The organism is Micromonospora sp. CNZ296 (assembly GCF_007827635.1).
In genome coordinates this window covers 1-54,656 of record NZ_VISW01000022.1, presented here as the reverse complement: position 1 = coordinate 54,656, position 54,656 = coordinate 1, and the positions used below count along the sequence as shown (strand labels likewise).

The window sequence follows — 54,656 nt, the reverse complement described above, 5'->3', positions numbered from 1 at the left end:
GGAACGCGTCGACCAGCTCTTTCCGGGCACCACCCGGCACCGCCTCCAGGTGCGTGACGAGCAGGGCTGGGTCTCCGGCACCAGCGCCGCCGACCGGGCCTCGCTCGACCCGGGCCGCCCGGCACGCCGTCCGCTGCGCGGGGGCCGCTGACCTTTCCCGGGGGATGATGTCGGATCGGGCGGACCGGCTCCGACCCGTCTGCGAGGCGCCACCGCCGGTGGCCCGCACCCGAGGAGTGCACCGTGAAGTACATGCTGCTGATCTGGAACCGGCCCGGCTTCGTGGAGGAGCTGTCCGAGGCGGAACGCACAGCCGTCTTCGGTGAGGTCGACGAGATCATGAAGGAGCTGACCGAGTCCGGCGAGCTGGTCGGCGGCGAGGCGCTCGCTCACCCCTCGCAGACCCGTACGGCCCGTCCGGCCGCCAGTGGCGGCGTCGAGGTCACCGACGGGCCGTTCATGGAGAGCAAGGAGCAGTTCGCCGGCTACCTGACTGTCGACTGCGAGACCCCGGAGCGGGCCGCCGAGATCGCCGCGCGCTGGCCTGACGTACGGCACGGTTTCGGCGTACTGGAGGTGCGCGCGGTGATGGAACAGGCCGGGACGGAGATGTGACAGCAACTGTGGTCGAGGACCTGCTGCGTACGCTCGCGCCGCAGGTCCTCGGCGTGCTCGTCCGCCGCCACGGCCAGTTCTACACCTGCGAGGACGCCGTGCAGGAGGCGCTGCTCGCCGCCGCCGTGCAGTGGCCGGAACAGGGCTTGCCGGACCGTCCCCGCTCCTGGCTGGTCACAGTCGCCACCCGGCGGCTCACCGACGAGTGGCGCAGCGAGCACGCCCGCCGGGAACGCGAGGTGGCGGTGGCGGTCCGGCAGCCCGCGTACGCGACTGTCGCCCCGCCCGCCGACGAAGATCCGCCCAGCGGGGACGACACGCTGCGGCTGCTGCTCCTCTGCTGCCATCCGGCGTTGCCCGTCAGCGGGCAGGTGGCGCTCACGCTGCGTGCCGTGGGCGGGTTGAGCACCGCCGAGATCGCCCGCGCGTACCTGGTGCCGGAGGCGACGATGAGCCAGCGGATCCGCAGGGCGAAGCAGCGGATCGAGGCGTCCGGTGCGCGTTTCACGCTGCCGTCCCCGGCGGACCGGGACGAACGGCTCGCTGCCGTGCTGCGGGTGCTCTACCTGGTCTTCAACGAGGGTTACACCGCGTCCAGCGGGGAGGCGCTGCACCGGGCCGAGCTGACCGGAGAGGCGATCCGGCTGACCCGGGAGCTGCGCCGGCTGCTCCCGGACGACGGCGAGGTGGCCGGGTTGCTGGCGCTGATGCTGCTCACCGACGCGCACCGGGCCGCCCGTACCGGGCCGGACGGTGAGCTGGTGCCGCTGGCGGAGCAGGACCGCAGCCGATGGGACCGGGACGCCGTCGCCGAGGGGGTGGCGTTGGTGACCGAGGCGCTCACCTGGTCGGCGCCGGGGCCGTACCAGGTGCAGGCGGCCATCGCCGCGGTCCACGCGGAGGCGCCCGCCGCCGAGGACACCGACTGGCGGCAGATCGTCGCGCTCTACCGGGTGCTCGCGCGGGTCGCGCCGAACCCGATGGTCACGCTCAACCAGGCCGTCGCCGTGGCCATGGTGGACGGTCCGCGTGCCGGGCTGTCGCTGCTGGCCACGCTCGACGCCGACGACCGGACCGCGGGCCACCACCGGCTCGCCGCCGTCCGCGCGCATCTGCTCGACATGGCCGGTGACCGTACGGAGGCCCGGGCCGCGTACCTGGCCGCCGCACGGGCCACCACGAGCCTGCCGGAGCGGCGTTATCTGGAGGTACGCGCCGCGCGCCTGGCCGGCGACAGCGGAGACCGGCCGGGCTGACCGGCGCGGATCAGAACAACCGTCCCCGGTACGGATGCGGCCGGCCCCACCGCTCCTCCCACTGGAGCAGTTCCGCCTGCCATCGCGGCAGGTCGGGCCGGTATTCGCGGATCAGTTCACGGTTCTCCGGGCGGCCGGCCAGGAACCGCCAGTAGGACTCGACCGCCTCGCGGGTCTCGTCCAGCGAGTAGCGGCCCCGCTCGTCCGCGACCCACTCGTTGACGAACTCGACGCCGGTGGGGGCGAAACTGACCTCGTACTTGTCGCTGTCCCACCCCTCGTCGAGCGGACGGCCGTTCGCCACGTCGTCGATCATCTGCAGGGCGTCCAGGCAGGCCGAGTAGGAGACGGAGACGTCGGTGATCAGCCACGCGCCGAGAGCCCGATAGCGCTGATCGGTCACGTTGAACAGCGGGAGCCGGTACTCATCGACGGAGAAACTGATGAACGCCAACGGAAGTCCTCTGGATCATGGGATGACGACCGGCCATCCGTGGGTGAAGCCGCCCGAGCCATTGTAGAAACCCTCGATCACCAGGCCCTTGTGAGTGCCACGCCACATGCTGGTGCCGGGTACCGGCTTCGCATTCTGGAAGGCGCCGGTGATGGCGTTGTCGACCTGGGCCGGCGTCCAGTCGTCGGGGAAGAACGAGCTTTCCCCGCCGTTGCCCTTCTTCGGCTTCCAGGCCCCGTGCGGAGGGTTCAGCGTCGGATCGAAGAACTCCGGTTTGGCGGTGTAGGCCCCGGTCTTGGGATCCTTGACGACACTGCCGGGCTGAAGCCGGCGACCGGGGAAGTCCTCACCGCCGGGCCGGTAGTGGTAGCCCGACCCCTTGGGCATGCCCGGCTTCACGTGGCCGCCCATCACGTGCTCGGTGAAGTGCGGGTTCATCCGGTCGGGCCGGTTACGCGTCTTCGTCCGCTTGAGAAAGCGCAAGGCGGCGCGCATCAACCGGCCGCCTGCTCTACCCCCGCCCATGTCACCTCACCCGTCGACGAGTTTCCAGAGGGCTTCCTGGACGAGGTTGCCGACGATGGTCCGGGCCAGCGCATGGAAGATCGGGATCTCCAGCAGCGAGGCGCCGAAGGTGACAGCCGCGGTGGCGATCGCCTGCGCGATCTGTATGGCCAGGATGACCAGTTGCACGATGACGGCGACCTTGAGGGCGAGCACGATCGCGCCGCAGATGATCAGCCCGGTCCCGGTCAGCACGGCTGCGGTGACGCCGTCGCGCAGGCTGTCGGCCGGGCTGTCCTCCTTGTTCCACCAGGTCTGGAACGCGGTGATGTCCTGGCCGGTGTGCTGGGTCCAGACCGTCGCCGCACCGGTGTTCGCCTCGGTGACCACGCCGGAGAGGGTGCCGGAGAACCCGATCCAGGCGTTGCCCATCTCGAAGAGTTTGGTCTCGTCCGCCTCGGGCCAGGTGTAGCCGAGTACGCCGAGCAGCGACCGCAGCTCGCCGGGTAGCTCCATGCCCATGCTCAGCCTCCCAGCTTCCGCCGCAGGCCGTCGAGGTTGCGGGTGATGGCCGCCTCGGTCTCGGCGTAGCGGACGGCCATCCTGCCGAGGTCGGCGCCGGCGGCGGCGATCTCGTCGAGCGCGCTGTCGAAGCACTCGAACGCGAACGCGGAGACCTCGTCGTGGGCGGCGCCGATCAGTGAGCCGATGTCGTCGGCCCCCCAGGGACGGCCGAAGCCGGCCAGCTCGGCCCGGAAGGCGGTCAACGCCGCACCGAACCGGGTGGCGACGCCGTCCAGCGCCGATCCGGAGGCACCCAGCCGCTCCGGATCGACCTCGACCGGCATCAGCGCCCGTCCTGGCGGGCGAGCCGGTCCTGGGCCTGCATCAGAGCGTCGGTGAACATGCTGAACTGGCGCCCCGCGTCGGCCTGGATGCGGCGCAGTTGCTCACCGAGCGAGCCCAGGTCGACCTCGCCGGGGGCGGTGGCGGCCTGCTCCCGCAGGTCGGCGAGCGCCGCGTTGACCGCAGCTTCGATCTCCTCGGCGAGGGCCTCGCTGGCCATCCGCATCACACGGGGGTCGAGCGTCAGCCCGGTGACCTGTCCGGGTGGGCCGACGGTGACCCGGATCAGGCCGTCTGCGGCCTCACCGACGCCTTCCGGCGGTGCCACCTGCTCGCCCGCATCGGTCTGCCGCTGGAGCGCGGCCATGGTTTCGGACAGCACCCGGCCGAAGCCGGACGGGTCGGCGGGATCGGCCATCGAGGAGCTCCTCCGCATTCGAGGTCGCCTCGCATCCTATGCACCGGAGCCGATCCCGGTGGTCCCGCCGGATCGATGTGGACGGTGGCATCCGCCACTCGGGATCGTCACCGTCCGTACACAGCACTCCGGGCCGGCCCGTGGGCCGACCCGGTGGCGTGTGTGCGTCGCGTACTCAGCTCTTGAAGGCGTCCTTGATCTTCTCGCCGGCCTGCTTGAGCTTGGCGCCCGCCTGGTCGTTGCGGCCCTCGGCCTCGAGGCGCTCGTTGTCGGTCGCCCGGCCGACGCCCTCCTTGACCTTGCCCGCGGTGTCCTGGGAAGCGTTGTCGATCTTGTCGTCCAGACCCATGATGACCTCCACTGATGCGGTTGCCTGACGACAACTGGTTACCCCGTCGGCCGTCGGCTCAATCCCCTCACCCGATCGGGCGGAAGCTCCGCAGCCGCAGGCTGTTGCCCACCACGAACACCGACGAGAACGCCATGGCCGCCCCGGCGAGCATCGGGTTGAGCAGTCCGGCCGCCGCCAGCGGCAGCGCCGCGACGTTGTAGGCGAACGCCCAGAACAGGTTGCCCTTGATGATCGCCAGCGTCCGCCGGGAGAGCCGGATGGCGTCCGCGGCGGCCATCAGGTCGCCCCGGACCAGCGTCAGGTCGGCCGCCTCGATGGCCGCGTCCGTGCCGGTGCCCATGGCCAGCCCGAGATCGGCCCGGGCCAGCGCGGCGGCGTCGTTCACCCCGTCGCCGACCATGGCGACCACGCGGCCCTCCCGCTGGAGCCGCTCGACCACGTCGACCTTGTCGGCGGGCAGCACCTCCGCGATCACCTCGTCGATGCCGACCTCGGCCGCCACCGCCTTCGCCACAGTGGTGTTGTCGCCGGTGAGCAGCACCGGCTTCAGGCCCAGCTCACGCAGCCGCGCGACAGCAGCCCGGCTGGTCGGCTTCACCGCGTCGGCCACCGCGAGCACGCCCCGGGCCCGCCCGTCCCAGCCGGCCAGGATCGCCGTCCGCCCGGCGGCCTCCGCGCCGGTCGCGGCCCGCTCGACCTCCTCGGGTACGTCGAGACCCCGCTCCCGCAGCAGCCGGGCCCGGCCGACCACCACGGTCCGGCCGTCGACGGTGCCGGTCACGCCCAGCCCTTCGGCGTTGGCGAACTCGCCGACCGGAGGCAGCGGTCCGGCCTCGGCCGCGGCTTCGGCGACGGCCCGCGCGATCGGGTGCTCGGAGGCGGCCTCCAGCGCACCGGCCACCCGGAGCAGTTCGTCGGCGTCCTCGCCGTCGGCGGGCAGCACCTCGGCCAGCGCCATCCGGCCGGTGGTGACGGTACCGGTCTTGTCCAGCACCACTGTGTCGACCCGGCGGGTGGACTCCAGCACCTCCGGCCCCTTGATCAGCACGCCGAGCTGCGCGCCCCGCCCGGTGCCGACGAGCAGCGCGGTCGGGGTGGCCAGGCCGAGCGCGCACGGGCAGGCGATGATCAGGACGGCCACCGCGGCGGTGAACGCGGCGGTCGGCCCGGAGCCGGTGCCGAGCCACCAGCCGAGCGTGCCGGCGGCCAGCGCGATCACGATCGGCACGAAGACGCCGGAGATCCGGTCGGCGAGCCGCTGCACCGCCGCCTTGCCGGTCTGTGCCTGCTCCACGAGTCGCGCCATCTGGGCGAGCTGGGTGTCCCCGCCGACCCGGGTGGCGCGGACCACCAGGCGGCCGCCCGCGTTCACCGTGGCGCCGACCACGGCGTCGCCCTGGCCCACCTCGACCGGCACCGACTCGCCGGTGAGCATGCTGGCGTCGACTGCGGACGTGCCCTCCTCGACCACACCGTCCGTGGCGATCTTCTCGCCGGGCCGGACCACGAACCGGTCCCCGACCGCGAGCCGGCCGACCGGGATCCGGGTCTCCTGCCCGTCGCGCAGCACCGCCACGTCCTTGGCGCCGAGTTCGAGCAGGGCGCGCAGCGCCGACCCGGCGGTGCGCTTGGAGCGCGCCTCGAAGTACCGCCCGGCCAGGATGAACACGGTCACCCCGGCGGCGGCCTCCAGGTAGATGTTGCCGGCACCGTCGCCGCGGGTGATGTCGAGGCTGAACGGGTGCTTCATCCCGGGCATGCCGGCGTCGCCGAGGAACAGCGCCCAGAGCGACCAGCCGAACGCGGCCAGCGTGCCGAGCGAGACGAGCGTGTCCATGGTCGCCGCGCCGTGCCGCAGGTTGATCAGCGCGGCGCGGTGGAACGGCAGCCCGCCCCAGACCACCACCGGGGCGGCCAGGGTGAGCGAGGCCCACTGCCAGTAGTCGAACTGCCAGGCCGGAACCATGGCGAGCACGATCACCGGCAAGGTGAGCACGGCGGAGACCCAGAGCCGGGTACGCGCGGTGCGCAGCTCGTCCACCGGCTCCCCGGCCGCTGCCGCCTCCGCCTGCTCGGGCGGCGGCGGCACCACAGCGGTGTAGCCGGTCTTCTCGACGGTGGCGATCAGGTCGGCCGGCGCGATGTCGTCGGCGTACCGGACGGTGGCCTTCTCGGTGGCGTAGTTCACCGTCGCCTCGACGCCGTCCATCCGGTTGAGCTTCTTCTCGATCCGGGCGGCGCAGGACGCGCAGGTCATCCCGCCGATCGCCAGTTCGATCAGGTTCGGCGCGGTGGGCAGCGCCTTTCCCGTGGCAGTCATCGCGGCACCTCCGGCGCTCAACTGTGCCCGTGACCCGGGGTGCCGTGTCCGGCGTCCGGGGTCGGTGCGGTGGTGGGTGCCGGCGCGGTGGGCACCGGCGCGGTCTGGTCGCCGGCCAGGACGGTGAACTCGGCGGTGTGCACCGCGTCGCCGTGCCGGAAGTCCAGGTAGAGACGGTACGCCCCGGCCGAGGGCACCTCGGCGGCGAACGTGATCGCCGGCCCGGCCGGTGTGCGCCCGTCGCCGGGCGTGCCCTCCGGGTGCACGTGCAGGTACGCCAGGTCGCCCTGCCGCAGCGCCACCAGGTGCCCGTACGCGCCGAGGTAGGGCGCGAGGTCGGTGACCGGCCGCCCGTCACGGCTGACGGAGAGCGTGAGCCGGCTGGTGCGGCCCGGCTCCGGCGTGCCGGTCAGGGTGACCGTGTAGCCGTCGACGGTGGTGCTGGTCGCCGGTGCCGGCAGCGGCCGGGCGGTCAGCTCGCCGGGGACCGTGACGTCCAGGCCGAGGGTCAGCGGCTCGCCGCCTTCGGGGGTGAAGTCGGCGAACGCCCGCCAGACGCCGGGGCCGCCGAGCGGTGAGGCGACCCGCCAGGTGCCGTCGCCGGTCATCTCCGGATGGACGTGCCGGAACCCGGAGAGGTCCCGGCGGGCGACGATCAGGTGCATGCGCTTGTCGTGGGCCACCTCGAAGCGGGTGACCGGCGCGCCGTCCGGGCCGGTGATCCGGAAGGCGAACTGCCCGGCCGGGGCGCCGGCGGGCTGGAACGTGTAGCCGCGCTCGGAGACGAGCAGCCCGCCGGGCAGGTGCGCGGAGGCGCCGCCCGCCTGGCTCTCGTCACCGTGGCCGGTGTCGCCGGCCCCGTGGTCGCTGTCGGTGTCGTCGTGTCGGGTCTCGGCGGCCGGGGCGACGGGATCGGTCAGGTTGCCGATCCCGTACGCCGCGCCGAACACCGCCACGAGGCCGAGCGCGAAGCCGCTGAGCTTCGTCGCCGTGTTCATGGTGTCTCCTCGGTTGTCGCGGGTCCGCCGGACCCGTCACACACCGACGAGGTCGTAACCGGCCTCGTCGACCGCCGCGCGGACCGTGTCCACGTCCAGCGGGTTCTGACTGGTGACGGTGACCCGGCCGCCGGCCAGGTCGACCTGGACGTCGGTGACGCCCGGAAGTGCGCTCAGCTCGGTGCTCACCGAGTTGACGCAGTGCCCGCAGGTCATGCCGTTCACCTGGTAGGTGGTCTCCATCTCGCCCTCCGATCTGATACCCCCCAGGGGTACGTCCCGAACGTTAGCATACCCCCGAGGGGTACGCTATCCTCGGTTTCATGACCGCGCCGTCCAGCCCGACCCGGGGCTACACCGCCAGCAAGGACCAACTCCTCGCCCGGCTCCGCCGGATCGAGGGCCAGGTCCGTGGCATCGAGAAGATGGTCGAGGACGACCGTTACTGCATCGACGTGCTGACCCAGATCTCGGCCATCCAGGCGGCGCTGGACAAGGTCGGCCTGGGCCTGCTCGACGGCCACGCCCGGCACTGCATGCACGAGGGCGCCGCCGAGGGCCGGGCCGACGAGATGGCGACCGAGATGATGGCCGCCGTCGGGCGCCTGATGAAGCGCGGCTGAGCGGGGACCTCCGGCCCTCAGGACCAGGGCACATCGACCCGTGCCGACGCGCCCGGGCGGACGTACCGTCGAAGTGGCGGGCAGGCCGGACCGGCGGACCCGCGGCGACGGACGGAGGGCGGCCCGATGATGTGGCAGAGCCCGATGATGGGCTGGATGTGGATCTGGTCCCTGCTGGTGCTCGGGGTGCTGGCGGGGCTCGTCTGGGCGGCCGTGCGGTGGACCGGCCCGCAGTATCTGGGCCCGACGACGGCCCGGCGCATCCTGGACGAGCGGTACGCCCGCGGCGAGATCGACGAGGACGAGTACCGGCGGCGCCGGGCGGGCCTGGCCTGACCCGAGCGGGGCGCGTCACCGGTCGCGCCGCCCGGGAGCGGCCGGCCGGGCTGTCTACCATGGCCGGGCGACGACCCGGACGTGGTCGACACGTCCGCGCCGGCCGGGTGACCAGACCGGTCCGGCGGACCAGGCGTCGCCGCGACCGTTGGGAGAGACGCCATGGGTGCCGACCACACCCGCCCCGCACCCGCCGCGCCGCCGGGCGTACGACGGCTGCTCGTCGCCGTGGTGGTGCCGCTGTTCGCGCTCACAGTGATCGCGGCGCTGGTGCTCTGGCCCGGGCAGGACCGGGAGCCGGTCGGCGGCGCTGACGTCCCCCGCTACCACGGCACCGTGACCCGGGTGGTCACCGAGCCCTGCCCGCCGACCCCGGAGGCCCCGGAGGGCGGGGGTGGCCCCTGCGGCACGGTGACGGTCACCGCCGAGCAGGGCCCGGACGCGGGCCGGCAGGTCGAGACGCCGATCCCGGCCGGGCCGGGCGCACCCCGGGTCGCGGTCGGAGACGAGGTCGTCCTGGTCGAGCTGACCGACCCGGCCGACCCGGCGGTGAAGTCCTACAACATCGCCGAGCACCAGCGCGGCACGCCGCTGATCTGGCTGATGGTGCTGTTCGCCGCCGCGATCGTGGCGTTCGGCCGGTGGCGCGGGCTCGCCGCGCTCGGCGGCCTGGTGGCCAGCTTCGCCATCCTCCTCGGCTTCGTGCTGCCGGGCATCGGCGCCGGCCAGCCGCCGCTGCTGGTCGCGATCGTGGGCGCCGCGTTGATCATGTTCGTGGTGCTCTACCTGACCCACGGGATCACCGCGCAGACGTCGGTCGCGGTGCTCGGCACGCTCGGCAGCCTGGTGGTCACCGGCGTGCTCGGCCTGCTCGCCACGTCCGCCACCCACCTGACCGGCTTCGGCAGCGAGGACGCCACCACGCTGTCCATGTTCCAGGGCGACGTGGACCTGCACGGGCTGCTGCTGGCCGGCATCATCATCGGCTCGCTGGGCGTGCTGGACGACGTCACAGTCACCCAGGCGGCCACCGTCACCGAACTGGCGCACGCCAACCCCGGACTGTCCCGGCGGCAGCTCTACCGGGCGGCGACCCGGGTCGGCCGGGCCCACATCGCATCCACCGTCAACACCATCGTGCTGGCGTACGCGGGCGCCTCGCTGCCGCTGCTGCTCCTCCTGGTTGCCGACTCCCGCCCGGTGAGTGAGATCCTCACCAGCGAGTTCCTCGCCCAGGAGATCGTCCGCAGCGCGGTGGCGACGCTCGGCCTGATCGCCGCCGTACCGCTGACGACCGGACTGGCCGCGATCGTGACCACCGCCGGGCGGCGCTCGCGCGGCGCGGAGCCGGCGCCACCCGCGGCCCGGCCGCCGGCCGGACGCGACGACGCGCTGGAGGCCCTGGGCGGCGGGAAGAGTACGGAGGCCGCATGGTGACACTCCGCAGCGTGACCATCGATTTCAAACGCGACGCTGGTCACGGTGCGCCACGGCGAAATCTCGCTATTGGTCGGCTTCCGGACGTAGATCCTCAGGAGTGCTGTCAGGTAACCTCGCTGCCGGTCACCGCCGAAGGCGCGCACCGGCGCCAGCGGTGCCGCCGCCCAATCGCCTGCGGGCGAACCGGGGAACCAGGTACATGGGGTGAATCCGCGACAGCGGTAGGGGCCACTTCCGTCCCGAACCCGTCAGCTAACCCGGTCGGCGGCCGACGGAAGGGAACACTGTGACGGCACCCCTGCGCCGCTGGCTGACACCCGTGGTGGCCGTGCTGGCCTCGCTGGCCGTGCTGGCCGGGCCGACCCCGGCGACCGCGGCCCCCACCGCGGCGGCCCCCGGCAACCCCTCGGGACACGAGGAGGACGGCGAACCGCCGCTCATCACCGAGGCGATCGACGCCGCCAACCGGGCCTTCCTCCAGGCCAAGGCGAAGCTCGCCAAGTCCCAGGACCGCCAGCGGCGGCTGGCGGCCGAGGTGAAGACGGCACAGGCCGAGCTCGAAGCGCTCAGCCCGCAGGTCAACCAGCTCGCTGCCCAGTCCTACCGGACCGGCCGGATGGGCGCGATGGCCATGCTGCTGGAGAGCAACTCACCCGACTCGTTCGTCCGCCGGGTCAACGCCCTGGACGAGCTGAACCTCCTCAACGCGCAGCGCCTGGCCGCCATCAACGCGGTCAAGACCCGCGCCGAGCAGGCCAAGATCGCGCTCGACGCCGAGGTGCGCGAGCAGGAGAAGCAGAAGAACGCGATGGAGCGCGAGAAGGTGCAGGCCGAGCGCGCGCTGAAGCTCGTCGGCGGTCTCGGCTTCACCGGCGGCCTGGTCTCCGCCACCTCACCGGTCGCCAAGATCGGCCCCGGCCGCACCGCCGACGGCGGGTGGAAGGCGGAGTCGTGCAGCGAGGACGACCCGACCACCTCGGGCTGCGTCACGCCGCGCACGCTGCACGCGTACAAGGAGGTCCGGCGCGCGGGCTTCAAGCGCTTCGTGGGCTGCTACCGGCCCGGCGGGCCGTGGGAGCACCCCAAGGGCAAGGCGTGCGACTGGTCGCTCCAGAACAGCGGCTTCGCGCCCTGGCACAACAACGACACCCGCCGGTACGGCAACGAGGTGGCCGCCTTCCTCATCCGCAACGCCGACCGGCTGGGCATCTACTACGTCATCTGGAACCGGCAGATCTGGTTCCCGGCCACCGGCTGGAGTTCGTACAGCGGACCCTCGAACCACACCGACCACGTCCACATGTCGATGCTCTGACCCGGACACCACGAGAAGGGGCCGCCCTCGGGCGGCCCCTTCTTCGTCGTCCGTGCGTATCAGCCGGCCAGCGCCGGGTCGGCGGGCGCGGCCGGGGCGGGCAGCGGGGCCGGGGCCTGCGCCACGGTCCGCACCTCGCCACCGGCGAGCCGGTACGACATGCCCACCACCGTGCACCGCCCGGCGGCCACCCGCTCGGCCAGCACGGCGGACCGGGCCAGCAGCGTCTCCACGGTCTGCGCGATGTGGACGTCGACGATGCCGTCGAGGTCCTCGACCCCCTGGCGGGCGGCGCGCAACAGGCTCGGCGAGACCGCGTCCACCACAGCGCCCAGGTGCCCGGCCGGGGCGGCGCCGGTCCGGACCCCCTCCCGGGCGGCCTGGACCGCGCCGCAGGAGTCGTGCCCGAGCACCACCACGAGCGGGGTGCCCAGCACGGTGACGGCGTACTCGACGCTGCCGAGCACCTCCGGCCCGGCGGTGTGCCCGGCGGTACGCACCACGAAGAGGTCACCGAGACCGCGGTCGAAGATGATCTCGGCGGCGAGCCGCGAGTCGGAGCAGCCGACGATCACCGCGAACGGGTGCTGGCCGTCGGCCACAGCCGCCCGGTGCCCGGCGTCCTGATTCGGATGCTGCGGGACGCCCGTGACGAACCGGTGATTACCGGCACGCAGTTCGGTCAGTGCCTGCTCCGGGGTGCTCGGCGTCATGTCCCTCACCTCGTCTACCTGGGGAACCACCAGGCCGAACGGCCTCGCGACCCACGGTCACACGCACCTGGGGGCACGTCAAGATTCGTGATACGCATTTCATACTTTCCCGTCGGCGCCCCGCCCCGGACCGCGCCGATTCGGCAGGTGGCGGACGTGGCCATAGCATGACCACCATGGCGACCACACCAGTTGAGGACGGGAGCCGCCGTAACTGGACCTTCCTCACCAACCACGGCCACGTGCTGCTGGCGATCGCGCGCAACCCCACCGCCCGGCTGCGGGACGTGGCCGACGAGGTGGGCGTGACCGAGCGGGCGGCCCAGGCCATCGTCGCCGACCTGGAGGCCGGGGGCTACCTGCGTCGTACGCGGGTGGGACGGCGCAACGAGTACACGATCAACCCGAAGGGCCGCTTCCGGCACCCGGCCGAGGCCGACCAGCAGGTCGGCGCGCTACTGGCCCTGTTCGCCGCCGAGTCGGCCGGGGACGCTGCCGCCGACGGGTGACCCGGGCCGGCACCACGTGTGCCCGCGCGGGCCGGCGAGGCGGGTAATCTCACCGCGTGCGCGACAGCTTGCGGCCGGGCGCGACCACGGGACGCGTCCGGGCCGGACACCGGATCAGGTCCGTCCTCTCCGGAGCGGCGGTGACCGCCCTGCTCGGCGGCGCGCTGGCGGTGCCCGCGCCCGCGCAGGCCGCCCCGAAGTGCGGCCCGGCCGGCGGCCCCGCGCCCACCGAGGTTCCGTGGGCGCTGAGCCGCCTCGACCCGGCCGCCGCGTGGCGGATCGGCAAGGGCGCGGGGGTCACCGTCGCGGTGATCGACTCCGGGGTCTCGCCCGCCCATCCCCTGCTACGCGGGCGGGTGCTGCCGGGTGAGGACTTCAACCAGCTCGTCCGCCTCAAGGGGCAGTGCGACCTGGTCGGCCACGGCACCATGGTCGCGGGCATCATCGCCGGCCGGGAGGGCACCGGCTCGCCCTACACCGGCATCGCGCCGGAGGCGAAGATCCTGCCGCTGCGGGTGCTGGCCGAGAACAAGGAGAACTTCGACCCGGACGTGCCGGCCGAGATCGGCAAGGCGATCCGCTGGGCTGTCGACCACGACGCCGACGTGATCAACCTGTCCCTGGTCACGCTCGACGACCCGGCGCTGAAGTCCGCGGTGCAGTACGCGCTCAGTAAGGACGTGGTAGTCGTCGCCTCCGCCGGCAACCGGCAGGAGAACCGGGAGGACCGGCCGGCCTATCCGGCGGCGTACGACGGTGTCGTCGCCGTCGCCGGCATCGACGAGCAGGGCGGGCACGTCGGCAGCTCGGTCAGCGGGGACTATGTGGACATCGCCGGCCCCGGCCTGAACATCGTCGGGCCCGCTCCGCAGGGATCGGGCTACCGGGCCGAGCCGCAGGGCGGGACGAGCTTCGCCACCGCGTACGTCTCCGGGGTGGCCGCGCTGGTGCGGGCCGCACACCCGGACATCAGCGCCGACGAGGTCGCCTACCGGCTGACCCGTACCGCCGACAACCCGCCCGACGGGCACAACGCCGAGGTCGGCTTCGGGATGGTCAACCCGTACCGGGCGGTCACCAGCCTGCTGGGCACCCGGGAGGACCCGCCGCTGGGCGCGATGCCGCCACCGGCGCCGCCCGCCGACCCGCTGGCCTGGCAGCGCACCGTCGCGATCTGGGTCGCTGTCGTCGGCGCGCTGCTGGCCGGCGTCCTGCTGACGTTGCGCCCCATCCTGGTACGCGGACGGCGGCGCGGGTGGCGTCCCGGCCGCCGCGACGTCCCGCAGGACGCCTGACAACACACGACGGCTCCGCCCGGCACGAGCCGGAGCGGAGCCGCTGTGGACCGGTCGGGGGTCAGTTGCCCCAGACCTTGGAGTTGCTCATCTCCGTGGTCATGTAGTTCTCGCGCGCGATGCCCACGGCACCGCCGATCTCGTTCAGGACCTTGTTGATGTCCCGCACGGCGGCGTCCCACTGGGCCTGGTGCTGCTGGTAGGCGGCCCGGTCCTGGCCCTCCCACTCGAGCTTGGTCAGCATCGCCCGCAGCGTGTCGAGCTTCTCGTCGATGGTCCGCGAGATGGCCTGCATCTGCTGGTTGCTGCTCTCCAGAACAGCGTAATCAACCTTGATGCTCATCGATTCCTCCTCTGCCTGTCTTCGCGGATCACGGGTTGAGAGCAGCGTGGAACTTGTCCAGCATCTGCTGCTGCTCTTCGTCGTTGACCTGGTGCGTGGTGCCGGACTTGTCGAGCAGGTCCGCGATGTTGTCCATCGCGGTCAGCAGCTTCGTAGTGTCCTCGTTCCAGCGAGTCATCAGGCTCTGGAAGCCCGTGGACGCCTGGCCCTTCCAGGCCATCGCCAGGTCGTCGACCACGTTCCACAGCTTCTTGAGCTCGCCGTCGACGTCGCTGCGCGTGGACCGCACGTCACTCGCGGCGGTGTGCAGAGTCGCTGCACTGACCTCGAACGCCATGCTTCACACCCTTCCGTCATCTTGTGGCGGCGGTTCCGCCGCGCCCTCCCCCGCGGCAAGGCGTACACACCCCACCGACGGACACTTCATCCGAACCGTAGCGGACGATGTCCAACCCGCGCAGCCCTGCCGTCCCATGGTCGTATTCCGACATCCCACTGTCGACAGACGCGATCCGCGGCCCTCAGTACGAGGTGGACGGTCGAGGCCGAGGTCACGACCGCTCGCGCGAGGATTTGACGATCGTCGACACGCCGAAGACCAGCACCGCGACCAGCAGCACCACCACGGCCCACAGCATCGGCTTCTCGAAAGCGCGCTGGAACGACAGCACCAGCAGTGCCGCGCAGGTGCTCAGCGACACCACCTCGGCGGCCCGCCGCAGCCGCGCCGAGCGGGTCAGCGCGGCGAACAGCATCAGGACCACGAAGACCGGAATGGTCAGCAGGACGTACAGCAACAACGAGAAGAGCAGGGTTTCCATGCGTCGCTCCCGTCACCCGTAGAACTTGGCGTCCCGCACCCAGTCGATCTTGATGTCCTTGATGTCCGGGTCCGAGCCGGTCGGCGCCCAGCCGGGGCGGGAGTCCGCGGTGAAGGTGAACCGGTTGTCGGTGTGGAAGGCGGCCAGCAGCGCGTGCAGCAGCGCGCTGATCTCACCGAAGACCAGGACCAGGACGGCGGCGGTGGCGGTCAGACCGACGATGCCGATGGCCTGCGCCAGCGCGGTGGTGGCGGGGAAGAACTGGAGCGCGATCGAGGCGATCACCGCGACCAGGATCGGCATGAGCGCCTGGGCCAGGCCGGAGATCGCGTCGTTGTACGCGTCCCGGGCCGCGGTGAGCGTGTCCCGGTTGGCGGCGAACGCCTCGGCCAACGAGTTGATCTCCGCCCCGAGCTTGCGGAGGAACAGGTCGAACGCGTCCCGGTCGTCGAAGTCCCACTCCGCCGCGTCCGGCGGAACCGCCGCCATGGCCGCGCCGAACTGGTCCGCGCCGAGCAGGCGGGCCGCCTCGTCCCACTTCTTGATCGACTCGTTGACCTGCTGGTTGTCGAACGACTCCAGGTAGAGGATCGCGCCGATCAACGCCGCCGAGGCGACGATCCAGACCAGGTTGCCCTTGGCGACGGCCGCCGCCGACCGGACCGGAGCCGTGGTCTCGGCGACCGTCACGGTGCCGGTCACCGTCCCCGAGGCGTTGGCGATGAGGATCTCCGGCGGCATCAGGCGTCCTTCCCGTGGCGGGCCCGGCCGGTCACTTGACCACCCAGGGCTGATCCGACCTCTCCCAGTTCTTCGCGCTCTGTTCGAGCTGCGCGGCGGCCTTGCGCAGATGCTCCACGCCGGTGCGGACGTTGTCCAGGTGCCCGTCCACAGCCGCGTTGTGCCGCTCGACCGCGCCGGTGCCGAACCAGCTCAGCGCGCCGCTGGGCAGCTTCACCTCGCCCAGCAACGTCTCGACGTTGCGGAGGTATTGGATCGGGCCGTCCGGGGCGTCGAGCATCCGGCCCGCCTTCCGGATCGCGTCGACGTCGACCGTGTTCGGCATCGTCGGCCTTCCTCTCGCTCAGCGCCGCAGGTTGCGGGTCGGGTCGGACACGTCCACCCCGAACTGACGGAACCAGTCCTCCGGGGTCAGCGTGCCGTCCTGCGCACGGCGGACCATCTCGGAGTCGCCGAGCATCTCGCTCAGCATCTCGCGCTGCCGCTCCTCGAAGGCCGCGTAGGCCGCGTCGATCGCCGCCTGCATCGCCTCGGACAGGGAGAAGCTGTCCAGCCGCATCGCCCGCGCGTTCAGCTCGATGTCGCCGACCTTCATGCCGCCGTCGACAGTCACCCGCACCAGCCCGTCCGGGCTCTCCCCGGTCACCCGCAGCTCGGCGCGCTGCCGCTGGAGATCGGCCAGCCGGCGCTGCTGTTCCTGCGCCTGCCGCAGCAGGCCCTCCATGGCCGCACCGAAACCCGACGGGCTGCTCACGTGCGCGCCCCTCTCCACTCGCGACGATCGATCGGGCCGACGCTACCGGACCGGGCCGCCCGGCGTCCGTCCCGTCAGGCCGGCTCCGTCCACGCGGTCTGGATCAGCTGCTGGCCGTCGCGGCGACGGACGAGCGTGCCCCGGCCCGGCGGCTGCGGCGTCGGCCGCAGGTTGCCGAAGACCGCACCCTCCTCCCGGCTGCCGGACATCAGCAGGCCGGGCGAGTCCAGCTCGCGCAGCCGTTGCAGCACCGGCTCGTACAGCGCACGGGCCACACCGCCGACCCGGCGCGTGATGATCAGGTGCAGGCCGATGTCCCGCGCCTGCGGCAGCAGCTCGTGCAGCGCGCTCAGCGGGTTGCTGCCACCGGAGGCGACCAGGTCGTAGTCGTCCACCAGGATGTACAGGTCCGGACCCTTCCACCAGCTCCGGTCACGCAGCTGGGCGGTGGTAACGTCCGGGCCGGGCAGCCGGTTCTGCAACGCGCTGCGGATCGAGCCGAGTCCCTGGCTGAACACCTGGTTCGACGGCGCGTAGTCGAGCAGGTGGTCACCCTCGACCGCGCCCAGCAGACCACGCCGGTAGTCGGCGATGACCAGCCGCGCCTGGGCCGGGGTGTACCGCTCGGCGATCCCCCGGGCGATCAGCCGCAGCAGGTTCGTCTTGCCGCACTCGGCGTCGCCGAACACGGTCAGGTGCGGCTCGCCCGCCAGGTCCAGGTAGACCGGGGCGAGCGCCGACTCGTTGACGCCGATCGGAATGCCCGGGGCGGACCGGTCGACCACCTTCGCCAGCTCGGTGACCGCCAGCTTGCGCGGCAGCAGCCGGACCTTCGGCGCCGGCTGTCCCGGCCAGTTCGCCGCGACGTGACCGGCGAGCGCCACCGACGCCTCGGTCAGGTCCTCGATGTCGCGCTTGCCGTCGATCCGGGAGATCGCGGTCAGGAAGTGCAGCTTGTCCCGGGTCAGACCGCGACCGGGCGCGCCCACCGGCACGTTCTGCGCGGCCCGCCTGTCGATCTCCGACTCCGACGGGTCACCGAGCCGCAGCTCCAGCTTGGTGCCGAGCAGGTCCCGCATGTTGATCCGGATCTCCGCCCAGCGCACCGCCGTGATCACCACGTGGACGCCGAAGCCGAGGCCCCGGTTCGCCAGGTTGGTGATCGTCTGCTCCAGCTCCTCGTACTCCTGGCGCAGCGTGTTCCAGCCGTCCACGACGAGGAAGACGTCACCGAACGGGTCGTCGGCGAACTCACCGGCCGCCCGGCGGCGCCGGTAGCTCGCCACCGAGTCGATGCCGTGCTGGGTGAACCGGTTCTCCCGCTCGTCGATCACGGCGACCACCTCGGCCACCGTCCGCCGGACCGCCTCGACGTCCCGCCGGCCCGCCACACCCGAGGTGTGTGGCAGCCCGTCCAGGCTGCGCAACGCGCCACCGCCGAAGTCGAGGCAGAAGAACTGCACCTCGCGCGGCGTGTGGGTGAGCGCCAGCGAGGCCAGCATCGAGCGCAGCATGGTGCTCTTGCCGCTCAGCGACGCCCCGACGATCACCACGTTGCCGCCGGCCCCGGCCAGGTCGACCATCATCGGGTCGCGGCGCTGCTCGTACGGGCGGTCCACGATGCCGACCGGCACGGCGAGCCGGCCGCGGCCCGGCCAGTCGGCGGTGGTCAGGCCGTACGTCGGGTGCACGCTCAGCTTGGGCAGCAGCTCGGCCAGCCCGGACGGCTCGGCCAGCGGCGGCAGCCACACCTGGTGCGCCGGCTTGCCGCGGCCCTTGAGCTGGTCGATCAGCACGTCCAGCATCGCCACGGCCTTGCCGTCGCCGCTCTGCTCCGGCTCCGGGGCGGCCTCCGCCGGGCTCGGCGCCGCCGGCACCGGCACGTAGTCGATGCCGTACGGGACGATCCGGCGTTGCACCTGCGCCCGGGTGGAGCGCTGCACCTGCCCCGGCGCCCGGTACGGGCCGGACACGTACGCGGCGCGGAACCGCAGCATGGTCGCGGTGTCGGTCTTCAGGTAGCCGTGACCGGGCGCGCTGGGCAGCTCGTACGCGTCCGGCACGCCGAGCACGATCCGGCTCTCCACAGCCGAGAACGTGCGCAGACCGATCCGGTACGACAGGTGCGTGTCCAGGCCGCGCAGCTTGCCCTCCTCCAGCCGCTGCGAGGCGAGCAGCAGGTGCACGCCGAGCGACCGGCCGAGGCGGCCGATCATCACGAACAGGTCGATGAAGTCCGGCTTGGCGGCGAGCAGCTCGGAGAACTCGTCACAGATGATCAGCAGGCTGGGCATCGGCTCCAGCGGCTCACCGGCGGCCCGCGCCTTCTCGTAGTCGTACCGCGAGACGTAGTTGCCCGCCGCCCGCAGCACCTCCTGCCGGCGGTTCATCTCACCGGCCAGCGCGTCCCGCATGCGGTCGACCAGCGGCAGCTCGTCGGAGAGGTTGGTGATCACCGCGCTGGTGTGCGGCAACGCGTCCAGCGACGCGAAGGTGGCGCCGCCCTTGAAGTCGACGAGAACGAAGTTCAGTTCCTCCGACGAGTGCGTCACCGCGAGCGCCGCGACCACCGTCCGCAGCAGCTCGCTCTTGCCGGAACCGGTCGCGCCGATGACCAGGCCGTGCGGGCCCATGCCCTCGTGCGCGGACTCCTTGAAGTCCAGCTCCACCACGTTGCCGTCCGGTCCCAGGCCGAGCGGGATGCGCAGCCGGTCGCGGTGGCTGCGCGGACGCCAGGTCTGCCGGGTGTCCACCGTGGCCGCGTCGCCGACACCGAGCAGGTCGGGCAGCTCCATGCTGCGGGCCAGCGGCTCCTCGGTGCTCGCGCCCTGCTGCTGGGAGAGCCGGAACGGGGCGATCTGCCGGGCCAGCCCCTCGGCCGCGCTCAGGGAGAGCCGGTCCGGGCGGCCGAGCCGCGACGTGGCGGTGCCGCGGACCAGGTCGAGGCCGGTGCCGTCCCCGGCGTCCAGGCAGAGCAGCCAGCGCCCGGCGTCACGCGGGACCGCGCCGGACAGGTCGAACACGGTCGTGCCGAGCAGGCCCGGCCCGGTCAGCGCGCAGGTCGCCGAGACCTCGCCGCCGTCGAGCACCACCACCACGTGCGGCGCGGTGGTCAGCGGCTTCGCCTCGGGCGAGAACCGGGGCCGCCCGCCCAGGTCCTGGGCCAGCGCGGTCTCCGCCTCGTCCAGCGCGGCGAACACCATCCGGCGCGCGCCGGCCGCGTCCGTACGCCCCGGGTGCTGGGCGTGCGGCAGCCACTTCACCCAGTCCCAGGCCGCCTGCCGGTCCGGCGCGGCGACCACGACCACCAGGAGGTCCTCCGGGGCGTGGAACGTGACGAGCTGGCCCAGCGCGGCCCGGGTCAGGTCGAGCACCGGCTCCCGGTCGCCGCGCAGCGCGATCCGGCTGAACGCGCGCAGCGACAGCGCGGTCGGCAGGTCCGGCACGCTGGAGTGGGCCCGGACGAACCGGCGCAGCGCGATCGCGCTCATCGGTTCCAGGTCCTCCACCGGCTTGGTCTCCGGCGGCACGATCTCCACCGCCAGCCGCTGCGGGCCGAGCGCGATCCGTACCTCGCCGAAGTCGTCCTCGGTGATCCGCCGCTCCCAGAGCCGGCGCGAGGCGGCGATCGACCAGAGCGCGTCCGGCTCCGGGTGCCGCCAGGTCATCGCGGCGCGCTGCTGCTCGGCCGCCCGCCGGGTGCGCTTGCGCATCTGCGCGAGGTAGCGCATGTAGTCGCGCCGCTGGGCGTTCAGCTCGGCCTTGTCGTTGCCGCCGTTGCCGAGCGTGCCGATCGCCATGCCCAACATGGACACACCGAACAGGCCACCGGCGACGTACGTCATCATGCCGCCGCCCCGGCCGGCGTAGAGGAACGCCATCGCGCCGACGCCGCAGAGCATCGGCAGGATCATCAGCACCTGACCCATGCCCTTGGCCTGCGGCTCCGGCAGCTCGGGCGGGGACTCCAGCAGCACCTCGCCGCGCGGCAGCGCGGGCCCCGGTTGACGCGGAAGTCGGCGGAACACCACCGTACTCACGGCTCTCCCCTCCCCAGAAGCGGCCCTGATCGTGGTCTGCCACCGCCGGTGAGCGTCGGGTGGGCAACCTGTGCGACCGCCATCGTAGGTAATCTCCCGGTGGCGTCGTGGACCCGTGGGGGCGGTGCCGACGGCCCAGCGGATCGTATGCGAGCACGAGGAGGCCACTGTGGCGACGAAGACGGCGACCGGTGGGCTGAGCCGGATCACCATCGTGGCGCCGCGTACCAGGATGGATCTGGCGCTGCCGTCCGACGTGCCGCTCGCCGACCTGCTGCCCACGCTGCTGCGGTACGCGGGCGAGGACCTGGCCGACGAGGGCGTGCGGCACGGCGGCTGGGCCCTGTCCCGGCTCGGCGGTCAGCCGTTCGACGGCGGCCGGACCGCCGCGCAGCTCGGCGTCCGCGACGGCGAGGTGCTCTACTTCAACCCGCGTGCCGCGACCGCCCCCGAGATCGTCTTCGACGACGTGGTGGACGCGGTCGCCACCTCCACCACCCAGCGGGCGGGCGCCTGGCAGGTCGGCACCACACGGGTGTTCGCGGTCCTGCTGGCCGCCTCGGCGCTCGCCGCGGGCGCGGTGGCGACGCTGCTCACCGGCCCACCGCAGCTACCCGGCGCGGCCGCCGCGTTCGTGGTCGCGGTGGCGCTGCTGGTCGGCGCCGCGGTGCTGTCCCGCGCCGCCGGCGACAGCCGCACCGGCGCGGTGCTGGCCCTGGTCGGGATCGGGTACGCGGGCGCCGGCGGCCTGCTGGTGCTCGCCGGTGAGCGGACGCTCGGCGAGCTGGCCGGTCCGCACGTCCTGCTCGCCGGCACCGCTGTGGTGGTCTTCGGCGCGATCGCCGCGCTCGCCGTCGGCGACCGCCTGCCGCTCTTCCTCGGCGCGGTGGGCGTGGGCGCGGCGGTCGGCCTCGGCGCGGTGCTCAGCCTGGCCTTCGACATCGGCGCGGCGGCGGCTGCGGCGGTGGTGTCGACAGTCGCGTTCGGCGCGCTGCCCGCCCTGCCGATGCTCGCCTACCGCCTGGCCCGGCTGCCGGTGCCGTCCATCCCCACCGGCCCGGACGACCTCAAGACCGACACCGAGTCGGTGGACGGGCCGTCGGTGCTGCGCAACAGCGAGCGCGCCGACGCGTTCCTCACCGGTCTGCTCTGGACCGTCTCGCTGCTGGTGCTCGGCGGCGAGGTGGTGCTGGCCGAGAACGGCCGGCTCCCGGCGGTCCTGCTCTGCCTGGTGCTGGCGCTGCTGTCGCTGCTGCGGGCGCGCCCGTTCCTCAGCCGCGCCCAACGCACGCCGGTGCTGCTGTCCGGCACCGTCGGCCTGGGGCTGGTCGCCGCCGCCACGTTCGCCGCCGGCTCGCTGGCGGTACGCCTCGGGCTGATCCTGGGCGGCCTGGCCGTGCTGGCCGTGATCAGCCTGGTCTACGGCCTGACCGTGGCCGGCAAGCGGATCTCCCCGGTCTGGGGCCGGACCCTGGACATCGTCGAGATCCTGCTCATCATCGCGCTGGTGCCGCTGGCCGTCTGGGTCTGCGGCGCGTACGGCTGGATCGTCAACCTTCGACCGTGACGGTCCCCATCGCGGTGCCGACCGGCGCGGTGGCGTAGACGCCGGGGCCGTGCTGGCCGTCCAGCGGGCGGGCCGGCACGCCCGCGCGCCGCGCCATCTCGCGGACCGCCTTCACCAGCGCCTCGGCGTGCCCGTCCATGGCTGCCACCCGCAGCAGCGGCGGCACCCGCCGGCCGCCCGGGAGCACCACGGCGGCGACCGTGTGCGAGGGCGCGGAGGTGGCGGTGACCGCGTCGACCAGCGCGCCGAGTGAGCCGTTGGGGCGTACCCGCAGGGCCAGGCAGCGCTGCGTCCAGCCGCCCCCGCGCAGGCTGGTCCACGTCTCCACCGGGGACTCCGGTGCCAGGTCGAGCCCGGCCCCGGACACCACCGCCGCGTGCAGCTCGTTCCGGTCGAGCACCCGGTGACCGAGGCCGGCGGCGTTGAGCGCCTTGCCGAGCCGGCCCACCCCGGCCGCCACCGTGCGGTGCACGCCGCGCAGGCCGCCGCCCCGGCTCACCGCCTCGGCCCGCGCGTCGGACACCGACAGGCGCAGCGCCACCCACACGGTCCGGTACGCGGACGGCGGCGCGCCGGGCGCCGGGTACCAGACCAGGGTGTGCGAGACGACCTGGGTCTGGGTGACCGGGCCGGAGAAGTCGGCGAGCACCGCGAGCACGCGGTCCACCACCGCCGCCTCGATCGAGCCGGCGGGCGCGCCGGGCCGGCCGGTCAGCGCCAGCGCGGCGAACCAGCCCCGGTCGTCCTGCCCGATGCCGAGCCGGGTGCCGCGCTCGGTCAGCTCCACCACTGTCAGCTCCGGGGCGAGCGCGGCCAGTCTCGGGTCACCACCGGGCGCCGCGCCCCGGGCGCGGTCGCGGCGCCGGCGCAGCCGGCGGCGGAGCATCAGGTCCTCGTACCACCAGCGGCCGCCCCGGCGCGCGAACGCCGCGGCCACCGCCAGCAGCGCCAGGACGGCGACCACCGCGAGCAGCCACGCCGGGCCGGCGGTGGCGAACCAGACCGCGAGCGCCGCGCACTCCACCACCACGAGCTGCCCGACCACGACCGGGCCGAGGCGTCCCCGGCGGCGCTTGTCGGCCGGGGTGACCGGCCGGTCCGGCGGTACGGCGGGAGTGGTGGCGGTACGACCGGGTGGCGCCTGGAGCTGCGTCATCGGTGTGCGTCCCTTCTGGACATCCTGGGCATCCGCCGGGCGGGTGCGGTCGTTCGGTCGGCGGACGGGGTCCGGCGCACCCCCGACGGCCCCTTATCGTAGGGAAGCCCGCGGCGCTGTTCGGACCTGTCGCCGCGGACCCACCCCCGCCGGAGGTTAGTCATGCGGACCCGCCGCGATCAGGTGCAGGCGTACCGCTTCGTCACCCGCCGCATCGTCTCGGCGCTGCTCTCCGGTGATCCGGAGACAAACGACCTGCCGATGCGCCGCCTCGGCATGGCGGTGTTCGGCAGCGTCATCGCGGCCGCAGTGGTGCTCGGCGGCGTGGGCGCGTACGGCCAGCTCACCAGCAACTCCGCACCGCTGGAGCCGAACACGCTGGTGATCGAGCGGGAGACCGGCGCGACGTACTACTTCGGCGAGGACAAGGTGCTGCGCCCGACGCTCAACTACGCCTCGGCGCGGCTGATCGTCAACGACGCCGCGGCGCAGCCGCGCACCATGTCCCAGGCGTCCATCAAGGACCGTCCACGCGGGCGGCTGGTCGGCATCGTCGGCGCCCCGGACGACCTGCCGGATCGCAAATCGCTGGTCGGGCTCCCCTGGTCGGTGTGCGACGTGCCGGACCCGAACGACCCGCAGCGCTCCACCACCCACCTGGTGATCGACCGCGCGCTGCCCGGCGGCACGGCGCTCACCGACCGGGCCGTGGTGGTGCGGACCGGCGACGCGCGTTACCTGCTCACCGGTGGTTCCCGGCTGCGGGTGGCCGGTGACGAGCAGGCGCTGGTGGCGTTGAAGATGGCCGGCGCGACGAACCTGACCGTCGGGCAGCAACTGCTGAACGCGGTGCCGGCCGGGCCGGTGCTGCGCAAGCCGGCGATCGCCGGGGACGGCGGCGCGAGCGGGCTCACAGTGGCCGACCGGCCGGCCCGGATCGGCCAGGTCTACCAGGCCGCCGGCCAGTACTACGTGCTCACCCGGCAGGGCCTGGCGACAGTCCGCGAGGTCACCGCGCTGCTGCTGCTCGGCGGGGGTGGCGAGGTGACGCAGATCACTCCGGATGAGGCGGGCCGGCTCCTCACCGACCAGCGCCTGGACGCGGACGGCCTGCCGGCCCGGCTGCCGACGCTGCACGAGGTCCGTCCGGGACGGACGGTGCTCTGCGCCACCTACCGGCCCGGCCCGGCCGGTCAGCCGCCGACCACCACGCTGGAGGTCTTCGACTCCCCGCCGGCCGAGCTGACCTCGGCGACCGCGATGCCCGCGCGGCAGGGCGCCCGGGACGCGGTACGCACCGCCGAGAGCGTGCTGCTGCCCGGCGGCAAGGGCGTGCTGGTGCAGGCCACGGCCGGGGAGAGCGGCAAGGCGGCGGCCGGTTCGACTGTCTACCTGATCACCGCGCAGGGCATCCGCTATCCGCTCGGCACCGCCGGGGGCGACGCGAAGAGCGCGCTCGGGTACGGCGACGTGACGCCGCTCGCCGTACCCGCCTCGCTGCTGGCGCTGGTGCCGACCGGACCGACGCTGTCCCGCGAGGATGCGATGACCTACTTCGATGCGTCGACGCCTCCGGGGGCCACCGCGACACCGTCGGCCGGTGGCGCGGAGGCGCAGGTCCAGGGCGGTTGACAGGCCCTGCGGCGATCCGAAGTGGAGGATCTCCGTCACGGGTCGCCCGGGTTGGCTCGCTTCGACTAACCTGAGTACGGCGAACGGTTATCGACGATGACTACGGGGATGCAGCCATGACGGGGCGCACGACAGTAGACGTACTGTCCTTGGAGGACTTTCACCAGCGGCTCGAGCGGCGTCTGCACGAGGCGGAGTCGGTGTTGCGCAAGCTCAACACCCAGATGCAGTGCCGCCCGCCGGCCCTCGGCACGTTCACCGACGCGACCGACAACGCACGTCGCTACTCCGAGACCCACCAGAGCTACGTCAACCACGTCGACCGGCTGCGCCGGGCGATCCTGGCCGCCCGCGAGGCGACCCACAAGATCATGACGAACTACAAGACCGCCGAGGCCCGCAACGCCGCCGCCGCGGCCGACATCGCCGCCGCCCTCTCCGGGCTGAACGAGGCGATGAAGCAGCCGAAGGAGGACCCGCGTGTCTGAGTACACCCGGCGCTACGAGCACGTCAGTCACGAGGAGCTCTACCAGGGCGTCAACGCCGGCGACCCGAAGCAGATCGAGGCGCTCAGCGCCCAGTGGACCTCCCTCAAGGGCACGCTCGACGATCTCGGCCGCGACCTGACCGCCGACCTGGAGGCGCTGGCGAAGACCTGGACCGGCGACGCCGCGCGGGAGTTCCACCGCCGGCTGGACATGGTCGTCCGCTACTCCGGCAACCTCGCCGAGGGCATGACGGGTATCCGACAGGGCCTCGACATGATGTCCAGCGAGCTGCGGGCCGCGCAGTCCAAGGCGGAGAGCCCGGAGAAGACCGACGACAACGACAAGCTGCTCTCCGGCGCCGGCAAGGGCTTCCTGATCGGCGGCGCACCCGGCGCGGTGATCGGCGGGATCGTCGGCCACCAGCAGGACAAGGCCGAGCAGGAGAAGGCGCACCAGCGGATGGTGCAGGTCGTGGCCAAGCTCGCCGAGGGCTACGACTTCTCGGCGTACGGCCGGATCGTCGTACCGGACCCGCCGGAGACCGAGCTGCCCGGCCACACCGGCAACGGTGACCCGACGCTGCAGAACGGCCCGTCGGTGAAGACGCCGTCGTCCGGCCCGAGCCTCGGCAGCTTCGGCCCGGGCGCCAACGCCACCGCCACCACGTCGGGCGTGCACCACACGGCCCCGACCGGCGGCACGCCGGGCGAGGGCACACCGGGTGCGGGCACTCCGGGCGGCCAGCCGGGCGCGGGCGCTCCGGGTTCGGTGCCGACCGGCGGCACCGTCGACCCGACTGGCACCTCGCTGGCCGGCGCCGCGCCGCTGACCAGCACCGCGGGCGGTCCGACGATCGGCGGCGGCCCGGGCTTCGGTCCCGGCGGCGCCGGACCGACGACGATGAGCGCCGGCGGACCGGGTGGCGGGCTCTACGGCGCCCCCGGTGTGCTGAGCACCGGCTCGCTCGCGGGCACCGGCGCCAACTCGGCGTCCTCGGCCCGCTTCGGCGGCATGTCCGGCGCGGAGAACCGCTCGGCGGCCGGCACGGGCCGGCTCACCTCCGGCCGTGGCCTCGTGGTCGACGCCGGGAGCAAGTCCGCCGAGCGCACCGGCGGCGCCACCGGGCGGCCCGCGATGGCCGGCCGCAGCGGCGTGCTGGGTGGGCGCGGCGGCCACGGCGACGACGAGTCCGACGGCCGGCTGACCTGGCTCACCGAGGACGAGATGGTCTGGGGCGACGGAGACGCCGCTCCGCCGCCGGTGCTCGGCGGCAACTGACCCGGCATCCACTGGACGGCGCGGCACCTCGGCAGGGGCGCCGCGCCGTCGCACGTCCGGCCCGCGTGGGTCTCCGTCCACACCGACCCGTGGGGTGGCTCACGTAAACCGCAAGATCCTTGAGCTGCGGGATCGTCCGTCGACCGATAGGTTGAATAGGTGCTGCCCGTAGCGTTCGCCCCGTCCACCTGGACGGCGACGCTGCGCCGGATCGCCCGCACGGCTGTGGCCGGCCTGGTGCTGATCGCCGGCCTCCAGGGCATCACCGCCGCACCCGCCCACGCCGCACCCGCCCACGCCGCCGCGCACGCCACAGTCGCCTCGCACGCCGTCGCCTCGCACGTCGCGGCGATCGAGCACGTCGCGACGCGGCAGGCGGTCACGGCCGGCGCCGCGGAAATCACGGCGGCCGACGCCACGACCGCCGCCCTGCGGACCACCGGCCCCGGCACCGGCCCGGCCGTCACCGAAGGCCTTTCCGCCGACTCCGCCGGGCGCGTTCCCGGCGTCGAGGTCGCCGCCGCCGACCCCGGCCGGGCGCACATCGCCCGTCGCGGTCCGCCGCGCGCCTGACCGGGCACCCTTCCGGTACGCCCCGGCGCGGTCCCACGGGCCGCACGCCTCGCGCCCTGCCGCGCGTCCCGTCGCGTCCGAGTCACGACGCGCACCCGCCCGGATGTCCGGGCCACAACCGTCGATCGTCCTACGTTCCACCCACGAGGTGCTGGTAATGCAGACCGTCTTCTCCTCCGTCCTGCCCAACATGCCCGCGGCCGCCGTGATCTGGCTGGTCCTGCTCGCCGTGGCCGCGACAGTGGTCGCCGCGCTGATCGTCCGCCCGTCCCGGTTCCGTTCGGAACTGGTCGACCGGATCAGTGACGCCGCCCGCCCGAGCAGCATCGAACGCGCCGAGCGCGCCCGCGTACGGGACCAGGAGAGGATCCGCTACGCCGACGAGGTGGCAGTGGCCGCCTCCCGTGCGACGGCGACCGCCGAGCGGAGCCGCGCCGAGTGGCTGACCGCCCAGGAGGAGGCCGAGGCTGCCTGGCAGGCGTACCAGGCGGCCGAGGAGGACGTCCGGCGCCTGACCGCCGCCGCGGCGCTGCCGCTGCCCCGGACCGCCCGGACCCCGGCCGAGTACGCGGACCGGGAGCGCTGGCTGCACCGGGCCGCGATGGACGCCCAGTGGCGCGACGAGATCACGGTGCGGCAGCTCAGCGACATCCTCGGCGGCAACGGCTGGGATCCGAGCCGGCACCCGGTGGAGCAGGAACTGCTGCTGCGCCGGCTGGTCCGGGACAACATGGCGGCACGGCACCGGGCCGCCGCGCAGCGGGAGCAGGCCGCCTGGCAGACCGCCGAGCTGGCCGCGGCGGCGGCGCAGAGCCTGCGCGACGAGGCGTTCGCGGCGCTGCACCCGGTCGCCGAGCCGCAGACGGAACTCTCCATCGTCGGGTTCGCCGGGCCCGAGGCCACCCGGGAACTGCCGACCGCAACGGCAAGCCCCGAGGTCACCCGCGAGCTGCCGCCCGTGGCTCGCGGCCGGGCGGCCGTCGCGGCCTGAAAGCCCGTCACCGGCAGCGGCCCGACAGGCCGTCGCCCGGTGCGGGCGCCGAAGGCGAGCGCCCCCGCGGCGGGGACGACCGCCGCGCGTGGCGGGCTCGGCTCGGCTAGCGTGGTGGCGTGTCCCGTGAAGCCTGGGTGCTGGTCGTCCTCGCCGCCGTCCTCGCGGCGGCCATGCTGGCCGGGGCGGTGCTGCTCGCCATCCGGGTGGTCCGCACCCGCCGCATGCTCGGCGCGCTCGGCGCCGGCGGCAAGGTCGCGTTCTACGGCGCGCTGATCTACACGATCCTGCCGGTGGACCTGCTTCCCGACCCGATCTACCTGGACGACATGGGCGTGCTGGCCGGCGCACTGTTCTACCTGGGCCGGCTGGTCGCCAAGCACCGCGCCGAGCAGCGGGCCGCCGGGGAGTCCCCGGTGGCGACGTTGCCGCCCGGCGCGGCGCCCCGCCGCTGAGACGTCACCGCACGGAACGAGGAGACGACATGGCGGCACGGCATCGGTTGGATCCGAGCGACGAACGGGTGGCCCGCTTCTTCGCGGATCGGCACCTCGCCACGCTCACCACACCGCGTGCCGACGGCACCCCGCACGTCGTACCCGTGGGGGTGACCTTCGACCCCGCCACCCGGCTGGCCCGGGTGATCACCTCAGCCGGGTCGGCCAAGGCCCGGCACGTCGCGGCGGGCGGGCCGGACGGCGTCCCGGTCGCGGTGTGCCAGGTCGACGGCCGCTGGTGGCTGACCGTGGAGGGCCGGGCGGTGCTGCGCCGCGACCCGGAGTCGGTGGCCGAGGCCGAGCGCCGGTACGCCGAGCGCTATCGCACGCCGCGTCCGAATCCGGAGCGGGTGGTCATCGAGATCGCGGTGACAGGGCTGCTGGGAAGCCTGCCCGGCTGAGGCGTCTGTCCGGTTCCGCGGTGTCCCCGGTCACGCCCGGAAATGGGCTGCCGAGGCAGAGCGGTTGAACTCTCCGTACGCCGAGCGCCACTCCTGGTGCCGCGTCTCCCGCACGGAGCCGTCGACCCCCGAATGGAGCCTCGACCATGAACCCGATCATCCGTAAGTGTGTGCTGTCCGTCGCCGGTCTGGCCGCGGCTGGCGGTGCCGTCGCCGGTCCGGCCGCCGCCGCCCACGCAGCCCCGGTCAAGGGCAAGGGTGACCGCGCCGCCGACTACGAGTACCAGGCGCAGCCGAACTTCTTCTACTGCGGTCCCGCCTCGACCCGGATCGCGTTGTCGGCCGAGGGCAAGGACGTGAGCCAGGACGAGCTGGCCGCCAAGCTCGGTACCACCGAGAACGGCACCGACTCGGCCATCGACATCACCCGGGTCCTGAACGAGTACACAGGTGGCAAGTACCGGACCACCGAGATCCGCGACGACGTGGCCACCCGGGAGCAGGTCGACCGCCTGCGCACGGACATCCGTACCGCTGTGGACGACGACCGGCCCGTGGTGGCGAACATCCTGGGCGGCGCCCGGGACGTCGACGGGGTGGAGCACAGCTACCCCGGCCACTACGTGACAGTCGTGCGGTACGAGGGCGACGGCGACCGGGTGCTGATCGCGGACCCGGCCCGGCCGGACGTGCCGACGTACTGGATGGACGTGACCGAGCTGGCCAACTGGATCGCCGGCCGCGGTTACAGCTCCTGACGGACGGGCCGGTCTCCCCTGTGGAGGCCGGCCCGACACGACGGCGGCCACGCTCCCCACAGGGGGGTGGCCGCCGTCGTGTCCGAAGCGGGTGTACGTCAGCGACCGGTGTCGCCTTCGCCGGTGCGCTGCTGCGCCATGTCGACGCCCTTGTCGATCTGGTTGTCGTACTTGCCGCCGGTGCGCTTGTCCGCAGCGTCACCCGCCTTCTCGATGCCCTGGTCGACCTGCTTGTCGTGCTTGTCCGCGAAGTCCTTGGCCTTGTCCATGAAGTCGCTCATGTCGGATCTCCCTTCGATACGTTGAATGCCTTCCCTAAGGCCGGGGGTACAAACGCCGGGTGGGCGGTTGCGGCCCTGGTGTCGGATCGGCTCGCGTCGGGTACCAACGGCCTCGATCGAGGAGGGCGACGTGGACGACGACGCTGGTATACCCGGGCGGGCACCGACCGCCGGACCGCGGCAGACCTGGGCCGGACTGCCCTGGCCGGTACGGACGGCGGTCACCTGGAGCGCCTGCCTGCTGGTGGTGACGGCCGGGCTGTGGCTGCTGGGGCAGATCGCCGTGCTGCTCGCGCCGCTTGCGGTGGCGCTGGCCGGCACGCTCTTCCTCGCCGCGCTGCTCGACCCGGTCCTGGTACGCCTGCGCCGGCTGCGGGTGCCGGCCGGGCTCGCCGCGCTGCTGAGCATCCTGCTGCTGCTCGGCATCCTGGGCGGTGCCGGCGTCCTGGTCTGGAACCTCACGGCGAGCCAGTTCGGCGAGCTGAGCCAGCAGCTCGACGAGGGGTTGCAGCGCACCCGCGACTTCGTCACGTCCAGCCTGCCGGTCACCGACCAGCAGCTCGACCGGCTCGTGGAGCAGATCCGGCAGGGCCTGAGCAGCGGTGCGCCCGACCCGGTCGCCGGGGCACGCAAGGTCGCCGAGGTCGCGGGCGCGGTGCTGCTCGCCCTGGTGCTGCTGTTCTTCCTGCTCAAGGACGGCCGCTCGATGTGGCGCTGGGTGCTGCGCCGGCTGACCGGCCCGCGCCGGGAGCTGACCGCCGAGGCGGGACGGGCCGGCTGGCGGACGCTCGGCGCGTACAGCCGGGGCACGATGATCATCGCGGCCATCGACGCCATCGGCATCGGGCTGGCCCTGGTCGTGCTGCGTGTCCCGCTGGCCCTGCCGCTAGCCCTGATCACGTTCCTCGGCGGGTTCGTGCCCATCATCGGCGCCACGGTGGCCGGTGCGGTGGCGGTGCTCGTCGCGCTTGCCGCGAACGGTCCCACCACCGCGCTGCTGACGCTGGCCGCGGTGATCGCCGTGCAGCAGATCGAGGGCAACCTGCTGGAACCACTGGTCATGCGGCGGCAGGTGCAGCTGCACCCGGCGGTCATCCTGGTGGTGGTCACCGCCGGCACGCTCGTCGCCGGGGTCGCCGGGGCGTTCGTGTCGGTGCCGATCGCGGCGGTGCTGTGGCGGGTGCTGGACACCGTGCAGCGGCACCGCGCCGCCGAGCGGAACGGCACCGGCGTTCCCGCACAGACCGCCGACCCGGGCCGCGCCGCCGAGGCAGCGGGCTGATTCCGCCGCCGGTCAGGCGGGGTGCGGCTGGCGCAGGTGCGTGGTGAACCACGTACCTGCCTGGTCGGCCACCTGCTCCAGCGTGCCGGGCTCCTCGAACAGGTGCGTGGCGCCGGGCACGATCCGCAGCTCGGCGACCTCGCCCAGCGCGTCCCGGGCCTGCTCGTTGAGTGCGATCACCTGCTCGTCCAGGCCGCCGACGAGCAGGAGCGTCGGTGCGCGTACCGCAGTCAGTGAGCTGCCGGCCAGATCGGGCCGGCCGCCGCGGGAGACCACAGCGCCCACCCGGTCCGGCCGGGCCGCGGCGGCGACCAGCGCGGCGGCGGCGCCGGTGCTGGCGCCGAACAGCCCGATCGGGAGCCGTCCCAGCTCCGGGTCGGAGCCCATCCAGTCGACGATCCCGGCGAGGCGCTCGGCCAGCATGCCGATGTCGAAGCGCAGCTCGGCGGTGATCTCGTCCCGGGCCTCCTCGTCGGCGGTCAGCAGGTCGACGAGCATCGTGCCGAGCCCGCGCTCGTTGAGTGCACGCCCGACGGCCATGTTGCGCGGGCTGTGCCGCGAGCTGCCGCTCCCGTGCGCGAACAGCACCACCCCACCGGCTCCCGCCGGCACCACCACGTCCCCGACGAGCCCGCCGTCCACCACAGGCACCGAAACCTCACGCATTCCCCTCACCGCCCCTCCCGCTCTCTCCCCCTCCCCGCACGCATACCCCCCACCCCGACGATCATGAAGTTGACGGACCAGAAAGCGCTCCCCCACCCCGCCAACTTCATGATCAATCCCACCGGGGAAGGCCCCGGGGCAGATCTTGGTACGAAACGGCTCCTGGAGGGGCCATTTCGTACCAAGATCCACAAGGGCAGCACCCCAACCCCGCACCCCGCCCCGGACAGGGTTGATCATGAAGTTGGCGGCAGATTCCGAGATCGAAAACGCCGCTAACTTCATGATCGACGGGGACAGCGGGGAAGCCCGGGGGACAGGGGGCGGGAAAGCGCACGCGTGCGGGTTGCGTTGACGTCGGCGGCAAGGTTTAGCGTCAACCTGGCAGTGAGGGACGGGGGCGGCGGATGCGGATCGGGGAGCTGGCGCAGCGGGCCGGTACGAGCACCCGCACCCTGCGCTACTACGAGGCCCACGGCCTGGTCCGGCCGAACCGGTCCGCCAACGGGTACCGGGTGTACGACGAGGCGGAACTACGCGTCGTCCGTGAGATCCGCTCCCTGCTGGCGATCGGCTTCGGCCTGGACGACATCCGCCCGTTCGTCGCCTGCCTGCGCGCCGGAAACGACTCCGGTGACGTCTGCCCCGATTCGGTGGCGGTGCTGCGGCGCAAGCTCGCCGAGGTGGACGACTACCTCGACCGGCTGGGTGACGTCCGCCGCCGGCTGCACGACCAGCTCGCCCACGCGATCGCCCAACGGGAGGAAACATGCCTCAGGACACGGGGACCGGTCGGCTGAACCCGGTCACCGACGACACCTTCGCGGCCACAGTGCTGGCCGCCGACCGGCCGGTGGTGGTGGACTTCTGGGCCGAGTGGTGCCCGCCGTGCCGGGTGGTGTCGAAGCACCTGGCCGAGCTGGCCGAGGAGTTCGGCGACGCGCTGCGCTTCGTCACCCTCAACACCGACGAGAACCCGGCCACCGCGCGCGCCCACCGGATCATGTCCGCGCCGACCATGCTGGTGTTCCGGGGCGGTGAGGTGGTCGGCTCGATCGTCGGCTCCCGCCCCAAGGACCACCTGCGGCGCAGCTTCGCGCAGCACGTGGACGGTTGAGCCCTCGCCTGGACGGCTGAGCCCTCGCCTGGACGGTTGAGCCGCCGCCGGGCGGGAACGCGCCGGGTGACCACGGACCCCGACCGATCGCGAGGATCGTCATGGCGAAACAGGACAGGTCCCGGGAACAGGAACTCACCGACCAGGAACGCCGTAAGCAGGAGCTGAAGCGCTCGCCGGACTGGGCCGACCGCGCCTCGACGGCGCGGACGTCCGACGATCCGCGGGCCACGGCGCCGCGCGACGCCGGCGGGCGTCCGTCCAACGGCCGCCAGTTCTGAGGTACGCGTACCGAGCGGCCCCGCCCCTCGTGGCGGGGCCGCTCACTCCATGCGTTCGGGCAGGTGCATCAGCGGCGCGCGGCCCTGCGGCTGCTCCGGTTGCGGCCCCCTCGGGTGTGTCGGCGGCACGGCCACGGTGACCGGCTGCGCGGAGGTGACCTGCAGCGGCTCGCCGTGGTGCCGCAGCTCCACGACGGTGTCCGGGCCGCCGTTGCGCAGCGAGTACGTCGTCTGGTGCGGCCGGACGTCGACCCGCAGCCGCATCCCGTGCCACTGGAGCGAGAACTCCAGGCGGCTGAGGCGGCTGGAGAGCCGGGGCGCGAAGGAGAGCATCCCGTCGTGGTCCCGCAGCCCGCCGAACCCGGCGACGAGCGCGATCCAGGCGCCTGCGAGTGACGCCATGTGCACGCCGTCGCGGGTGTTCTCGTTGAGGTCGTGCAGGTCCATCAGCGCGGCCTCGCGCAGGTAACGGTGGGCCAGTTCGAGGTAGCCGACCTCGGCCGCCAGCACCGCCTGGGTGCAGGCGCTCAGCGACGAGTCCCGTACGGTGCGCCGCTCGTAGTAGACGAAGTTGCGCAGTTTCTCGGCGGCGCTGAACGCGTCGCCCCGCCAGTGCATGGCGAGCACCAGGTCGGCCTGCTTGACGACCTGCTTGCGATAGAGGTCGAAGTACGGGTAGTGCAGCAGCAGCGGGTATTTCTCCGGCGGCGTGTGCTCGAAGTCCCACTCCTGGAAGCGGGTGAATCCCTCCACCTGCTCGTGCACCTCGGTCTCCGCGTCGTACGGGACGTGCATGTCGTTCGCGGCGTCCCGCCAGGCGGCGGCCTCCTCCTCGGTGACGCCGAGGTCGAGCGCCTGGTCCCGGTAGCGCATCGCGCAGTCCGCGGCGGTACGCAGGTTCCGCTGCGCCATCAGGTTGGTGTAGACGTTGTCGTTCTTCACCGCCGTGTACTCGTCCGGGCCGGTCACGCCGTCGATGTGGAACCGTCCGGCGCGGTCGTGATGGCCGAGCGAACGCCACAGCCGGGCGGTCTCGATCAGCAGTTCCAGCCCGATCTCCCGCTCCAGCGCCTCGTCGCCGGTGACCAGCACGTAGCGGCGCAGCGCGTCGGCGACGTCGGCGGCGATGTGGAACGCGGCGGTCCCGGCGGGCCAGTACGCCGACGACTCCGGCCCTTCGATGGTGCGCCACGGGAAGGCGGCGCCTTCGAGGTTCAGCGTTCGGGCGCGTTCCTGGGCCTGGGCCAGCGTGTCGTACCGCCACTGCAACGCGTCGCGCACCGCGCCGGGCTGCGTGTACGTGAGCACCGGCAGCACGAACATCTCGGTGTCCCAGAACGCGTGGCCGTCGTACCCCGGGCCGGTGAGGCCCTTGGCCGAGATCGGCCGCCGTTCCGCGCGGGCGCCGGCCTGGAGGACGTGGAAGAGGCCGAACCGGACGGCCTGCTGCACCTCGGGGTCGCCTTCGACGCGCACGTCGGCGGCGTCCCAGAACGCGTCCAGGTATTCGCGCTGGGCCCGGCGCAGCCCGTCCCAGCCGTCGAGCCGGGCCGCTGCGAGCGCCGCGCCGACCTGGTCGCGCAGCGCCGGGAGGGAGCGGCGGCTGGACCAGCCGTACGTGAGGTACTTGACCACCCGCAGCGTCTGGCCGGGCTTGAGCACGCAGCCGATGGTGGTGCGGACCCAGTCCTCGTACCCCTCGCTCTCGATCGTGGTGCGTTCGGGCCCGTCCACGTCGTGGCCCATCGCGGCGGCGACCCGCAGGCCGCTGACCTTGGTGCGGTGGATGAGCTGGCCGCCGTCGTCGGTGGTCAGCTCCTCCTCGGCCTGCAACGGCGACTCCAGGACGGCGGCGACCCGCGGGTCGCGGCTCTGCGGCGGCAGCGACTCGTTGGCGACCAGCTCGGACTGGAGGATCAGCCGCAGCGGCCCGTCGACCGGCTCGACCTCGTAGTGGATGGCCGCCACCGAGCGCTGGGTGAACGACACGAGCCGGGTGGTACGGACCTTGACCTCGCGGCCGGCCGGGGAGCGCCAGTGCAGTTCCCGCTGGAGCGTACCGGCACGCATGTCGAGGACCCGCTCGTGGGCGAGCAGTTCGCCGTAGCGCACGTCGAGCGGCTCGTCGTCCACGAGCAGCCGGATCAGCTTGCCGTTCGTGACGTTGACGATGGTCTGCCCGGATTCGGGGAAACCGAAGCCCGCCTCGGCGTACGGCAGCGGGCGCAGCTCGTAGAACGAGTTCAGGTAGGTGCCGGGCAGCCCGTGCGGCTCGCCCTCGTCGAGGTTGCCACGCAGCCCGATGTGCCCGTTGGACAGCGCGAACACCGACTCGGACTGGGCCAGCACGTCCATGTCGAGCTGCATCTCCCGGACGTGCCAGGGCTCGACCGGGTACGCCCGTTCCCGGATCACGCGGCCGGCTCCGGGGCGAGCAGGTCGGCGAGGTCGGTGACCACCACGTCGGCGCCGTGCGCCAGCAGTTCGTCGGCCTGGCCGACCCGGTCGACGCCCACCACGTACCCGAATCCGCCGGCCCGTCCGGCGGCGACGCCGGCGAGGGCGTCCTCGAAGACGGCGGCCTGCGACGTTTCGACGCCGAGCAGCCGCGCGCCTTCCAGGAACGTGTCCGGGTGCGGTTTGCCGCGTAGCCCGTTCGCGCGGGCGACCACGCCGTCCACCCGGGCCTCCAGCCAGCGGTCCAGTCCGGCGGCGTGCACCACGGCGGCGCAGTTGGCGCTGGCCGAGACGACAGCGCGGCGCAGTCCGGCCGTGGTGGCCGCCTCCAGGTAGCGCACCGAGCCCTCGTACACCTCGACGCCGTCGTGCTCGATCCGCTGGAGCAGGACGACGTTCTTGCGGTTGCCGAGGCCGTTGACGGTGTCCGCCTCGGGCGGGTCGTCCGGCGATCCCTCGGGCAGCGTGATGCCGCGCGAGGCCAGGAATGTGCGCACCCCGTCGGCGCGCGGTCTGCCGTCCACGTAACGGTTGTAGTCCGGTCCGCTGTCGAACGGGTGGAACGGCTCGCCGGTTTCGGCCGACCGGCGTCGCAGGTACGCGTCGAACGTCTCCGCCCAGGCGGCGTTGTGCACCTTGGCGGTCTGCGTCAGCACACCGTCCAGATCGAAGAGACAAGCGTTCACGTGCGCGGGGAGGCCCAGCATCGCTTGAATCTATCCAGCCCTCGCCCCGGGCAAACCCCGTTCGGGGCTCAGCGGTTCGGGCGGAGCGTCCAGATCACTGTGAGCGAGGAGGTGAGCGTGCCGTCCTCGGTGTGGACCTCCACCTCGACCGGGAACTCCGGCCGCCGCCCGGCGTCCAGCTCCGCAAGCACCTCGGCGGGTACGCCGCCGAGCCGCGCGGTCGCCAGCACCGGCCCCACCGCCACCTTGCGGTAGCGGATGGTCGCGGTCACGGCCAGGGGTACGGCCCGGTCGAGCGCCTGCCCGAACGCGGCCAGGACAACCGCGCCCGAGGCGGTCTCCCCCAGCGTGAACATGGCTCCGGCGTGCGGGCCGCCCACGTGGTTGTGGTGCGCCGGGTCGTCGGGGAGCCGGACCACGGCCCGGACTCCGCCCTCGGCCTCGGGCGCCACCTCGACGAACTCGATTCCGAGCGTGCGGGCGAACGGCACGGCGTCGAGGAGACCGGCCGCCACCTGGCGAGAGTCGATGCTCATGCCCGAACGCTACTCGCCAGTAACAACACCGGCAAGGCCGATCCCTGTTCAGCCCGCGCTCAGGTCGGTACGGCGGACGATCCACCAGACGACGAGGAGCGCCAGCGCGGTCAGGCCCAGATAGCCGCCGGCGACGATCAGGTGGAACTCGGGGATCCGGCTGCCCGGCTGGTACTGGAGGTGCTGCTGAAGGTTGTGCTCGACGAAGCAGGCGAGCGTCCGGCCGGTGCCGTTGTCGGGCGGGCAGAGGCGTTGCAGCTCGACCCCGGTGAGCTCACGCCCGGAGGCGTCGAACGCGCCGGACGGCCCGTCGATCCCGTAGTCGATCATGCCGCCCTTGACGACCAGGGCGTTGTCGCGCAGCACACCCACGCCCGGCCCGCCGATGACGCGGTGCGCGGTCAGCGGCTCCATCAGCGTGGGGTAGCGCCACCGGACGAGATAGGTCAGGCCGACGAAGCCGACGATCACGCCGAACACGGCCGGGAGCGTGCGCTTGATCGCGGCGCCGAGCGCGACACCGACCGCGAACCAGCAGAGGCTGATCACCGCCGGAAGCATCGCGGTGTTGAGGAACGGCCCGTACTCGAACAGGCTCACCGGTGCGACCCGGGCCTGGAGTCGCTCCAGGTGGTCGCTGACACCGGCGACGGCCGAGGTCACCGCCGCCACGAACAGGCCGAGCAGGGCCAGCCGGGTCCAGAGCCACCGCTGCGGGGAGACGTCCTGGCTCCAGGCCAGCAGCAGGGTGCGCTGCTCGTGTTCCCTGGTCAGCACCGGGACGCCGACGAACACACCGATCAGCAGCGGCATCCACTGCACCACCTGCGACAGCACGGCCAGCGTCAGGACCAGGCCGGATGAGCCACCGAGCCGCCGGCCCTGCGGCGACTCCTCCGCGCAGAACGTCTCGTGACACTGGTGCCACAGGCTCGTCAGCTCCACCGACAGGTAGGTCATCCAGCCCACCAGGACCGCGGCCAGGACCAGCGTGCCGATCACCGTCCAGCGGTGCTGACGCCAGGTCAGCCAGAGCAGACCGCGTACGCCCCCGGCGTACCCGGGGTCGCTCCGGCGGTTCGGGGGTGCGGACAGCTGGCCGACCGGGCTCATGCGGCTGCCTCCCGCTCGTGCGGCGCGGCGGCCGACGCTCTGAGATGGGTCAGGATCAGCTCGTCCAGGGTGATGGGCTGGGCGGTCCAGCCGGGTGCCACGACGGCGTGGGCCGCCGGTGTCGCCGGCCGCCGGAGGACGAAGGTGGACTGGCGGCCGGTGTGCTGCGCCTGGACGACCGTGCCCGGCCCGGGTGGCTGGTCGGCGCGGGGCCCGGTCAGCCGGACGTGGCTGTCGAGGAGTTCCTCGACGTCGCCGGCGAGGACGGGCCGGCCGGCGTCGAGCAGCAGCAGGTGGTCACCGACGCCGCTCAGCTCGGCGACGATGTGGGTCGACAGCATGACAGTCATGTCGTCGTCGGCGACCTCCGCCAGCAGCTCGCCTGTCACCTCGACGCGGGCCAGCGGATCCAGGTTCGCGAGGGGTTCGTCCAGCAGCAGCACCGCCGGGCGGGAGCCGAGCGCGACCGCCAGCGCGACCTGCGCCCGCTGCCCGCCGGACAGCTTGCCGCAGCGGCGGTCCAGCGGGACGGCGAAGCGGTCGAGCCATGACAGCGCCCGCCGCTGGTCCCACACCCGGTTCGTCGAGCGGCCGAAGCGGAGCATGTCCGACACGGTGAAGTCGCGGTAGAGCGGCTTGTCCTGGGCCAGGATCGCCACCCGGCTGCCACCGTCGGCGGACCCGCCCCGCACCACCTGCCGGCCGTGCACCGACACCGTGCCGCCGGTGGCCGCCAGGGTGCCGGCGATGATGCTCAGCAGCGTCGACTTGCCCGCGCCGTTCGCGCCGACCAGCGCGACGACCCGGTTGGCGGGCAGCGCGAACGAGCACTCCCGCAGCGCCCACACGGCGCCGTAGCGCCGGCTCAGGTCACGCGCCTCGACGGCGACCGGCTCGCCGCTCACGCCGCGCCCTCCGCGTTGTCTCTCCTCGCGGGTGCCGCGTTCGCCGCGATCACGGAGGCGAGCAGCGCCTGGACGTCCTCGTCCTCCAGACCGGCCTCCCGGGCCTGGCCGAGCCACCGGGCCAGGCTGCCGCGCAGGCGGGCCATGACGTGGGGATCGGCGTGCCCGAGCGTCCCGCTGACGAACGTGCCCGCGCCCTGCCTCGCCTCCACCAGGCCGGACAGCTCCAGCTCCCGGTAGGCCTTGAGCACAGTGGTCGGGTTGACGGTGCACGCGGTCACCACGCTGCGCACGGTGGGGAGCTGGTCCCCGGGCCGCAGCGTCCCGATCCGCAGCGCCTCACGGACCTGCCGCACCAGCTGGGCGTACGCGGGGACGCTGCTGGACCGGTCGACATGAAAGTTGATCACCCTGGTGACCCTCCGTCAGATTGTTATGGTTAAGTAGAACACCAGTTAAGCGACATGGCAACGACCGGACGGCGTTTCGGAGGCTGCCGACTCCGGGTAGCGAGTGGCCATGAACCGCGATCTCGCGCGCGGGCTGACGGTGGCGTGGGCGCTGCCGGAGTTCCGCGACGGGCTGCGTCACCTCGTCGACCTCGACGAGGTGACGGTGCTGCTGGCCGCGCTGTCCCTTCCGGACCGCGACCGCGAGGTCGAGCGCAGCGCCCTGGGCCTGCTGCGGTCCGGGCTCGACAGCACCGAGGTCCGGGAGGCGGTGTTGCTGCTGCTGGAGCGGGACACCGTACGCCGGCCGCTCGTCGCCGCGGCGGTGGAGCCGCTCGCCAACCGGCCCGGCCTGGTCACCGCCGTCACGTCCGCGACCGAGGACCCCGGGGTACGCCACGAGGTACGGGCGATGCTGGACAGCGCCGGCGTACGCGAGCTGATCTGGCGGGCGGTCGACGATCAGGTTGGCGACAACCGGTTCGGGCTGATCCGCCGGGCGGCGGTGCTGTTCGTCAGGCACCCGAGCGCACGGCGCCTGGGGTGGGCGCTCCGCCGGCACGGCGTGCTCCGCGAACTGCGCCACAGGGCGTGACACCTGATCTGCGGTTGCCCGGTCGTGTCACCTCCGAGATCTTCGGGCCCTACTGTCCCGGCTCCTGCTGAGGTCGCTCGGCCGTCACTCGTATCCCATCGCGGGGATGATCTCGCCCAGTTCCCGCTCGACGTACGCGCGGGTGTCGGCGTCGAACTGGTCGTCGCGGTGCGCGAGCTTGTCCGCCTGGAACGTCGACGCGGTGACGGCGTCCTCGACGCCGAGCCGTTCGAACAGGGCCCGCCGCTGCCCGGGCCAGTCGGCCGCCAGGTCCTCCGCCTTCACCTCGACGTATCGCCGGCTCGTCAGGTCGGCCGCGTTCCTCCAGGCCAGCCACCTGTCGTAGACCGGCAGCAGGTAGGCCAGCGCACCGTCGACCGTGGACGGAGCCCACGGCTGGGCCAGGTGGGAGGCGAGCACCGAGATCGGGTGACGCTTGATGTGCACGATCGTCGCCTCGGGCACCAGTTCCCAGAGGAAGTCCAGGTAGAAGAGGTTGAACGGCGTCTTCTCGCACCAGGTCGGCTTGCCCGCGTCGGCCGCCGCCCCGCCGAACAGGGTGTCGACCAGGCCCCGCAGGACGCCGATCAGTTCGCTCCGGTCACGGAAGTACCTCGGGACGACCCGCCGTCGGCTGGCCGGCCCGAACGGCCCGGCGGGCCGGTCGCCGTCGCCGAAGCCCTCCGCGGGCGCGGGCTCCTCGAAGGCGTGCGCGATCACCTGCGGCCAGAGCCGGTGTACGGCGTCCCGATAGCGCCGCTCGCCGACCAGCTCGGGCACGGTCTTGCCACGGTCGTCACGCCGGCCGGGCGCGCGTACGGTGAGGAAGTCGCTCAGCCGGTGCAGGGCGTCCTCACCGACGATGGGGTCGTACCGGTCGGTGAGCGCGTCGGCCAGATCCCGCAGGCCGCCCGGTTCGACGAGGAACTTGGTCTCCATGGGGATCCGGTGGATCAGCGGATGCTGGCCGATGACGTCGGCGATCCGCGACGTGCCCGAACGGCCCGTGCCCGCGACGAAGACCGGTGAGGGGGACGGCATGGACGGCAGTCAAACTCCCGGCCCGGCGCAGGGGCAATCCAATTATCCCCGCCGCGATCAGCTGATCGCCCTCCTGGCCGACGCGGTCGGGTCCGTCACAGTGGCGCACCCGACGCGGGTCGCCGTCGACGGGCCGCCCGCCGCCGGAAAGACCACGCTCGCCGACGAGCTGGCCGCCGTCCTGCGCGCCCGCGGCCGGTACGTCATCCGGGCGACAGTCGACGACTTCCTCTTCCCCCGGGAGCGGCGCTATCGACGGGGTGAGTTCTCGGCGCAGGGCTGCTACGTCGACACCCACGACCACGGGACGCTGAAGCGGGTGCTGCTCGATCCGCTCGGCCCGGGCGGCGATCGACGCTTCCGGCGCACGGCCTACGACCACGCCACCGACGCGGTGCTGTCCCCGCCGCTCACCACCGCTCCCGCCAACGCCGTGCTGGTGTTCGACGGCGTCTTCCTCCTGCGCCCGGAACTGCTCGACCGGTGGGAGCTGCGGGTGCTCGTGTCGGCCGCGCTGGACCGTACCGTGGAGCGTGCGGTGGTCCGGGAGAGCCCGGTGTCGTCCCGGGCCGACGTCGAACGGCGCTGGCGGGAGCGTTACCTGCCCGCCCAGCGGCTCTACTTCGCCACGGCCCGCCCGGCCGAGCACGCCCACGTCGTCGTGCACAACGACGATCCCCGGCAGCCGATCTGGGAGACCCGGACACACCCGGATGGCAGGCTGGCGACCATGGACAGGAATCGGGTGGCCGCCTGGATCGCGGCGTACGAGCAGGCGTGGCGCACACCGGGAACGGCGGCGCTCGGCACGATGTTCACGGCCGACGCGAGCTACCGGCAGGGGCCGTACCGGGATCCGGTCGTCGGCCTGCCCGCCATCACCCGCATGTGGGACAGCGAGCGCGACGGACCCGACGAGGTCTTCGAGATGACATCGGAGATCGTTGCGGTCGACGGCGACACCGCTGTGGCACGGGTGCAGGTCCGGTACGGCGACCCCGTCCACCAGGAGTGGCGCGATCTCTGGATCATGCGGTTCGCCGAGGACGGCCGGTGCCTGTCGTTCGAGGAGTGGCCGTTCGCGCCGGAGAAGCGGGCCGCCGCCGGGTGAGAGACGGGCCGTCTAGTGCCTTGACCACGAAGGTTTGGGGTGTTGGGGTCAGGCTGCGCGGGTGGCGGGTTGGCCCCAGCGTCGTTGGCGTTCGCTGCGGATGCGGGCGCGTTCTCGGCGTTGAGCGGCCAGGACGTCGGGGTGGCGGGCGTTGGCGTTGCGCCAGCGAAGGTAGGTCTGCAGCCGCCGGGTCAGCGCCGGGTGGTTGGGGTGGTTGGAGCCGGCGATGACGAAGGTGCGCAGCGGCCCGAACTGGGCCTCGATGGGGTTGGCCCAGGAGGCGTAGGTCGGGGTGAAGCAGAGCTCGACCTTGTTGCGGGCCGCCCATGCCCGGATCTTGCGGCCCTTGTGCGCGGACAGGTTGTCCAGGATGACGTAGATCGGTGCCCCGTCCGGGCGAGCGGCGCGGATCGACTTGAGTGCGGCCAGGGTGTTCGCGGCGCTCTTGCGGCGCCGGACGACGCCCCAAAGCTGGTCGTCGCCGACGCAGTAGCAGCCGTGGAACTGCCGGACGCCGTGCAGCTTGTGGTAGTTCGCGGGCAGCCGGCGCGGATGACCGGTGGGTGCCCACCCGGCGCCGGCCTGGGGGCGGATCACGAGGGGTCCGAACTCGTCGAACGCGAACACCCGCTGCGGGAACTGGCTGGTGACGTATTCGATCCGGGCGAGTTTGGTGTCCCGGTGCGGGTCGGTGGACTCCTTCCACGTCTTGGTCCGCTGGAAGGTGATCCGGTGCTGGTGCAGGATCTGCCGCAGCCGTTCCCGCCCGATCCGGACCCGGCGGGTGGCATGCAGGCGCAGGTGGTCGGCGAGCTTGCGGATGCTCCACCGGGTGAACGGCCGCCCCAGCTTCTCGGGGCGGGTGTTGGCCGTCTCGACGATGAAGTGTTCCTCGTCAGGATTAATCTGGCGGGGACGGCCACCCGCCCACTGAGGGTCCAGGCTGGCCATTCCCATCTCGTTGAACCGGTGGATGACCTGCCGGATCGTGTCCTCGTCGGCTTGAACCAGCCGGGCGATCGCCGGCACTGTGTTCCCGCCGGCCGAGGCGAGCACGACCATCGCCCGTCGCAGTCGGATCGGGGAACCGGTTCCCCGGCGGGTAATTCTGAGCAGCTGCTGACCTTCCTGATCACTCAGCCGCCGCACACGTACAAGATCTGCCACCGCCACAGCCTGACCGGCACAACGCCGCCCGGCCGACAGGCCACACGGCGTGTCAACCAACACCGTGAACGTTCGTGGTCACGGCACTAGTCGGCGCATATCTCCCCGAGAACGCGTTGCGCCTCGGCCGATTCCTCCGCGTCCTCGGGGTCGTCGACGGTGCGGGAGTAGGTGGACAGCGTCTTCCAGAGCGCCCAGCCACGTCCGCGCGCCCAGGTCGCGTCGTCCACCGACAGTCGCTCGCGGAATGCCGCCCGGCCCTCGACGCTCAGCAACGTCCAGGCGATCGCCAGGTCGCAGGCCGGGTCACCGACGCCGCATGTCCCGAAGTCGATGACGGCCGCCAGCCGGCCGTGCGCGAGCAGCAGGTTTCCCGAGGCGATGTCGCCGTGGAACCAGCGATCCACCCCGTCCCAGCGGGCACCGACCGCCCGCGCCCAGATCTCGCGTACCAGCGCGGCATCGACGCGGCCGTCCAGCGCCAGGAGCGCATGCTCGACCTTCTTGTCGTACGTGCGCAGCGTGCCGCCCCGGAACCAGTTGTGGACGCCCGGCTGCGGACCACCGGCGGCGTCGACGTCCTGCAGGGCCGAGAGGAATCCGGCCAGGTCGAGCGCGAACCGCACCGGGTCGGCGATCCGGTCCACGGCCGCGGTCTCGCCGTCGAGCCAGCGGTAGATCGACCACGGATACGGGTAGCCCGCACCCGGCTCGCCCTTCGCCAGCGGTGCAGGGATGGGCAGTGGCAGCCGATCGGCGAGGGCCGGGAGCCACAGGTGTTCCTTGTCGACGGCCAGGGCGTACTCGGCAGCGCTGGGCAGGCGCACCAGCAGCTCGGGGCCGAGGTGGAAGGTCCAGTTGTCCCAGCCGCCCTTGGCGACCGGTTCGATCCGGAGGTCGGCCAGGTGCGGGAACTGGTCGGCTACCAGGCGACGCACCTGCTCCACGCCGACGGCGGTGCGCCGTGGCGGGGGACCGAGATCCGGTACGTCACTCACGCCCGTTTGGTGTACGCGACGAACGCCGCCCAGCTCGACGGCGTGAACGTCAGCGCCGGCCCCTGCCGGTCCTTGCTGTCCCGCACCCCCACCACACCGGGCAGGTTGTCCGCCACCTCGACGCAGTTGCCGCCGTTACCGCTGCTGCGGGTGCTCTTGCGCCAGGTCGCGCCGGTCAACTCCATCGCTTCGCCGCCTCCGTGATCGCCGCCAGAGTCGCCCCGTGCGGCATCGCCTCCGCGCGAATGGACTCCCACGTCTGCCGCAGTGAGTTCACGTCCACCGTGCGCTCCACGATTGTGCCGTGCAACGGGTTATCCAGATAGCCCAGATCGTCGCCGTCCGCCGGGGTCGCGAGCACGAAAGCACCGTTGAGCCCGGGATAGGCACCGACCGTCTCCGGCACCAGGTGCAGGTGCACCCGGGGCCGCCGTGCCATCTCGATCAGGTGCTCCAACTGCTCCCGCATCACCTTCGGCCCGCCGACCGGGCGAGCCAGCGCCGCGTGGTCGAGCACCACCACGAACTGCGGCGGCGTGGGGCCGTCCAGCACCGCCTGCCGGGCCAGCCGGGCCGCCACCTGCTGTTCGACCGCCTCGCCGACGAACTGCGCGGCCCCTTCGTAGAGCGCTCGGGCGTACCCCTCGGTCTGCAGCAATCCGGGCACCACGAGTGGCTCGTAACTGCGTAACGCCGTCGCCTCCTGCTCGATGCTCACCCACTCGCGGAACCACGGCATCAGCGCCTCCTGCATCAGCGCGTCCCGGATCCGCACCAGCAGGCCGCCGCCGTTCAGCACCTCGTCGCAGCGCTCGGTGAACTCGGCGCGCGGCGCCCGGCGGCACTGCTCGACGGCCGCCACCAGCGACGCCGAATAGCTCACCCGCTCGCCCAGCGCCTCCTGGGTCAGCCCGGCATCGGTACGTAACCGGCGCAGCTCACCGGCGAACAGTTCCCACAACGGCACACGGATCATCTGCACACCTCTGCACACGGCTGCACACGGAAATCGGCCGGTCGGACGGCCAGGAAGGTGGGGGTGGAACGCCTTCCGACCCTAGCGGCGCGGTGATGAGACTGTCACGCAGTGGAGCCGAATTCGTCCGGTTCCCGCTACCGAGAGGAGTTGCGCCGTGCGACTGCGCTGGTTCCGCTGCCGGGGTGCGTCGGCACCGACACTGCCCCACCGGGTACGGGGCGACAACCTGCCGGAGTGGATGCGGCAGCCGACGCGTCCACTGCCGACGATGGGCCCGGGCCGGGTCGGCAACCTCACCCCGGCCCAGCAGTGGCGGGCGAACGGCGGTCGCTGGTCCGTACCGGAGCAGCGCGGGAACGGCGGCGGCCATCGGTCCGCTCCGGAAAGGCGCCCGGGAGACGGCCACCACGAGGAGCGCCGGTGATCAGCCACCAGCTCGGGCAGCCGCCGGACGGGCCCAGGCCGGATCGCCCCCGGCCGTACCCGTTGCACGCCACCCCGCACACGCCGCTGCGTCCGATGTGGTGTTGCCGGGCCTGCGGCCAGCCGTGGCCGTGCCCGATGGCCCGCCTGCTGCTGCGCAGCGAGTACGAGGACAACCGGATCGGGTTGTCCATCTACCTGTGCGGGCTGCTGTACGAGGCCACGCGCGACCTCTACCGGCTGAACCCGAACGACGCGCCGGCCCCGGCCGACATGTTCGCCCGCTTCGTCGGCTGGGGCCCGTACCGCCGTCACCGGCCCGTCCCTCCGGGCGGCGACTGTTAATAAGGGGCCCTTCCTCTACCGGAGGCGTTAATAGGGTGCCCCTCCTTTCACCGCCAGCCGACGTCGATGCGGTCGCCTCGCTCGTCGAAGAAGTGCAGCGCGTCCATCCGCACCTGCACGGCGAGCGGGTGCCCGGGCGACACCTGCGGGTACGGCGCGAGCCGTACCGCCAGTTCCGCCGGACGACGGTGGTGGCGGCCCGGGTCGGGCAGCACGCTCGTGCGGTTGCCACCGCCCCCGCCCGCCTCCGTGGCCGGGGCGGACGACTCCGCCGCGCGGCCGGTGAGCCGCTGCATCACCTGGTTGAACCGGCGCAGGCCGCGCTGGCCCGGTGCGGCCTGCTCGACCGGCGTGCCCATCTCGTCGACGACGATCGCGGTGGCGCCGATGTCGAGGAACGCGAGCGACTCGTGACCGTGGTGCTCCAGGTAGCGGATACGCCCGTGCAGCACGTCACCGGCGGTGTCCGGGGCGACCGGGGTGAGCGCCTCGGCGCGCATGCCGACCACGATCCGCTCACCGTGGTAGTGCGCCACCGCACGGCTGCGGATGTCGTCCCAGGGCAGGTAGAGCGACTGCTCGCCGAGGTTCAGCGCGACGTACCGGTCGAGGTGGACGTAGACCGACGCCTCCAGCAGGTTCATCCGGGGGCTGCCCAGGAACGCGGCGACGTAGAGCGTCGCGGGACGGCCGTACACCTGGGTGGGGGTGCCCACGTCCTGGAGCACGCCCTTGCGCATGATGGCGACGCGGTCGGCCATGGTGAGCGCCTCGGCCTGGTCGTGGGTGACGTAGATGGTGGTGACGCCCAGCTCGCGGGTGAGGCCGGAGATCTCCGCCCGCAGCTCGGCGCGCAACCCGCTGTCCAGGTTGGAAAGTGGCTCGTCCATGAGGAACAGGCCGGGCCGGCGCACTATCGCCCGCCCCATGGCGACCCGCTGCCGCTGGCCACCGGAGAGCTGGCTGGGCTTGCGCCCGAGCACGTCGCCGATGCCGAGCGCGCTCGCCACGTCCTGGATCCGCTCACCGCGCGGGCCGGGCTCGACGCCGCTCAGGCGCAGCGGGAAGCCGATGTTGTCGCCGACCGTCATGTGCGGATAGAGCGCGAAGTCCTGGAAGACCATGGCGATCTTCCGGTCCCGCGGTGGCAGGTCGTTCGCCAGCTCACCACCGAGCATGATGGCGCCGGAGGACGGATCCTCCAGTCCGGCCACCATGCGCAGCACTGTCGATTTCCCGCAGCCCGACGGGCCGAGCAGCACCATGAACTCGCCGTCGTTGACGTCCAGATTGATGGTGTCGACCGCGACTGTTCCGTCCGGGAACACCTTGGTGACATCCTTGAGCGCGACGGTCGCCACCGCCACCTCCCCAGCTACTCGCCCCAAACCCGGGAATGACTGTGACCAGGATCATCTGATTCGCACATCGGGTAAACGTGCCATGTTCAGCTCGTGACAGTCCTATTAACCGGTATTCGCCGGGCTCCGCAGTTAAGTGACCTGCCGGTAACCACTTTTACGGCGTTTCGCCGAGGAACACGCGGCGCACCACGCGCTCGGCGGCGTGCCCGTCGTCGAGCGCGCAGAACCGCGACCGGAACGCCGTCCGGGCCCGCTCGGCCGCCTCGTCGTCGACCGCGCCGGAACGGAACACGTCGAGCAGGCCGGGGAAGTCCAGCGCGACGGGCCCCGGCGGCTCGGCCAGGAGGTCGAAGTAGACGCCCCGGGCGACCCGGTAGGCGTCCCAGTCCGGCGCGTAGACCACTATCGGCCGGTCCAGCACCGCGTAGTCGAACATCGCCGAGGAATAGTCGGTGACCAGCACGTCCGCCGCCAGGTAGAGGTCCTCCACCCGGTCGTACGCGCTCACGTCCAGCACGCCGTCCGCGGCCGGTCCCCGGGGGTGCCGCTCCCGGTCGTGGAAGTAGTGGCTGCGCATCAGCAGCCGGCCCCGGGGCCCGAGCACGTCGAGCATCCGGTCCGGGTCGAACGGCGGCCGCCACCCGGGCAGGTGCTCGCGGTGCGTCGGCGCGTAGAGCACCACGTACTCGTCGGGTGCGATGCCCAGCGCGGCGCGGACCTGGCCGCGGTCCTCGGCGGTGGCCAGCGCCAGCCGGTCGTTGCGCGGGTAGCCGACCTCAAGCGTGGTGTAGTCCGCCGGGTACGCCCGCTCCCACATCTGCGTGGAGAAGCTGTTCGAGGTGATGCTGTAGTCCCAGCGGTCGACGCGGCGCAGCAGGCCGGCGAAGTTCATCCCCATCGCGCCCACCGGGTAGCGCTGCTGGTCCAGGCCCATCACCTTCACGGGCGTGCCGTGGTGGGTCTGCACGTGCACCGAGCCGGGGCGCTTGCGGACGAAGTCCGGGAAGTTGACGTTGTTGACGAGCCAGCGGGCGCGGGCCAGCACGCGGTGGTACTCGCGGCTGCCGGCCACCACGTACTCGACACCTGGTGGCAACGTGGCCACCCGGTCGCGGCGGACGATCCACACGCCGCGCACCTGCGGGGCGAGCCGTCGGGCCGCCTCGTAGATCGCCGCCGGATTGCACGAGTAGCCCCGGTACCAGTAGGCCGCGTACACGGCGAGCGTCGGGTCGATCGGCCGGTGCAGCTCGGCCCGGTAGTACTCGCCCAGTGCCAGGTCACGGGCCCGCCGGGCGGTACGCCGCACCACCGGCGTCACTCGCCGCCGCGCCCGCCGCGCGGTACGCCGGGCCGTCTCCCCCGCCTGGTGCGCCTCGCGCAACGCGCTGAACGTCCGCCAGCGCCCGGCCGCCACCAGCCGGTGCTTGAGCCCTTCCGGGCCGGGCGGGACCGGGTAGCCCTCGGGCGGCAGGAACCGCACGTAGTCGGCGTGCATCTGGGCGAAGAACGGTGCCCGCAGCTCGGGCGCGATCCGGGCGCCGTTGCCGAGCACCGTCAGGTAGTGCCAGATCATCCGCTCGAAGACGGCCGGTCGCAGCCCGGTCACGTGCCAGCGGTCCATCAGCCCGAACACGCGGTGCCACTGGGCGAAGACCTCGAAGTGCCGGTCCCCCCGGGTCTTCGTGATCGCGCCGGTGCGGCGCTGCCGGTAGTTCAGGCAGATCCGGTCGAGTACGCCGATCCGCCCGGCCGCCATCAGCGCCGGATAGCTGAACGAGACGTCCTCGTACCAGCCCGGCTCGAAACGCAGCCCGCGTTCGAGCAGGAACTCCCGGCGCACCACCCGGTTCCACGCGGTGTGCAGCAGCTTCAGCGTCTCCGGCCGGTCCCGCAGCGTGAACGTCGTGGCGCCGGGCGGGTCGGGGAACACGTCACGCATCGCGCTGCGGGTGCCGATGTTGTTCCAGTGCGCCCGGACGTGATCGACGATCAGCACGTCCGGCGCGGTGTCGCGGAGCCGGTCCGCGACGTGCGGCAGGCAGCCGGGCACCAGCCAGTCGTCCCCGTCGACGAACCACACGTACTCGCCGACGGCCCGGTCCAGCCCGATGTTGCGGGCCGGACCGAGCCCGACGTTCTCGGCGAGGCGTACCGGGCGGACCCGGGGGTCGCGCAGCGCATACTCGGCCAGGATCTCGCCGCTGTCGTCCGGCGAGGCGTCGTCGACACCGATCACCTCGATGTCGCCGAACGGCTGGCCGAGGATCGAGTCGAGACATTCCCGCAGGTAGCCCTGCACCTTGAAGGCCGGCACGACGAAGCTGATCAAGGTCACCCCGGCCCGCCCTCCGTCAGCCCGGCGAGCGCACACCCCCACGGGCGCGGGCCGGCAGGACCACCCAGGCGAGGACCACGCTCGCGACAAAAACCACGAGAAGGTACGCACCGATTGTAGCTAGAGCGATACTCGCATATCCGGCGATCAGCCCGATTGCCAGCAGCAGCGAACGCCCCGGCCAGCCCAGCGTGGCCGCGTGCAGCGGCGGCGCCGACTGCCGCTTCTCCAGCCGCGCGGTCAGGTCGTAGTGCAGCAGCGTAAGCACCAGGACGTACCCGAAGATCAGCCACGCCGGCGCCCGGCCCGCCACCCCGACCGCGATGGCGAACAGGTACTCGGCGGCCCGCAACGCGGCCGGCACCAGCCAGTCCAGCGACCCGTCGTGCGGCGCCCGCGACGCCTGGGCGGCCCCCAGCAGCAGCACCAGCGCGAGCACCGGCACGAAGACCGGCAGGTCCCCGCCGCCGTGCACCGCGAGCAGCGCCCACACCAGCGTCCCCGCCGCGCCGAGCGCGCCGAGCACCGCCAGCAGCAGCGGCCGTCGCGCGGTCGGCAGCGTGCGCACCAGCAGGCCGTCGTCACGGTGCAGACCCGCGTCCACAGTGGTCAGCACCGGCACCCGCATCCACCGCGCCCGCAAGGTCCGCAACCCCCCGGTGTACGCGAACGCCAGCGTCCCCCAGACCAGCACCGCGACCAGCGCCACCAGCGGCCCGAACAGCGCGGCGGCGATCGCGATCAGCGCCCACCGCTCACCGATCGGGAACACCACTGTGCGCTTCAGCCAGTACGACACCGAGCCCGTGTCCGCCTGCACCCGCGTCGACGCGGCGTTCAGCTTCCCGCCGATGCCGCCCGCGTCCGCGGTCACCACCTTCGGCCGCCGGGCTGCCTCGTCGTGCAACGCGCCGTACCACGTGTCCGTCATGTGCCGCACGGTCTGCAACGTCATCGCGGCGAGCGCCAGCGCCCAGCCGTACCGGAACCCGGCGTGCGTGGCGCCGAAGCCGAGACCGGCGTAGACCACGTACTCCTTGAACCGGTCGGCCATCGTGTCCAGCCAGCCGCCCCAGGCGCTGAAGTGCCGGGTGTAGCGGGCGAGCTGCCCGTCCACGCAGTCGAGCACGAAACCCAGGTAGAGCAGGACCGCGCCGGCCACCAGCGCGGGCCGTCCACCGGCGCCGAACAGCACCGCCGCGGCCACCGCGAACGCCACCGAGACCATGGTGACCCCGGTCGGGCCGATCCCGATACGGGCCGCCGCCTTCGTGACGTACGGGGACCAGGTGCTGACGAAGAACGTGGTGAAGAAGTCGTCCCGCTCCTTCACCGACAGCTTCAACTCGGCGCGGTCCTCGTCGACGGCGGCCACCGCCGACTCGGCCGCCACCCGCTGCGCCTCGTCGCCGACCCGGTGCGCCACGAGCAGACGTACCCGATGGGCGAAGATCAGCGTGCCGCGGGCGGCGAGGTCGGCCACGAGCCGGTCCACCGCGTCCAGCGGCCCACCGCCTGCGGCGCGGCGGGCGGCCTCGGCGAGCGCCGGCAGGTCCGCCGCGCCCACCCGCAGCGCGCCGCCGAACACGCCGCTCGCCTCGGCGGCGCCGACCTCGACCACCTGCCCGCGCTCCTCACGCACAGTGGCCTGCCCGGGAGCGGGCGGATCGGTGAGCACCAGCGCCACCGTCGGCCCCACCGGGCTGGTCGCGAGATGCTTGAGTACGGCGGTGTGCGCCACCAGGTCAGCGCCGCTGACCAGCACCGGGCCGGACGCGGCGGCCACCAGATCGGCCAGCTCGGTCAGGTCGGCGGCGATGCGCACGTCGTCCGCCCCGGCCCGCCGCCACTGCGCGGCCAGCCGTTCGGTGAGGTGGCCCGCCGCCGGGTCGGCGGCGAGCACGATCGCGAGCGTCACCGCTTCGCCGCGTCGGCGTAGGCGGCCAGCGCCTCGTCAATCGTCCCGTCGACGATCAGCCGTCCGGCGTCGAGGTAGAGCCCCCGACGGCAGAACCGGGTGAGGTCCTTGTCGTTGTGTGACACCAGCACCAGCGTGCGCCCTTCCGCGAGAAGTCGCTCGATGGTCGCATAGCACTTCGCACGGAACTCCGCGTCCCCGACCGCTGTCACCTCGTCCACAAGCAGCACCGGGTGCGGCAGGTGCGCGATCACCGCGAAACCCAGCCGCACCTTCATCCCCGACGAGTAGTGCCGCACCGACGTGTCGATGGCGCGTTCCACCTGCTCACCGGCGAACGAGACGATCTCGTCGAAGTGCTCCCGCAGGTACGCCGACGAGAGGCCGTGCAGCCCGCCCACCAGGTAGAGGTTCTCCCGGCCGGTCAGGTCGCCGGAGAACCCGGCGGACAGTTCGAGCAGCGGCGCCACCCGGCCGTGCACGCGGATCGAGCCCTCGTCCGGGATGAGCACGCCGGCGATCAGCCGCAGCAGTGTGCTCTTGCCGGTGCCGTTGCGGCCCACCACGCCCACCGTCTCGCCCGGCTCGACCCGGAACGACAGGTCACGCAACGGCCAGAACCGGCCCGCGTCCGGGTCGCGGGCACCCCGGTGCACGATCAGCTCCCGCAGCCGCAGCTGACGGCGCCGGTTGCGGACGAACCGGATGCCGAGCCCGTCCGCCTCGATGATCGGGGCCATTCAGAGTTCCTTCAGCACTGCCGGTTCGAGGCGGTGGAACGCCCACCAGCCGAGCGCCAGCACCAGCACACTGCCGGTCACCGTGATCGTGAGCAGCCGGGCATCAGGGAACTCGTCCGGATACCAGACCGCGTGGTGCAGCTGGAAGATCCCGACCAGCGGGTTCAGCTCGTACCCGATCTTGAGCCAGCCCGGCATGCCCGACTCCCGCACCAGGTCGAGCGGGTAGATGATCGGCGTCGCGTAGAACAGCAGCCGGATGACCAGCCGCATCGTGCGTTCGATGTCGCGCATCAGCACGTTGCCCGCCGACAGCAGCAGCGCCAGGCCCACCAGCAGCACGAACTGCACCGCCACCGCCAGCGGCAGCGCGAGCAGGCTCCAGCCGGGGCGGATCTTCCCCTGGCTCGCGTAGATCGCCGCGACGGCGGCCAGGATCGGCAACCCGGCCAGGTACTCGGCGAACCGTCCGGCGACCCGCCCGATCGGGAAGATCGGCCGGGGCAGGTTCATCGTGGTGATCAGCCGGGACTGCCCGGTGAGCGCGTTAGCGGCCTCGGTCAGCGCCGAACTCGCCCACATCCAGGCGAAGATCCCGGTGATCAGGAACAGCGGGTACGACCCGGCCGCCTCGCCGAGGTGCCGCCGGGTCGCGCCGGAATAGAGCACGCCGAAGACGAACCAGTAGATCAGGCCCATGCCGAGCGGCTCGATCAACGACCAGAAGTAGCCCAGCACCGACTGCTGGTACTTCACCGCGAGATCCCGGCGGACCAGGATGCGCAGCGAGGTGCGGGCGGACCAGAGCGCCGCGACGCCTGACGTCACAGCGTCATGGTCGCGCTTTTCCGTGCCGGCGCGATGGCCGACAGCGCCGGGTCACCCCAACGGAGTCAGCACTCGATCACGTTGACGGCGAGCCCGCCCCGCGCGGTCTCCTTGTACTTGACCTTCATGTCCGCGCCGGTCTCCCGCATGGTCTTGATGACCTTGTCCAGCGACACGTGGTGCACCCCGTCGCCGCGCAACGCCAGCCGGGCCGCGGTGATCGCCTTGATGCTCGCCACCGCGTTGCGCTCGATGCACGGGATCTGCACCAGGCCGCCCACCGGATCGCAGGTCAGCCCCAGGTTGTGCTCCATGCCGATCTCGGCGGCGTTCTCCACCTGCTCCGGCGTACCGCCGAGCGCCTCGGCCAGCCCGGCCGCCGCCATCGAGCACGCCGAACCCACCTCACCCTGGCAGCCCACCTCGGCCCCGGAGATCGACGCGTTCTCCTTGAACAACACACCGATCGCGCCCGCCGCCAGCAGGAACCGGACCACGCCCTCCTCGGAGGCACCCGGCACGAACCGGGTGTAGTAGTGCAGCACAGCCGGGATGATCCCGGCGGCACCATTAGTCGGCGCGGTGACCACCCGCCCGCCGGCCGCGTTCTCCTCGTTGACCGCCAGCGCGAACAACGTCACCCAGTCCATCGCGCGCAGCGGATCCTGGCTGCCGGTCTCCGCCTCCAGGCTGCGCCGCATCTCGGCCGCGCGCCGCCGGACCTTCAACCCACCCGGGAGTACGCCGTCACGGGTGCAGCCGTTCTCCACGCACTCGCGCATCACCCGCCAGATCTCCAGCAGCCCGGCGCGCACGTCCGCCTCGCTACGCCAGGACACCTCGTTGGCGAGCATCACCTCACTGATCGACAGCCCGGTCTCCGAGGTGACGGTCAGCAGCTCCGCGCCGGTCAGGAACGGGTGCCGTACCCGGGTGCTGTCCGCCTTGATCCGGTCCGCCCCGGCCGCCGCCTCGTCCACCACGAACCCGCCACCGACCGA

Annotated in this window: 63 protein-coding genes, 1 pseudogene and 1 riboswitch (1 of these 65 running past the window's edge); of the genes and pseudogenes, 27 read left to right on the top strand and 37 right to left on the bottom strand. The window is 72.7% G+C overall.

The annotated features are described in order from the left end of the window. The 3 genes from FB455_RS28530 to FB455_RS28520 form a co-directional block, all read left to right on the top strand. On the top strand, nt 1-151 hold the 3' end of the coding sequence (locus tag FB455_RS28530) for a DUF2786 domain-containing protein (protein ID WP_071096985.1). 1,040 nt of this gene lie to the left of the window's left edge; only the last 151 of its 1,191 coding nucleotides appear in the window; its start codon lies beyond the left edge, outside the window; it ends in the stop codon at nt 149-151. Between the two features lie 101 nt (nt 152-252). Next, complete coding sequence (locus FB455_RS28525) at nt 253-615, top strand: YciI family protein (protein ID WP_232236732.1); 363 nt, start codon at nt 253-255, stop codon at nt 613-615. Further along, the gene (locus FB455_RS28520; RefSeq protein ID WP_145755373.1) at nt 612-1,871 is read left to right on the top strand and encodes a sigma-70 family RNA polymerase sigma factor; all 1,260 of its coding nucleotides are present in this window, start codon (nt 612-614) and stop codon (nt 1,869-1,871) included. The genes FB455_RS28525 and FB455_RS28520 overlap by 4 nt, the downstream gene beginning before the upstream one ends. A 10-nt stretch (nt 1,872-1,881) precedes the next feature. Here the strand turns inward: FB455_RS28520 and FB455_RS28515 are convergent, their stop codons facing one another. The 9 genes from FB455_RS28515 to FB455_RS28475 all read right to left on the bottom strand — a co-directional run bounded on the left by FB455_RS28515 (nt 1,882) and on the right by FB455_RS28475 (nt 8,006). Continuing rightward, nucleotides 1,882-2,325 carry a hypothetical protein gene (locus FB455_RS28515; protein WP_013283789.1) on the bottom strand — a complete coding sequence of 148 codons (444 nt, stop codon included), beginning with the start codon at nt 2,323-2,325 and terminating at the stop codon, nt 1,882-1,884. A gap of 15 nt (nt 2,326-2,340) precedes the next feature. Next, complete coding sequence (locus FB455_RS28510; protein WP_013283788.1) at nt 2,341-2,820, bottom strand: EndoU domain-containing protein; 480 nt, start codon at nt 2,818-2,820, stop codon at nt 2,341-2,343. 36 nt (nt 2,821-2,856) lie between these two features. Beyond that, nucleotides 2,857-3,351, bottom strand: coding sequence for a WXG100-like domain-containing protein (locus FB455_RS28505; protein ID WP_145755372.1), 495 nt, complete (start codon nt 3,349-3,351; stop codon nt 2,857-2,859). A gap of 2 nt (nt 3,352-3,353) precedes the next feature. Next, nucleotides 3,354-3,677, bottom strand: coding sequence for a hypothetical protein (locus FB455_RS28500; RefSeq protein ID WP_013473788.1), 324 nt, complete (start codon nt 3,675-3,677; stop codon nt 3,354-3,356). Further along, nucleotides 3,677-4,093, bottom strand: a complete 417-nt coding sequence (locus FB455_RS28495; protein WP_145755371.1) for a YbaB/EbfC family nucleoid-associated protein — start codon at nt 4,091-4,093, stop codon at nt 3,677-3,679. Before FB455_RS28495 ends, FB455_RS28500 begins: the two co-directional genes overlap by 1 nt. Nucleotides 4,094-4,268: 175 nt before the next feature. Beyond that, on the bottom strand, nt 4,269-4,442 hold the full coding sequence (locus FB455_RS28490; RefSeq protein WP_013283784.1) for a CsbD family protein: 174 nt from the start codon (nt 4,440-4,442) through the stop codon (nt 4,269-4,271). Nucleotides 4,443-4,509: 67 nt separating this feature from the next. Next, complete coding sequence (locus tag FB455_RS28485; RefSeq protein ID WP_013283783.1) at nt 4,510-6,765, bottom strand: heavy metal translocating P-type ATPase; 2,256 nt, start codon at nt 6,763-6,765, stop codon at nt 4,510-4,512. Nucleotides 6,766-6,782: 17 nt separating this feature from the next. Beyond that, entirely contained in the window at nt 6,783-7,763 is a 981-nt protein-coding gene (locus FB455_RS28480) for a hypothetical protein (RefSeq protein ID WP_013283782.1), read from the bottom strand. Between the two features lie 36 nt (nt 7,764-7,799). Further along, nucleotides 7,800-8,006 (bottom strand): heavy-metal-associated domain-containing protein, encoded by a 207-nt coding sequence (locus FB455_RS28475; protein ID WP_013283781.1) that lies wholly within the window; start codon nt 8,004-8,006, stop codon nt 7,800-7,802. Nucleotides 8,007-8,086: 80 nt separating this feature from the next. On the opposite strand from FB455_RS28475, the gene FB455_RS28470 reads away from it, so the two are divergent. The 4 genes from FB455_RS28470 to FB455_RS28455 all read left to right on the top strand — a co-directional run bounded on the left by FB455_RS28470 (nt 8,087) and on the right by FB455_RS28455 (nt 11,477). Then, a complete protein-coding gene (locus FB455_RS28470) occupies nt 8,087-8,386 on the top strand; it encodes a metal-sensitive transcriptional regulator (RefSeq protein WP_013283780.1) in 300 nt (99 codons plus the stop codon). 126 nt (nt 8,387-8,512) lie between these two features. Next, nucleotides 8,513-8,722 carry an SHOCT domain-containing protein gene (locus FB455_RS28465; protein WP_013283779.1) on the top strand — a complete coding sequence of 70 codons (210 nt, stop codon included), beginning with the start codon at nt 8,513-8,515 and terminating at the stop codon, nt 8,720-8,722. Nucleotides 8,723-8,884: 162 nt separating this feature from the next. Further along, nucleotides 8,885-10,159: a YibE/F family protein gene (locus FB455_RS28460; protein ID WP_013283778.1), complete on the top strand. Its 1,275-nt coding sequence runs from the start codon at nt 8,885-8,887 to the stop codon at nt 10,157-10,159. Between the two features lie 154 nt (nt 10,160-10,313). Beyond that, nucleotides 10,314-10,444, top strand: a riboswitch (cyclic di-AMP (ydaO/yuaA leader). Between the two features lie 4 nt (nt 10,445-10,448). Continuing rightward, a complete protein-coding gene (locus FB455_RS28455; protein WP_013283777.1) occupies nt 10,449-11,477 on the top strand; it encodes a coiled-coil domain-containing protein in 1,029 nt (342 codons plus the stop codon). Between the two features lie 59 nt (nt 11,478-11,536). On the opposite strand, the gene FB455_RS28450 is transcribed toward FB455_RS28455, so the two are convergent. Beyond that, nucleotides 11,537-12,190 (bottom strand): carbonic anhydrase, encoded by a 654-nt coding sequence (locus tag FB455_RS28450; protein ID WP_013283776.1) that lies wholly within the window; start codon nt 12,188-12,190, stop codon nt 11,537-11,539. Between the two features lie 167 nt (nt 12,191-12,357). Here FB455_RS28450 and FB455_RS28445 point away from each other — a divergent pair, with 167 nt between their 5' ends. Together FB455_RS28445 and mycP are read left to right on the top strand one after the other, a co-directional pair. Continuing rightward, nucleotides 12,358-12,699 carry a helix-turn-helix transcriptional regulator gene (locus tag FB455_RS28445; protein WP_013283775.1) on the top strand — a complete coding sequence of 114 codons (342 nt, stop codon included), beginning with the start codon at nt 12,358-12,360 and terminating at the stop codon, nt 12,697-12,699. A gap of 56 nt (nt 12,700-12,755) precedes the next feature. Further along, a complete protein-coding gene (gene mycP, locus FB455_RS28440; RefSeq protein WP_235437571.1) occupies nt 12,756-13,994 on the top strand; it encodes a type VII secretion-associated serine protease mycosin in 1,239 nt (412 codons plus the stop codon). 61 nt (nt 13,995-14,055) lie between these two features. On the opposite strand, the gene FB455_RS28435 is transcribed toward mycP, so the two are convergent. From FB455_RS28435 to FB455_RS28405, 7 genes are all read right to left on the bottom strand, one after another. Beyond that, nucleotides 14,056-14,337 carry a WXG100 family type VII secretion target gene (locus tag FB455_RS28435; protein ID WP_013283773.1) on the bottom strand — a complete coding sequence of 94 codons (282 nt, stop codon included), beginning with the start codon at nt 14,335-14,337 and terminating at the stop codon, nt 14,056-14,058. Nucleotides 14,338-14,365: 28 nt separating this feature from the next. Then, nucleotides 14,366-14,674 (bottom strand): WXG100 family type VII secretion target, encoded by a 309-nt coding sequence (locus FB455_RS28430; RefSeq protein ID WP_013283772.1) that lies wholly within the window; start codon nt 14,672-14,674, stop codon nt 14,366-14,368. A gap of 214 nt (nt 14,675-14,888) precedes the next feature. Further along, nucleotides 14,889-15,158, bottom strand: coding sequence for a hypothetical protein (locus FB455_RS28425; RefSeq protein ID WP_013283771.1), 270 nt, complete (start codon nt 15,156-15,158; stop codon nt 14,889-14,891). A 12-nt stretch (nt 15,159-15,170) separates the two neighbouring features. Beyond that, nucleotides 15,171-15,899, bottom strand: coding sequence for a hypothetical protein (locus FB455_RS28420; protein WP_013283770.1), 729 nt, complete (start codon nt 15,897-15,899; stop codon nt 15,171-15,173). Nucleotides 15,900-15,930: 31 nt separating this feature from the next. Then, complete coding sequence (locus FB455_RS28415; RefSeq protein WP_013283769.1) at nt 15,931-16,224, bottom strand: hypothetical protein; 294 nt, start codon at nt 16,222-16,224, stop codon at nt 15,931-15,933. An 18-nt stretch (nt 16,225-16,242) separates the two neighbouring features. Beyond that, nucleotides 16,243-16,653 (bottom strand): YbaB/EbfC family nucleoid-associated protein, encoded by a 411-nt coding sequence (locus FB455_RS28410; RefSeq protein WP_013283768.1) that lies wholly within the window; start codon nt 16,651-16,653, stop codon nt 16,243-16,245. A gap of 74 nt (nt 16,654-16,727) precedes the next feature. Next, nucleotides 16,728-20,693 (bottom strand): type VII secretion protein EccC, encoded by a 3,966-nt coding sequence (locus FB455_RS28405; protein ID WP_013283767.1) that lies wholly within the window; start codon nt 20,691-20,693, stop codon nt 16,728-16,730. A 169-nt stretch (nt 20,694-20,862) separates the two neighbouring features. Here FB455_RS28405 and eccD point away from each other — a divergent pair, with 169 nt between their 5' ends. Further along, a complete protein-coding gene (gene eccD / locus FB455_RS28400; protein WP_013283766.1) occupies nt 20,863-22,260 on the top strand; it encodes a type VII secretion integral membrane protein EccD in 1,398 nt (465 codons plus the stop codon). Here the strand turns inward: eccD and FB455_RS28395 are convergent. Beyond that, nucleotides 22,244-23,416, bottom strand: coding sequence for a type VII secretion protein EccE (locus FB455_RS28395; protein WP_013283765.1), 1,173 nt, complete (start codon nt 23,414-23,416; stop codon nt 22,244-22,246). The genes eccD and FB455_RS28395 overlap by 17 nt on opposite strands. A gap of 162 nt (nt 23,417-23,578) precedes the next feature. On the opposite strand from FB455_RS28395, the gene eccB reads away from it, so the two are divergent. From eccB to FB455_RS28355, 8 genes are all read left to right on the top strand, one after another. Next, nucleotides 23,579-25,048: a type VII secretion protein EccB gene (gene eccB / locus FB455_RS28390; protein WP_013283764.1), complete on the top strand. Its 1,470-nt coding sequence runs from the start codon at nt 23,579-23,581 to the stop codon at nt 25,046-25,048. 149 nt (nt 25,049-25,197) lie between these two features. Next, nucleotides 25,198-25,536, top strand: a complete 339-nt coding sequence (locus FB455_RS28385) for a hypothetical protein (RefSeq protein WP_230651192.1) — start codon at nt 25,198-25,200, stop codon at nt 25,534-25,536. Next, complete coding sequence (locus FB455_RS28380) at nt 25,529-26,815, top strand: WXG100 family type VII secretion target (protein WP_013283762.1); 1,287 nt, start codon at nt 25,529-25,531, stop codon at nt 26,813-26,815. The genes FB455_RS28385 and FB455_RS28380 overlap by 8 nt, the downstream gene beginning before the upstream one ends. A 159-nt stretch (nt 26,816-26,974) precedes the next feature. Continuing rightward, nucleotides 26,975-27,388 (top strand): hypothetical protein, encoded by a 414-nt coding sequence (locus tag FB455_RS28375; RefSeq protein ID WP_145755370.1) that lies wholly within the window; start codon nt 26,975-26,977, stop codon nt 27,386-27,388. Between the two features lie 157 nt (nt 27,389-27,545). Further along, nucleotides 27,546-28,379, top strand: a complete 834-nt coding sequence (locus FB455_RS28370) for a hypothetical protein (RefSeq protein WP_145755369.1) — start codon at nt 27,546-27,548, stop codon at nt 28,377-28,379. A 119-nt stretch (nt 28,380-28,498) separates the two neighbouring features. Next, nucleotides 28,499-28,834, top strand: a complete 336-nt coding sequence (locus FB455_RS28365; protein ID WP_013283759.1) for a YkvA family protein — start codon at nt 28,499-28,501, stop codon at nt 28,832-28,834. Nucleotides 28,835-28,863: 29 nt separating this feature from the next. Then, entirely contained in the window at nt 28,864-29,277 is a 414-nt protein-coding gene (locus FB455_RS28360; RefSeq protein WP_030272890.1) for a pyridoxamine 5'-phosphate oxidase family protein, read from the top strand. A 146-nt stretch (nt 29,278-29,423) separates the two neighbouring features. Further along, the gene (locus FB455_RS28355; protein ID WP_013283757.1) at nt 29,424-30,035 is read left to right on the top strand and encodes a C39 family peptidase; all 612 of its coding nucleotides are present in this window, start codon (nt 29,424-29,426) and stop codon (nt 30,033-30,035) included. A 98-nt stretch (nt 30,036-30,133) separates the two neighbouring features. On the opposite strand, the gene FB455_RS28350 is transcribed toward FB455_RS28355, so the two are convergent. Beyond that, on the bottom strand, nt 30,134-30,316 hold the full coding sequence (locus tag FB455_RS28350; RefSeq protein ID WP_013283756.1) for an antitoxin: 183 nt from the start codon (nt 30,314-30,316) through the stop codon (nt 30,134-30,136). A 130-nt stretch (nt 30,317-30,446) separates the two neighbouring features. Here FB455_RS28350 and FB455_RS28345 point away from each other — a divergent pair, with 130 nt between their 5' ends. Continuing rightward, nucleotides 30,447-31,598 carry an AI-2E family transporter gene (locus tag FB455_RS28345; protein ID WP_145755368.1) on the top strand — a complete coding sequence of 384 codons (1,152 nt, stop codon included), beginning with the start codon at nt 30,447-30,449 and terminating at the stop codon, nt 31,596-31,598. A 12-nt stretch (nt 31,599-31,610) separates the two neighbouring features. Here FB455_RS28345 and FB455_RS28340 read toward each other — a convergent pair whose 3' ends face one another. Further along, nucleotides 31,611-32,264 carry a dienelactone hydrolase family protein gene (locus FB455_RS28340; protein ID WP_041784073.1) on the bottom strand — a complete coding sequence of 218 codons (654 nt, stop codon included), beginning with the start codon at nt 32,262-32,264 and terminating at the stop codon, nt 31,611-31,613. Between the two features lie 407 nt (nt 32,265-32,671). Here FB455_RS28340 and FB455_RS28335 point away from each other — a divergent pair, with 407 nt between their 5' ends. The 3 genes from FB455_RS28335 (at nt 32,672) to FB455_RS28325 (ending at nt 33,662) form a co-directional block, all read left to right on the top strand. Then, a complete protein-coding gene (locus FB455_RS28335) occupies nt 32,672-33,064 on the top strand; it encodes a MerR family transcriptional regulator (protein ID WP_047893855.1) in 393 nt (130 codons plus the stop codon). Then, nucleotides 33,034-33,381, top strand: a complete 348-nt coding sequence (gene trxA, locus FB455_RS28330; protein WP_013283751.1) for a thioredoxin — start codon at nt 33,034-33,036, stop codon at nt 33,379-33,381. Before FB455_RS28335 ends, trxA begins: the two co-directional genes overlap by 31 nt. 101 nt (nt 33,382-33,482) lie before the next feature. After that, nucleotides 33,483-33,662, top strand: a complete 180-nt coding sequence (locus FB455_RS28325; protein ID WP_013283750.1) for a hypothetical protein — start codon at nt 33,483-33,485, stop codon at nt 33,660-33,662. A 42-nt stretch (nt 33,663-33,704) separates the two neighbouring features. Here FB455_RS28325 and FB455_RS28320 read toward each other — a convergent pair whose 3' ends face one another. From FB455_RS28320 to FB455_RS28295, 6 genes are read right to left on the bottom strand one after another with little or no spacing between them, the layout of a single operon-like run. Beyond that, a complete protein-coding gene (locus tag FB455_RS28320; RefSeq protein WP_013473772.1) occupies nt 33,705-36,077 on the bottom strand; it encodes a glycoside hydrolase family 65 protein in 2,373 nt (790 codons plus the stop codon). Next, entirely contained in the window at nt 36,074-36,826 is a 753-nt protein-coding gene (locus tag FB455_RS28315) for a beta-phosphoglucomutase family hydrolase (protein ID WP_071097003.1), read from the bottom strand. Before FB455_RS28315 ends, FB455_RS28320 begins: the two co-directional genes overlap by 4 nt. A gap of 47 nt (nt 36,827-36,873) precedes the next feature. Next, on the bottom strand, nt 36,874-37,341 hold the full coding sequence (locus FB455_RS28310; protein ID WP_013283747.1) for a DUF4442 domain-containing protein: 468 nt from the start codon (nt 37,339-37,341) through the stop codon (nt 36,874-36,876). Between the two features lie 48 nt (nt 37,342-37,389). Next, nucleotides 37,390-38,454, bottom strand: a complete 1,065-nt coding sequence (locus FB455_RS28305) for an ABC transporter permease (RefSeq protein WP_013283746.1) — start codon at nt 38,452-38,454, stop codon at nt 37,390-37,392. Beyond that, nucleotides 38,451-39,359, bottom strand: coding sequence for an ABC transporter ATP-binding protein (locus tag FB455_RS28300; protein ID WP_013283745.1), 909 nt, complete (start codon nt 39,357-39,359; stop codon nt 38,451-38,453). Before FB455_RS28300 ends, FB455_RS28305 begins: the two co-directional genes overlap by 4 nt. Next, nucleotides 39,356-39,769: a GntR family transcriptional regulator gene (locus FB455_RS28295; RefSeq protein WP_013283744.1), complete on the bottom strand. Its 414-nt coding sequence runs from the start codon at nt 39,767-39,769 to the stop codon at nt 39,356-39,358. The genes FB455_RS28300 and FB455_RS28295 overlap by 4 nt, the downstream gene beginning before the upstream one ends. A gap of 109 nt (nt 39,770-39,878) precedes the next feature. Here FB455_RS28295 and FB455_RS28290 point away from each other — a divergent pair, with 109 nt between their 5' ends. Continuing rightward, nucleotides 39,879-40,403, top strand: coding sequence for a hypothetical protein (locus FB455_RS28290; protein ID WP_013283743.1), 525 nt, complete (start codon nt 39,879-39,881; stop codon nt 40,401-40,403). A gap of 84 nt (nt 40,404-40,487) precedes the next feature. Here FB455_RS28290 and FB455_RS28285 read toward each other — a convergent pair whose 3' ends face one another. Beyond that, a complete protein-coding gene (locus FB455_RS28285) occupies nt 40,488-41,444 on the bottom strand; it encodes a sulfotransferase family protein (RefSeq protein WP_083791300.1) in 957 nt (318 codons plus the stop codon). Here FB455_RS28285 and FB455_RS34925 point away from each other — a divergent pair. Beyond that, a pseudogene (locus FB455_RS34925) lies at nt 41,443-42,147 on the top strand (nucleoside/nucleotide kinase family protein); the annotation flags it as partial. The gene FB455_RS28285 and the pseudogene FB455_RS34925 sit on opposite strands and share 2 nt — an antisense overlap. Before the next feature lie 27 nt (nt 42,148-42,174). Then, complete coding sequence (locus FB455_RS34920; protein ID WP_486481606.1) at nt 42,175-42,555, top strand: YybH family protein; 381 nt, start codon at nt 42,175-42,177, stop codon at nt 42,553-42,555. A gap of 48 nt (nt 42,556-42,603) precedes the next feature. Here the strand turns inward: FB455_RS34920 and FB455_RS28275 are convergent, their stop codons facing one another. The 4 genes from FB455_RS28275 to FB455_RS28260 all read right to left on the bottom strand — a co-directional run bounded on the left by FB455_RS28275 (nt 42,604) and on the right by FB455_RS28260 (nt 45,696). Beyond that, nucleotides 42,604-43,722, bottom strand: a complete 1,119-nt coding sequence (locus FB455_RS28275; protein WP_486481605.1) for an IS630 family transposase — start codon at nt 43,720-43,722, stop codon at nt 42,604-42,606. A gap of 86 nt (nt 43,723-43,808) precedes the next feature. Further along, entirely contained in the window at nt 43,809-44,720 is a 912-nt protein-coding gene (locus FB455_RS28270) for an aminoglycoside phosphotransferase family protein (RefSeq protein WP_123109953.1), read from the bottom strand. Further along, nucleotides 44,717-44,905 carry a DUF397 domain-containing protein gene (locus FB455_RS28265; RefSeq protein WP_145755365.1) on the bottom strand — a complete coding sequence of 63 codons (189 nt, stop codon included), beginning with the start codon at nt 44,903-44,905 and terminating at the stop codon, nt 44,717-44,719. The genes FB455_RS28270 and FB455_RS28265 overlap by 4 nt, the downstream gene beginning before the upstream one ends. Continuing rightward, the gene (locus FB455_RS28260; protein WP_013283738.1) at nt 44,896-45,696 is read right to left on the bottom strand and encodes a helix-turn-helix domain-containing protein; all 801 of its coding nucleotides are present in this window, start codon (nt 45,694-45,696) and stop codon (nt 44,896-44,898) included. The genes FB455_RS28265 and FB455_RS28260 overlap by 10 nt, the downstream gene beginning before the upstream one ends. Before the next feature lie 157 nt (nt 45,697-45,853). Between FB455_RS28260 and FB455_RS28255 the strand changes: the two genes are divergently transcribed. Together FB455_RS28255 and FB455_RS28250 are read left to right on the top strand one after the other, a co-directional pair. Beyond that, a complete protein-coding gene (locus FB455_RS28255; protein WP_013283737.1) occupies nt 45,854-46,123 on the top strand; it encodes a hypothetical protein in 270 nt (89 codons plus the stop codon). Then, nucleotides 46,120-46,467, top strand: coding sequence for a hypothetical protein (locus FB455_RS28250; protein ID WP_013283736.1), 348 nt, complete (start codon nt 46,120-46,122; stop codon nt 46,465-46,467). Before FB455_RS28255 ends, FB455_RS28250 begins: the two co-directional genes overlap by 4 nt. Nucleotides 46,468-46,514: 47 nt before the next feature. Here the strand turns inward: FB455_RS28250 and FB455_RS28245 are convergent, their stop codons facing one another. The 6 genes from FB455_RS28245 to FB455_RS28220 form a co-directional block, all read right to left on the bottom strand. After that, the gene (locus FB455_RS28245; protein ID WP_145755364.1) at nt 46,515-47,828 is read right to left on the bottom strand and encodes an ABC transporter ATP-binding protein; all 1,314 of its coding nucleotides are present in this window, start codon (nt 47,826-47,828) and stop codon (nt 46,515-46,517) included. A 157-nt stretch (nt 47,829-47,985) separates the two neighbouring features. After that, entirely contained in the window at nt 47,986-50,169 is a 2,184-nt protein-coding gene (locus FB455_RS28240; protein ID WP_013283734.1) for a bifunctional glycosyltransferase/CDP-glycerol:glycerophosphate glycerophosphotransferase, read from the bottom strand. Between the two features lie 16 nt (nt 50,170-50,185). Next, nucleotides 50,186-52,087: a DUF5941 domain-containing protein gene (locus FB455_RS28235; RefSeq protein WP_071097008.1), complete on the bottom strand. Its 1,902-nt coding sequence runs from the start codon at nt 52,085-52,087 to the stop codon at nt 50,186-50,188. Further along, entirely contained in the window at nt 52,084-52,827 is a 744-nt protein-coding gene (locus tag FB455_RS28230; protein WP_013283732.1) for an ABC transporter ATP-binding protein, read from the bottom strand. The genes FB455_RS28235 and FB455_RS28230 overlap by 4 nt, the downstream gene beginning before the upstream one ends. After that, nucleotides 52,828-53,655, bottom strand: coding sequence for an ABC transporter permease (locus FB455_RS28225; protein WP_013473754.1), 828 nt, complete (start codon nt 53,653-53,655; stop codon nt 52,828-52,830). Between the two features lie 65 nt (nt 53,656-53,720). Further along, nucleotides 53,721-54,656, bottom strand: a 936-nt coding sequence (locus FB455_RS28220; RefSeq protein WP_145755363.1) for an L-serine ammonia-lyase, incomplete at its 5' end; no start/stop codon positions are given.

What these genes read in the sequence shown, in the direction of transcription:
- FB455_RS28350 (WP_013283756.1), bottom strand. Translation starts at nt 30,316, where the DNA reads ATGAGCGACTTCATGGACAAGGCCAAGGACTTCGCGGACAAGCACGAC.
- FB455_RS28305 (WP_013283746.1), bottom strand. Translation starts at nt 38,454, where the DNA reads ATGAGCCCGGTCGGCCAGCTGTCCGCACCCCCGAACCGCCGGAGCGAC.
- FB455_RS28470 (WP_013283780.1), top strand. Translation starts at nt 8,087, where the DNA reads ATGACCGCGCCGTCCAGCCCGACCCGGGGCTACACCGCCAGCAAGGAC.
- FB455_RS28310 (WP_013283747.1), bottom strand. Translation starts at nt 37,341, where the DNA reads ATGAGCATCGACTCTCGCCAGGTGGCGGCCGGTCTCCTCGACGCCGTG.
- FB455_RS28395 (WP_013283765.1), bottom strand. Translation starts at nt 23,416, where the DNA reads ATGACGCAGCTCCAGGCGCCACCCGGTCGTACCGCCACCACTCCCGCC.
- FB455_RS28485 (WP_013283783.1), bottom strand. Translation starts at nt 6,765, where the DNA reads ATGACTGCCACGGGAAAGGCGCTGCCCACCGCGCCGAACCTGATCGAA.
- FB455_RS28480 (WP_013283782.1), bottom strand. Translation starts at nt 7,763, where the DNA reads ATGAACACGGCGACGAAGCTCAGCGGCTTCGCGCTCGGCCTCGTGGCG.
- FB455_RS28420 (WP_013283770.1), bottom strand. Translation starts at nt 15,899, where the DNA reads ATGCCGCCGGAGATCCTCATCGCCAACGCCTCGGGGACGGTGACCGGC.
- FB455_RS28370 (WP_145755369.1), top strand. Translation starts at nt 27,546, where the DNA reads ATGCAGACCGTCTTCTCCTCCGTCCTGCCCAACATGCCCGCGGCCGCC.
- FB455_RS28265 (WP_145755365.1), bottom strand. Translation starts at nt 44,905, where the DNA reads ATGGAGTTGACCGGCGCGACCTGGCGCAAGAGCACCCGCAGCAGCGGT.
- FB455_RS28445 (WP_013283775.1), top strand. Translation starts at nt 12,358, where the DNA reads ATGACCACCATGGCGACCACACCAGTTGAGGACGGGAGCCGCCGTAAC.
- FB455_RS28325 (WP_013283750.1), top strand. Translation starts at nt 33,483, where the DNA reads ATGGCGAAACAGGACAGGTCCCGGGAACAGGAACTCACCGACCAGGAA.
- FB455_RS28340 (WP_041784073.1), bottom strand. Translation starts at nt 32,264, where the DNA reads ATGCGTGAGGTTTCGGTGCCTGTGGTGGACGGCGGGCTCGTCGGGGAC.
- FB455_RS28460 (WP_013283778.1), top strand. Translation starts at nt 8,885, where the DNA reads ATGGGTGCCGACCACACCCGCCCCGCACCCGCCGCGCCGCCGGGCGTA.
- FB455_RS28430 (WP_013283772.1), bottom strand. Translation starts at nt 14,674, where the DNA reads ATGGCGTTCGAGGTCAGTGCAGCGACTCTGCACACCGCCGCGAGTGAC.
- FB455_RS28415 (WP_013283769.1), bottom strand. Translation starts at nt 16,224, where the DNA reads ATGCCGAACACGGTCGACGTCGACGCGATCCGGAAGGCGGGCCGGATG.
- FB455_RS28315 (WP_071097003.1), bottom strand. Translation starts at nt 36,826, where the DNA reads ATGCTGGGCCTCCCCGCGCACGTGAACGCTTGTCTCTTCGATCTGGAC.
- FB455_RS28360 (WP_030272890.1), top strand. Translation starts at nt 28,864, where the DNA reads ATGGCGGCACGGCATCGGTTGGATCCGAGCGACGAACGGGTGGCCCGC.
- FB455_RS28525 (WP_232236732.1), top strand. Translation starts at nt 253, where the DNA reads ATGCTGCTGATCTGGAACCGGCCCGGCTTCGTGGAGGAGCTGTCCGAG.
- FB455_RS28425 (WP_013283771.1), bottom strand. Translation starts at nt 15,158, where the DNA reads ATGGAAACCCTGCTCTTCTCGTTGTTGCTGTACGTCCTGCTGACCATT.
- eccB (WP_013283764.1), top strand. Translation starts at nt 23,579, where the DNA reads ATGCGGACCCGCCGCGATCAGGTGCAGGCGTACCGCTTCGTCACCCGC.
- FB455_RS28260 (WP_013283738.1), bottom strand. Translation starts at nt 45,696, where the DNA reads ATGATCCGTGTGCCGTTGTGGGAACTGTTCGCCGGTGAGCTGCGCCGG.
- FB455_RS28435 (WP_013283773.1), bottom strand. Translation starts at nt 14,337, where the DNA reads ATGAGCATCAAGGTTGATTACGCTGTTCTGGAGAGCAGCAACCAGCAG.
- trxA (WP_013283751.1), top strand. Translation starts at nt 33,034, where the DNA reads ATGCCTCAGGACACGGGGACCGGTCGGCTGAACCCGGTCACCGACGAC.
- FB455_RS28475 (WP_013283781.1), bottom strand. Translation starts at nt 8,006, where the DNA reads ATGGAGACCACCTACCAGGTGAACGGCATGACCTGCGGGCACTGCGTC.
- FB455_RS28450 (WP_013283776.1), bottom strand. Translation starts at nt 12,190, where the DNA reads ATGACGCCGAGCACCCCGGAGCAGGCACTGACCGAACTGCGTGCCGGT.
- FB455_RS28495 (WP_145755371.1), bottom strand. Translation starts at nt 4,093, where the DNA reads ATGGCCGATCCCGCCGACCCGTCCGGCTTCGGCCGGGTGCTGTCCGAA.
- FB455_RS34920 (WP_486481606.1), top strand. Translation starts at nt 42,175, where the DNA reads ATGGACAGGAATCGGGTGGCCGCCTGGATCGCGGCGTACGAGCAGGCG.
- FB455_RS28505 (WP_145755372.1), bottom strand. Translation starts at nt 3,351, where the DNA reads ATGGGCATGGAGCTACCCGGCGAGCTGCGGTCGCTGCTCGGCGTACTC.
- FB455_RS28355 (WP_013283757.1), top strand. Translation starts at nt 29,424, where the DNA reads ATGAACCCGATCATCCGTAAGTGTGTGCTGTCCGTCGCCGGTCTGGCC.
- FB455_RS28285 (WP_083791300.1), bottom strand. Translation starts at nt 41,444, where the DNA reads ATGCCGTCCCCCTCACCGGTCTTCGTCGCGGGCACGGGCCGTTCGGGC.
- FB455_RS28510 (WP_013283788.1), bottom strand. Translation starts at nt 2,820, where the DNA reads ATGCGCGCCGCCTTGCGCTTTCTCAAGCGGACGAAGACGCGTAACCGG.
- FB455_RS28465 (WP_013283779.1), top strand. Translation starts at nt 8,513, where the DNA reads ATGATGTGGCAGAGCCCGATGATGGGCTGGATGTGGATCTGGTCCCTG.
- FB455_RS28500 (WP_013473788.1), bottom strand. Translation starts at nt 3,677, where the DNA reads ATGCCGGTCGAGGTCGATCCGGAGCGGCTGGGTGCCTCCGGATCGGCG.
- FB455_RS28335 (WP_047893855.1), top strand. Translation starts at nt 32,672, where the DNA reads ATGCGGATCGGGGAGCTGGCGCAGCGGGCCGGTACGAGCACCCGCACC.
- FB455_RS28290 (WP_013283743.1), top strand. Translation starts at nt 39,879, where the DNA reads ATGAACCGCGATCTCGCGCGCGGGCTGACGGTGGCGTGGGCGCTGCCG.
- FB455_RS28230 (WP_013283732.1), bottom strand. Translation starts at nt 52,827, where the DNA reads ATGGCCCCGATCATCGAGGCGGACGGGCTCGGCATCCGGTTCGTCCGC.
- FB455_RS28490 (WP_013283784.1), bottom strand. Translation starts at nt 4,442, where the DNA reads ATGGGTCTGGACGACAAGATCGACAACGCTTCCCAGGACACCGCGGGC.